The sequence below is a fragment of the Bacillus sp. SH5-2 genome, from assembly GCF_008368905.1.
In the GTDB taxonomy this organism is placed as follows: Bacteria; Bacillota; Bacilli; order Bacillales; family Bacillaceae_G; genus Bacillus_A; species Bacillus_A luti.
The window spans coordinates 1-52,573 of sequence record NZ_QOSD01000018.1 but is presented as its reverse complement, the minus strand read 5'-3'; the positions used below and the strand labels follow the sequence as shown (position 1 = coordinate 52,573).

Sequence of the window (52,573 nt, the reverse complement as noted above, 5' to 3'; positions counted from 1 at the left end):
TTATCTAGTTTTGAAGGAATGTATGTTTAAATTTCTTCTTGACATTTCCTTGGAAATGTTTATAATGATAAAAGTCTGGTAATGATGGCAGAGAGGTCACACCCGTTCCCATACCGAACACGGAAGTTAAGCTCTCTAGCGCCGATGGTAGTTGGGACCTTGTCCCTGTGAGAGTAGGACGTTGCCAGGCTAATATTATTCCGCAGTAGCTCAGTGGTAGAGCTATCGGCTGTTAACCGATCGGTCGTAGGTTCGAGTCCTACCTGCGGAGCCATTATGCTTCCATAGCTCAGCTGGTAGAGCACTTCCATGGTAAGGAAGAGGTCACCGGTTCAAGCCCGGTTGGAAGCTTGGGAATAGGTTTAAAACTTTTTTGGCCCGTTGGTCAAGTGGTTAAGACACCGCCCTTTCACGGCGGTAACACGGGTTCGAATCCCGTACGGGTCACCACTTTTGGAGGATTAGCTCAGCTGGGAGAGCACCTGCCTTACAAGCAGGGGGTCGGCGGTTCGATCCCGTCATCCTCCACCATATATATTTAAAATGTCGGAGGGGTAGCGAAGTGGCTAAACGCGGCGGACTGTAAATCCGCTCCTTCGGGTTCGGCAGTTCGAATCTGCCCCCCTCCACCATTTTCTTTAAAATAACCTGAGAGGGTTTATTTTTTTGAAAAGATAACCATACTAGTAAATATTAATGGGCTATAGCCAAGCGGTAAGGCAACGGACTTTGACTCCGTCATGCGCTGGTTCGAATCCAGCTAGCCCAGCCATTTACGAGCCATTAGCTCAGTTGGTAGAGCATCTGACTTTTAATCAGAGGGTCGAAGGTTCGAGTCCTTCATGGCTCACCATTTTCGCGGAAGTAGTTCAGTGGTTAGAATACAACCTTGATAAGCGTGAGGTCGATGGTTCGAGTCCAGTCTTCCGCTTACATACTAAGGGGCCTTAGCTCAGCTGGGAGAGCGCCTGCCTTGCACGCAGGAGGTCAGCGGTTCGATCCCGCTAGGCTCCACCAAAAAGCTATTTTAAATAGCAAATGGTATGTTTCTTTGAAAACTAAAAAGACAACCTTCATATTTGTCGTTTACAATGAAGAAAATGTAAAAATAAAGGATGGGGGATAATTGTGAAAGTTGTCATTGCATCTGATTCATATAAAGAAAGCTTAAAAGCTATTGAAGTATGTGAGGCCATTGAAAGAGGTTTTAGAGAAGTTTTTCCTAAAGCAGAGTATGTAAAAGTGCCAATTGGAGATGGAGGAGAAGGAACGGTTGATTCACTTGTGGATGCTACAGGGGGAAGAATTATATCACTTCATGTGACAGGACCGCTTAGAGAACGTGTACCAGCCTTTTACGGTATATCTAAGGATAACAAAACGGCATTTATTGAAATGGCAGCAGCATCAGGATTACAACACGTTCCGATTGAAAAGAGAAATCCACTTATTACAACGACAAAAGGTACAGGAGAACTTATATTACATGCGCTAGAACAAGGGGCTGAGCATATTATTTTAGGACTTGGAGGAAGTGCGACAAATGATGGTGGAGCAGGTATGTTGTCAGCTTTGGGAGTCAGGTTTATAAATGGAGAGGGGGAAGTTATAGAGCCATCTGGAGGAACATTACATTCAATTGCAACAATTGATTTTTCGCGAATAGATTCACGTCTAACACATATAAAGATAGAAGCAGCATGTGATGTAGACAATCCGTTAGTTGGAATAAGGGGAGCATCTTTCGTATTTGGGAGGCAAAAGGGTGCGGATTTAGATATGATGAAAGAGCTAGATGAGAATTTAAAGCATTATGCGAATATCCTTAAACAATACTTATCTTACGACGTATCTAAAATAGCTGGTGCAGGAGCTGCAGGAGGAATGGGAGCAGCTGTTATTGCAGTGTTAAAGGGAAACTTGCGGAGAGGAATTGAAATTGTATTAGATTATACAAACTTTGATAAGCATATAGAAGGTGCGGATTTAATTATAACTGGTGAAGGTAGAATAGATGAACAAACAGCATATGGAAAAGCCCCTGTAGGTGTTGCGGAGCGCGCGAAACATTTTCATATTCCTGTGATTGCTATTGGAGGATCTGTATCTCCGAATTATTCGGCGGTTTACGAAAAAGGAATCGATGCAGTATTTAGTATTACATCGAGTCCGATGACACTAGAAAAAGCATATAAAGTAGCAGAAGAGAATATCGAAATGACAGTGAAGAATATTGCAGCAGTGTGGAAAATAGCATCGAAAAAACACTTCTAAATGTAGAAGTGTTTTTTATTATTATTTAATAATAATGATGATATTTGTTTCACTAAGTTAAATTTATACATATAATAGTCTTAAAATTTGGATTTTTACTTCGGTATAAGTGAATAAAATGTATATCCATGCAGAAAAATGTCGAGTTGAGTCAGACTATATAAAAGATTTAAAATATTTAGTGAAGGCATAAAAGGGGGATACTATCTATGAAAAAAGAAATCTCGGTTATTGGAGTTCCAATGGATTTAGGACAGATGCGTCGCGGGGTTGATATGGGACCAAGCGCGATCCGTTATGCAGGGGTAATTGAAAGAATTAAAGGAATTGGATATGACGTTAAAGATATGGGAGATATATGTATAGAGAGAGAAAAAGAAATAGATGAAAATACAAAGTTAAGAAACCTTACACAAGTTGCAACCGTTTGTAATGAATTAGCAAGTAAGGTGGATCATATTATAGAAGAGGGTCGTTTTCCACTTGTATTAGGTGGTGACCATAGTATTGCTATTGGTACGCTAGCTGGCGTAGCGAAGCATTATAAAAATTTAGGAGTTATTTGGTATGATGCACACGGTGATTTAAATACTGAAGAAACTTCACCGTCTGGAAATATTCACGGTATGTCACTTGCAGCAAGTTTAGGTTACGGACATCCCACGCTTGTAGACTTATACGGAGCGTACCCAAAGGTGAAGAAAGAGAACGTTGTAATTATCGGTGCACGTGCATTAGATGAAGGAGAAAAAGACTTTATTCGCAATGAAGGCATTAAAGTATTCTCAATGCATGAAATCGATCGTATGGGTATGACAGCTGTTATGGAAGAAACAATTGCGTATTTATCTCATACGGATGGTGTTCATTTATCATTAGATTTAGATGGTCTTGATCCTCATGACGCACCAGGAGTTGGAACACCTGTAATTGGTGGTTTATCTTATCGTGAAAGTCACTTAGCGATGGAGATGTTAGCGGAAGCTGATATTGTTACATCTGCAGAGTTTGTTGAAGTAAATACAATTTTAGATGAGAGAAACAGAACAGCAACAACAGCAGTTGCTTTAATGGGTTCTTTATTCGGTGAAAAACTAAAATAAATGTAAGAAAAGCAACTGAGAAGTTGCTTTTTTTATTTGAAAATAGGCGTATAATAATGATTTATATTATACTGTACGATAAGATTGTTTGACATCTTACCAATTTAAAGTAAAGGGGGCTGTTTGTAATTGTTGTTTGTTTCATGTATGGTATAATTAACTAGTTGTTGGAAATACATACAGATAGAGCATAAAACAATATTTCAATATATGGATAGAATTGCTCGTAAGTAGGAGGAAGGGTTAGCATGCCTTTTGAAGATACGACCATTTTGAAATATCTTAGTACGGTATTAGATATTGCCGTTGTATGGTTTATTATATATAAGCTAATTCTTATAATCCGAGGGACGAAAGCTGTTCAACTTTTAAAGGGGATTACAGTTATTATTGTCGTTCGGATGATTAGTATTTTCCTTGGATTGCATACGCTTTACTGGTTAACTGAACAAGTATTAACGTGGGGATTTTTAGCCGTTATTATTATCTTTCAACCAGAATTGCGAAGGGCACTTGAGCAGCTAGGACGCGGGAGTTTATTTTCGCGTGTTGGGACTCATGAAGATGATGAACCTGAAATGGTTGCGACAGCGGTAGCAAAAGCGACGGAATATATGGGAAAACGTAGAATTGGTGCATTAATTACTTTGTCAAAAGAGACCGGTATGGGTGATTATGTAGAAACGGGTATTCCGCTAAATGCAAACGTATCATCGGAATTACTGATTAATATTTTCATTCCAAATACGCCTCTTCACGATGGAGCAGTAATTATGCAAGGAAGTACCATTAAAGCAGCAGCATGTTACCTTCCGTTATCGGAAAGTCCGTTTATTTCTAAGGATTTAGGAACTAGGCATCGTGCTGCAATGGGAGTTAGTGAAGTTACTGATAGTATTACAGTAGTTGTGTCGGAAGAAACCGGCCAAATTTCTTTAACGAAAAATGGTAAGTTGCATCGTGATTTGAAGACAGAACAGCTGAAGGATATGCTGTTAGCTGAATTTAGTACGAATGAAAAAACGACTTCTTCGTCTTTATGGAATTGGAGGAGAAAGCGTCATGGATAAGTTAATGGAGAATCATTGGTTTTTAAAAGGGATCTCATTACTATTGGCGTGTATGCTCTTTATGTCAGCGACTTTGACTGAAAAAAATACGACATCGGGTATATTACCTTTTGTAAATGAAGCGAAAGAAACATTAACTAATTATGCTATTAACCTTAAGTATGATGAAGAGAAATATATTGTCAGCGGTATCCCATCAGAGGGAGTCAAGGTGAAGTTAGAAGGTCCAAAAGCAGCGGTTGCTACAGCAAAAGCCAAAAACCAATTTGACATACCAGTTGATTTGAGAGATCGTCCAGAGGGAACTTATGAAGTTTCTTTAAAAGCAAATGGTCTTCCAGATGATGTGAAAGGAACAGTTCAACCATCAAAAATTAAGGTCACTCTTCATGAAAAAGCGAAAAAATATGTTCATGTAGATTTGAAATTATCAAATGAAGATCAAATGCCAGTAGGTGCTACCCTGGAAAAATCAAATATTAAGCCTGATACTGTTGAGGTAGTGGGAACGAAAGAAGAAATAGAAAGTATTTCATCTGCTAAGGCATATATCGATTTAAAAGGTGTTAATAAAACTGTTACAAAAACAGCCGAAGTTACATTGTACAATAAAGAAGGAAAACGTTTAAATGTAAAAACGAATCCATCTAAAATTAGTGTAACGTTGAATGTAGCGACGCAACCTACAGCAAATAATACTGAAAAAACTGTTCCTGTAACATATACGAAGAAGGGTAGTTTACCAGAAGGATTGGCCGTTACAAATATCAGTGTTGAGCCGAAGGAAGTAACGATAGCGGGTCCAAAAGATATTTTGGATAATATACAATCTATAGAGGGGGTCGAAGTAGATCTTAGTCAATTGACAGAGTCTACAACATTCGATACCTCTGTTTTATTGCCAAAGGGTGTAATTAGTGCAAAACCAAATCAAGTGAAGGTTTCCGTGGGAGTACAAAAAACGAAACAGACGAAAACCAGAACGATTGATGGTATCCCGATTCAAAAAAATGGAGTTTCTAAAGATGTTACTGCCCAGCTACTTTCGCCACAAGATGGAAAGATAAGCGTTGATATTTCAGGAGAAGCAAGTATAGTAGATAAAATAACAGCTGCTCAAATAACAGCGGTAATTAATTTACAAAATGTATCTCCAGGGACGAAAGATATTTCGATTCAAGTGAGCGGTCCTGGTAATATTTCAATAGAGCCAAAACAAAAAAGTGCTAAAGTCACAATTGTGAAGAAAGAAAATCCAGATAAAGAAGTACAGGGTAACGGTGAACAACCAAATTCAAATAATGAGCAAGATAACCAAACTGAAAAACCAAAAAATCCTGAACCTGAACCTGATCCCGAAAAGGAAAAGGAAAAAGATAAAGAAACTAGCCAAGAACCAACAGTAGATAATCAAAAAGAGCAAGAAAAAGGAGCGAATCATAATGGGTAAATATTTTGGTACAGATGGAGTACGCGGAGTTGCGAATCAGGAGTTAACACCTGAATTAGCGTTCAAAATTGGACGTTTTGGGGGATATGTATTAACAAAAGATACAGATCGTCCAAAAGTAATTATTGGTCGTGATACACGTGTATCTGGTCATATGCTAGAAGGAGCTTTAGTAGCCGGTCTATTATCTACTGGAGCAGAAGTAATGCGCCTTGGTGTTATTTCTACGCCAGGTGTTGCGTATTTAACAAAGGCGTTAGACGCACAAGCAGGTGTGATGATTTCTGCATCTCATAATCCGGTACAAGATAACGGAATTAAGTTCTTCGGTTCAGATGGTTTTAAATTAACAGATGAGCAAGAAGCAGAAATCGAAGCTTTATTAGACAAAGAAGTTGATGAATTGCCACGTCCAACAGGTACGAACCTTGGACAAGTGAGCGATTATTTTGAAGGTGGACAAAAGTATTTACAATACATTAAACAAACTGTAGAGGAAGATTTCTCTGGTTTACATATCGCTTTAGATTGTGCGCATGGTGCTACGTCTTCTTTAGCTCCGTACTTATTTGCTGATTTAGAAGCTGATATTTCAACAATGGGAACTTCACCAAACGGTATGAACATTAACGATGGAGTAGGTTCTACACATCCAGAGGTATTAGCTGAATTAGTAAAAGAAAAAGGTGCTGATATTGGTCTTGCTTTCGATGGTGATGGTGACCGTTTAATCGCTGTAGATGAAAAAGGAAACATCGTTGATGGCGATCAAATTATGTTTATTTGTGCAAAGTACATGAAAGAAACTGGTCAACTAAAGCACAATACAGTTGTTTCAACAGTTATGAGTAACTTAGGTTTCTACAAAGCACTTGAAGCTAACGGTATTACAAGTGATAAAACAGCAGTTGGTGACCGCTACGTAATGGAAGAGATGAAGCGTGGGGGATATAACCTGGGCGGAGAACAATCAGGTCACATTATCTTACTTGATTACATTACAACTGGTGATGGAATGTTAAGCGCACTTCAACTTGTAAATATCATGAAAATGACGAAAAAGCCATTATCTGAGCTTGCAGGTGAGATGACAAAATTCCCACAATTACTAGTAAATGTTCGTGTAACAGATAAAAAATTAGCATTAGAAAACGAAAAAATTAAAGAAATTATTCGTGTTGTAGAGGAAGAAATGAACGGTGATGGCCGTATTCTTGTTCGTCCATCTGGCACAGAACCACTTATTCGTGTAATGGCAGAAGCACCAACACAAGAGGTTTGTGATGCTTATGTACACCGTATTGTAGAAGTTGTGAAAGCTGAAGTTGGCGCTGAATAATTAGCTGAATTTGTTTTAAAAGGAGCACAAGAAGTGCTCCTTTTTCATATGTTTTATAGACGATGAAAAAAATTTCATTGACGGTTTATCCATGTTTGTTATAAGATGGTCTTGTTCTTTTTCTCAAAGTAAATATTGTAAATTATAAAAGCGCCAGAACTACAAGTAGTGTAGTTGACGAGGTGGGGTTTATCGAGATTTCGGCGGATGACTCCCGGTTGTTCATCACAACCGCAAGCTTTTACTTAAATCATTAAGGTGACTTAGTGGACAAAGGTGAAAGTGTGATGAGAGAAAAGGAACGGATGAAAACTAGCTGTATAAGTATATACGGACTTAAACCCCCAATCGAAAGGAAGGTGAAAGCCGTTACAAGCTTACAGGGCTAGCAATATGTAATCCGTTTTTTAGTATAAATAAAAATGGTATCGGACTATGTCGTTACATGTTCGCAGAGCAGTGTAAGCATTTGTAGCGGCGACTAAACATGTGTGGAATCGTAGGATTTATTGGAGAGCAAGATGCAAAGGAAATTTTATTAAAAGGCTTAGAAAAGCTAGAATATCGTGGATATGATTCAGCAGGTATTGCAGTACAGGCAGAGAACGGTGTTGTTGTATACAAAGAAAAAGGCCGTATTGCAAAACTTCGTGAAATCGTAGACGAGAATGTAGCAGCAAGCGTAGGAATCGGTCACACACGCTGGGCTACTCATGGTGTTCCAAGCAAAGTAAATGCGCATCCGCATCAAAGTACATCAAAGCGCTTTACACTAGTTCATAATGGTGTAATTGAAAACTATGAGTTAGTGAAAAAGGAATATTTACAAGATGTAACGTTCGTAAGTGAAACAGATACAGAGATTATCGTACAACTTATGGAACAACAAGTGAGCACAGGATTAAGTGTAGAAGAAGCGTTCCGTAATACGCTATCTCTTTTACATGGCTCTTATGCAATCGGACTACTTGATGCTGAAAATCCAAACATGATTTATGTTGCTAAAAACAAAAGCCCGCTATTAGTAGGTGTTGGTGACAACTTTAATGTTGTGGCGAGCGACGCTATGGCGATGTTACAAGTTACAGATCAATTTATTGAATTAATGGATAAAGAAATCGTAATTGTAACGAAAGAAAGTATTACAATTAAAAACTTACAAGGTGAAACGATTGAACGTGCACCGTTTACAGCGGAATTAGACGCAAGTGATATTGAAAAAGGAACATACCCTCATTTCATGCTTAAAGAAATCGATGAGCAACCACTTGTAATCCGTAATATAATTCAAAAGTATCAAGATGAAAATGGTGAGATTGAATTAGATCAAGACATCCGCAATGCGATTTTAGATAGTGATCGTATTTACATCATTGCATGTGGAACAAGTTATCATGCAGGTCTTGTTGGAAAACAATTTATCGAGAAGTTTGCAAAAATGCCAGTTGAAGTGCATGTAGCAAGCGAATTCTCTTACAACATGCCATTATTAACAGAAAGACCATTCTTCATTTACATTTCACAAAGTGGTGAAACAGCTGATAGCCGTGCAGTACTTGTACAAACAAATGAAATGGGTCATAAAGCATTAACAATTACAAACGTACCTGGTTCTACACTTTCTCGTGAAGCTGATTATACACTTCCGTTATACGCGGGACCAGAAATTGCAGTTGCATCAACGAAAGCTTACACAGCACAGCTTGCAGTACTTTCAATTTTAGCTGCGGATATTGCTAAAGCGAAAGGTGAAGTTCTTGATTTTGATTTAACACACGAATTAGGACTTGTAGCAAATGCAATGGTAGAGCTTTGTGATCAAAAAGAAGAAATGGACGCATTAGCAAAACAATTTTTAGCAACAACTCGTAACTGTTTCTTCATCGGACGTAGCGTAGACTTCTACGTAGGATTAGAAGGTGCGTTAAAGCTAAAAGAAATTTCTTACATCCAAGCAGAAGGATTTGCTGGAGGAGAATTAAAACACGGTACAATCGCTTTAATCGAAAACGGTACACCAGTTATCGCACTTGCTACACAAGAGCACGTAAACCTTGGAATTCGTGGTAACGTGAAAGAGGTAGTAGCACGCGGAGCTAACCCATGTATCATCTCAATGAAAGGCTTAGAAATGGAAGGTGACAGCTTCGTATTACCAGCTGTACACGAAGCACTAGCACCGCTAGTAGCAGTTATTCCATTCCAACTTATCTCATACTACGCAGCACTTCACCGCGAGTGTGACGTTGATAAGCCACGTAACTTAGCTAAGTCTGTTACGGTTGAGTAGGAGATTGGTAGATTTGAAATAAAGATGCGATGTTTTACCCCTTTAGATATAGCTATCTAAAGGGGTATTTTTGTGTTAAAAAGAACATCTAAAATCGATAGGAGACAGTCAGGATGCCCGTACTCCACTAAAGTATCACTTTTATTTATCTGAATTTTCCGTTATCATTTTAAGTATTCGTGAACAATTTCCTTTATTATGAAAAGAAGAGAGGATAGATTACTCGGCATTACAAGGGGGCTTATTAATGAAAGTGAAAGAAAAAACATATTTAAGTATAGAAGAGATTATTTCGTTACCAACCGTATTAAGTACAAATATAAGTGATGATGGCAAGAACGTAGCGTTTGTTAAGAAGACGACTAACTGGAAAGACAATACGTATAGAAACCATGTATGGGTATATGAAAAAGATAAGGGGCAGAGTTATCCATTAACAAACGAGGATATAGATAGTACATGCCCGTTATGGTCTCCAAATTCTAGGGATATTGCATACCTTAGCCCTGTTGGTAATGGGAAAAATCAAATCTTTATTAAGTCACTAGATGGTTATGGTGGGGGGCAAATTACTGATGAGGAAGAAGGGATCAGTACATTCAAATGGGAGCCTACTGGTAAAGGTTTTTATTATGTTGCACAATCAAAAAAATGTGAGGAGATAAAGAAACGTAAGGAGCTATATGAAGATTTTCAACATGTAGGTAAGGAACAGCAGAATAATTGTTTATATTACATTGAAATAGAAAAAGTGATACAAAATGATAAAGAGGAACAAGAGGTTAGCGGTGTTTATCAATTAACTGATGGTAAGGATTTTTATATCCATGGATTTGATATTTCAGATGATGGGAAAAAGGTTGTATTTATGGCTACACCAAGCCTAAACGATCATATGAATGGTGATCTATACATATTAGATGTTGAAGCTAGGGAACTACAACAGATGAATGTAGATAAGTTGTTGGGCGGGAGCGTTTGTTTTTCTCCAGAGGGCAGCAAAATCTGTTACTCAGCAAGCATAAGAGAGAAGGATTACTATAGAAACCATATACAAGAAAGTACATTAGAGATATATGATATGAATACTGGAGAGGTAATTCAGCCTCTAACAAATTTTGATAGTACGGTTATGCCATTACAGTGGACAGCTAAAGGCATTTTAATTAGATGGCAGGATAAAACGAATTATCGTATTGGATTACTAGCTGAAGATGGCACTGTGGAAGCATTAAGCGACAAAGTAGATGGCTTTATAATGGATGTCTCTATAACAAGAGATGGAAATCATATAACCTATAATAAGGCTATAACAAATGAAACCTTTGAAATTTATTTGGATGATAAAAAAATAACGGATGAGAATAGCTTTTTCGAAGGGAAGCTTAAAAGTAACAGGGAAATCATCTCATGGCAAAGTAGTGATGGTCTTGAAATAGAGGGTGTTTTATCAATTCCAGTAGAATTTGACGCAAATAAAAAATATCCTTTATTAGTAGTAATTCACGGCGGTCCGGCTTGGGCATCCTTTCCGATATTTTCAGACTGCTTCAATGAGAAATATCCGATTGAACAGTTTATCGAAAAAGGCTTTATCGTTTTAGAGCCAAACTACAGAGGAAGTTCTGGTTATGGTAATGAATTCTTAAAAGCAAACTATAGAAAACAGGGAATCGCTGACTACGATGATGTTATATCAGGGGTGGATAAACTAGTTGAACAAGGGATAGTAGATACAGATAGAGTAGGAGTTATGGGATGGAGCAACGGGGGATATATATCAGCTTTCTGTTCTACATTTAGTAATAGATTTAAAGCTATTTCAGTTGGGGGCGGAATTACGAACTGGAGTACTCATTATGTAAATACAGATATCCCTTATTTTATTAGAATGCATTTAGGAAATACTCCATGGAATGATCCGGAGATCTATACGAAGACATCACCAATGACGTATATTAAATCAGCCTGTACGCCTACCTTAATCCAACATGGCGAAAAGGATGCAAGAATTCCAATTACAAATGCATATGAGCTACATCAAGGTTTAAAGGATATGGAAGTTGATACAGAATTAATTATATTCAAAGGAATGGCATATAGTTCTGACCAACCAGGAGTTCATGTGGCTATTATGAAGCAGAACTTGATGTGGTTTTCACATTATATTCTTGGAGAAAGTATGGAGGATTTTAGTACTATATAATGGATATCCGCACAGGGATTATTCGTTGTGCAATCGGGCCAGATTGTTGTAAACTGCATTTAAACCATTATTGAGAAGATTTAAGTGGTTATAAGGAAGCGTAATTCGGAGGACTAATATGACAGAGAATAAAAATGTGCTACCAGTAGAACAGCGTGAAGAACTATTAAAAGTATTACAAGCTCGTTTTGAGAAAAACATGAACCGCCATGAAGATCTTGAATGGGCTAAAGTTGAGGTGAAGCTGAATGCTAACCCTGAAAAGTTATGGTCACTTAACGAAATGGAAGTGACTGGCGGTGAACCGGATATTGTTGGATATGACAAAGAGAAGGACGAGTATATTTTCTGCGATTGTTCAAAGGAGAGTCCTAAAGGTCGTAGAAGCCTTTGTTATGATCTTGAAGCGTTAGAAGCAAGAAAAAAGCATAAACCAGAAAATAATGCTATTGATGTGGCAGCCGCTATGGGTATTGAACTATTAACGGAAGAACAATATCGAGAGTTACAACAACTTGGAGATTTTGATATGAAATCATCGAGTTGGGTACAAACACCTTCAGATATTAGAGAGCTTGGTGGAGCTCTATTTTGCGATTATCGCTTCGGACATGTTTTCGTGTACCACAATGGAGCAGATTCCTATTATGCTGCCAGAGGTTTCCGTGGCTCGTTAAAAGTTTAAATTAGGATGAATAAGAAAAAGAGCCTATAATCAGGCTCTTTTTCTTATTTATATTTTAAGAGTAAACTGTTACTACGCAGTTTTACTTAATTTATATGTTCCGTGGTTGTTTTTACGGAAAAGTTTAGGGAAAACATAGCCATCTAGTCCAATACGTCCAGCGTTCTGCCCTGCAACTAAAATGAACATAGTCAAAATAAGCAGGTTTGGGTTTACACTAACAGTTCCGCTTAATAAAAATGAAAGATTCATTATGATTCCGAAAAATGCAGCTGTTTTTGTTAATCCGCCTAAAATTAAACCTAGACCCACTAAAATTTCTCCCCATTGAACTAAAAAGCTAAATAGGTCTGCGTTTGGAAGGACAAAATGTTGAAGAAAATCTGCCCACCAACTTTGTACTGCAGGATGGTCACCTGATGCTTGAGCAATAGCACCCTTTAGAAAACCACTTGCGTCAAAAGATTGTCCGAAGACTTTGCCTATCCCAGCAGCGAGCCATGTATATCCTATGTAAAGCCGTAAAAGTAGTAATATGAAAGTAGCACGTTTATCAGTTCTTAAAAAATTGATAACCATTGAAATCCCTCCAATATTGTATTTACAAGTTTATTATATATCCAATGTGAAAAGATTCACAATGGATATAATGTGAACAAATTTATGATTTTTTATTTGTAAAATTGTACATAAAGCATTTTGAAATTTATTTTTGGAAGGTGAAGAATAAATGTGGTATGGGAGCTATCTATTTTAGTAGAGAGCTCCCAGAGTAAACAGATTCATGTAGTTTCTTTAGCATATCTGGGCATTACGTATTATTTCTCTGGTTTTATATAAGGAACAACTTGCGCAGTCACCCCTACAGAAGCACCGCGAATAAAGTCTTGGTTTTCTAATGCCTTAAAGTTTTCGGTTTTTCCTGTTAGCATAACACCTAAAATTTTCACTTGATCGAATGGTTTGTTTTTGTTTGCTTTTAAAAACTTCTGGATATCTTCGTCATGTCCATCGTCATCGTATTGGTTAAGTGAATCAACAAACTCTTTGTACGCTTCTTCAGGAGATGTGTCTGGATTGAATCCGTAAACGGGCATACCGGCAGGTCCTTTACTTTCATCTCCAATGGGTGAGGTCATATATAGCCATACGATATTTAAGTTATCTGGTATTTTTGTTTGAACTTCTTTTAATGTATAGGGTTGATTGAAAGAGATGGCAACTTCGGCAACATAGTTGTTCATTTGTGAAACTTCACCTAATTCATTTTGGACACCATCATGATAATCTTTAATATTCGGGTTATAAAATGTCGCAAATTTATTTTTTGTTTGTTTATCGTACTCATAAAATTCTGCATTGGACCTGGACCAATAAAAACCAGGCGTTAATTCATTGGAATCGATATTGATACGGATCCAACCATAGGAGCTTGTTAATGTGTTCCACGGGACGATATAACCATTAATATTTTTGGAACGATTTGATATAATATTGCCGCCAAACATAGATGAATTACTCGTTACTTGAGAATCAATTTGTACATTTGGTTCTGCAATTGTATTATGTAAAAATAGTCGTTCGTGAAGCTTCGTAGAGCTTTTCGCTGCGAAGTAATTGCCCACTTTATAAATGATAGGGATAAGTATGATGACAACGATAATAGAAGTAATGATGATTTTAAGTAACTGTTTCCTTTTAGCTTTTTTTAACGCATTTTTTAAAGAAGTATCCATTAAGGTTTTCCCCCTACTGTAGAATGAATTGTTTTACGTGCGCGATGTAATTTTTGTTTGACGCTGTTAACTTGAATATCTAGTATTAGGGCGATTTCTTCATATGAAAAATCATAATAATATTTTAAAAAGAAGGCTTCTTTATATTCTGGTTTTATATCTTTTAATAAATAGAAAATCTCGTCTTTATTTAAAACAGCATCCAATTCTCGGTCTGTATATTGTAGTTTTGAATAAATCTCTTCAGTTAAATAGATGTTTTGTTGCTCTTTTTTTCTCTTCAAGTCAATGTATTCGTTTAATGCGACCCTAAAAAACCATGGCCGTATGTTACTCTCGGTTAGGTCATCTAGCAACGTATATACTTTATAGAAAGTATTTTGGATGATGTCTTCTGCATCTTCTTTTATAGCCCCTTTCGCTAATAATAGTTTGAACACTTCCTCTCCTAGATTGATAAGATAGGAGGTCAATATATTTTCTTTTCCCATCATTTTTCCTCCCTACACTTATACAACGAATAGGTAATAGTAAATGTATACACTTAAATGCAAATTAGTTATTAACTACGGTTTATAGTACATGATACTTCATGAATAGGAGTAATTATTTCGTTTTTTGAAATATTAAATCTTTAATGTTAAAATAAAATTTGGAGATATATGGAGAGGGGACAAGGACTCAATATGTGGATGAACTTGTAATGATTCGAAAGTAGATAGATGAATTTTTCTCTCATAAGTGAGGGTTTATTTAGCTATCTGTAAATCATGCAAGGACTGCATATTTGGCTTGTACATCCCTTTTGTAAGGATAGATGCCTATTGGGGGAAAGTTTATATCTCTTATATAAAATATGCGTCCTTTAAACTTGGAGGAGTATATGATGAACCAATTAAAAAATAAAGTAGCAGTTGTTACAGGTGTAAGTCGCCTAGACGGTATAGGAGCAGCGATTTGTAAAGAATTAGCTGAGTCTGGATACGATATCTTTTTTACGTATTGGACAGAGTATGATAAAGAGATGCCTTGGGGCGTTGAGCAAAGTGAACAAATACAATTAAAAGAAGAGTTACTAAAAAACGGTGTCAAAGTATCGAGCATGGAGTTAGATTTAACTCAGAATGATGCACCGAAAGAGCTTATAAATAAAGTTACTGAACAACTTGGATACCCTCATATATTAATTAATAATGCAGCGTATTCTACGAATAATGATTTCTCTAATTTGACTGCTGAAGAATTAGATAGGCATTATATGGTGAATATTCGTGCGACTACATTGCTCAGTAGTCAATTTGCCCGAGGATTTGATAAGAAATCTGGTGGTAGAATTGTGAATATGACTTCAGGGCAATTTCAAGGGCCTATGGTTGGAGAGCTGGCATATGCAACAACGAAGGGAGCTATTGATGCTCTTACTAGTTCGTTGTCAGCTGAGGTAGCGCATTTAGGAATAACAGTGAATGCAATTAATCCAGGTCCAACCGATACAGGCTGGATGACTGAAGAGATAAAACAAGGACTAAGACCGATGTTTCCTTTCGGCAGAATTGGTGAGCCAAAGGATGCAGCAAGGCTTATTAAGTTTTTAGTAAGCGAAGAAGCAGGGTGGATTACTGGACAAGTTATTCATTCAGAAGGTGGATTTAAAAGATAAAAAGAAGGTATCTCACCCTGGTGAGATACCTTCTTTTTTAATCTTTTTTCAGTCTTCGTGCAACACCATTCCCTAAAGACTGCAATCCTTGAACGAGGATAATTAGAATAAAGACGGTTGCATACATTACTTCAGGTTCATAGCGTAAATGTCCGAAGCGATATGCTAAGTCCCCTAGTCCGCCAGCACCTACAAGACCAGCCATTGCCGTTGCGCCGATTAAGCCAATCGTTGCAATTGTTAATCCGAGTACAAGAGAGGGACGAGCTTCTTTCACCATAACGTGCCAAATAATTTTTATAGTAGAAACACCCATCGCTTGGTAGGCTTCAATGACACCGCGATCTACTTCTAGTAAAGCTGTCTCCATTAAACGTGCGATATAAGGGGCTGTGAAGACGACAAGCGGTACGATAACACCTTGCACACCAATGGATGTTCCCATCAGAAACTTTGTGAAAGGTAAAATAAAGAATAATAGAATGATAAATGGAAGAGAGCGAATGACATTAATAACTGTATTAAGAATAGGATAGATGATTTTATTTTCATGCTGTCCACCAGGTCTCGTTAAAACAAGTGTGACACCAAGTGGCAGTGCAATAAGGATCGAGATAAGTAATGAAATAGATGTCATTTGAAATGTTTGGATTGTTGCTTCCCATATGACTTTACCCCATTCATCCAAAAAGGACTTGTTTCCCATAGTCTGTTCTACCTCCTTCTACGATGATTCCTTGCTCTTGTAAAAAGGATAAAGCACGGTTTACCTCGCTTTTTTCACCCTGCATATGAACGACAAGTTTCCCATATGCCTCATGTTTTAACTGTGTAATATTACCGGATAAAATATTCGGATATACTTGGAAACGTTTCGTAGCGACAGCTAATGCTGGCTCCCCTGAAGAATGTCCTATAAAAGAAAGTGTTACAATTTCACCAGTAGTTTGTAGTTCTTTTTGTACTTCTTCTGGAATTTTCGCTGCAAATGCGCTATTTACAAATTTCTTTGTTGTTACATGTTGTGGGTTTGTGAAAATATCTTTTATAGTCCCGCTTTCGACTACAGATCCATGTTCCATAACAGCAACGCGATCACATATACGCTGGATGACATTCATTTCATGTGTAATGAGTAAAATCGTAATTCCAATTTCTTCGTTAATCTTTAATAGCAAATCAAGGATAGAATCGGTTGTTTCTGGATCTAATGCACTCGTTGCTTCATCACTTAATAAAACTTCAGGTTCATGTGATAGTGCACGGGCAATTGCAACACGCTGTTTTTGACCACCAGAAAGTTCGCTTGGATACGCATCTTTTCGATTAAAAAGATCGACAATGCGTAAATACTTTTCTACTCTTTTTTCAATTTCCGCTTTTGGAATGCCAGCAAGGCGTAACGGTAGTGCGATATTTTCATAAACGGTAACAGTTTTGAGTAAATTGAATCCTTGAAAAATCATCCCGATTTTTTGTCTCGCTTTTGCTAGTTCTTTTGCCGATAAAGTAGTTAAGTCTTGATTGTTTACAATGATATTTCCTGTCGTTGGTTTTTCTAATAAATTTACACAGCGAATTAATGTACTTTTACCAGCGCCGCTATATCCGATGATTCCAAATACTTCGCCCTTTGCCACTTTAATAGAAGTTGATTTAAGAGCTTCGACATTCCCCTTTTTTGTTGAAAATACTTTGGAAATATTTTTTAATTCGATCATTATCGTCAGCTCCTACCAAGACGGTAAAACAGAACCATCAAATTTTTTCTCGATAAATTCTTTTACTTCTTTAGATTGATAAGCTTTCTTTAATTTATTTACAACAGCATCATCTTTATTTTCAGTACGAACAACGACCCAGTTCACATATGGTGAATCTTTTCCCTCGCGGAAAATAGAATCTTTCGCTGGACTTAACTTTGCACTTAATGCAAAGTTTGTATTGATTGCGGCTGCTTTCACTTCACTTAGTTGTGTTGGTAATTGGGATGCCTCTAATTCGACAATCTTTAATTTTTTTGGATTTTCAATTACATCTTTCGCAGTTGCCTTTTCTGTAGCCTTTGGATCAACCTTTAACACCCCTGCTTTTTCGAACAGTTTCAAAGCTCGGAGTTCATTCGTCGGATCGTTTGGTACAGCAATTGCATCGCCCTCTTTTAATTCTTTTATATCTTTTAAGCTTTTAGAATATACACCCATAGGGAATGTTACTGTTGAAAATACTTCAGTTAATTTCATATTGCGTTCGGCTTTAAATACATCCAAATAAGATTTCGTTTGATAGCTATTTACATCAAGGCTTTTTTCATCTAAAGATACGTTTGGTGCTACATAATCATTAAATACTTTTACATCAATTTCGAGACCATCTTTTGCTGCAACTTCTTTTACCTTTTCAAAAATTTGTTCGTGCGGTCCACCTGTTACACCGACAGTAATCTTTTTCTCATCTAATGCTTTGACTTCTTTATCTGAACCCCCGCTACAGGCACCTAATAGTAGTACAGCTCCACTTACAATGCTTAGTAATACTTTTTTCATCTATAATTCCCCCTTAATATACGCTCCAAAATAAAAAGCACCTCTCAAAATAAGAGAGGTGCCGAATAGACGAAATAGGTTCCTCTCTCATCTTCCAAAACGAAAATTCGTTTTGCAGGAATTAGCACCTTAGCTTATATGTTATAAGCTCGGTTGCCGGGCATCATCGGGCCAGTCCCTCCGCCACTCTTGATAAGAGTATGTGTATGTAGTTTTTTAATATGGTACTAATAGTAAATCTTACAAAAAGAATTGTCAATGTTATTTTCAGAAAATATTTTATTTTATGGTAATCGAAACATTCCCTTTTTTACGCCCTGTCTCTACGTACATATGGGCTTCTGAAATTTCTTCTAACGGGTAAGTTCTATCAATAACGGGCTTTAAATCTTCTGTTTCAGTTAGTCTTTTTAGTAGAAACATATCTTCTTTACTTACTTTTGCCATCATGCCATTAACAGATACATATATACCAGTAGGCGTTAATACCTTTTTTCCAAGGGATTTATTATGTTTTCCAACTGCATCAAATATAATATCATAGCATTCTCCCTGCTTAGTAAAATCTTCTTTCGTATAATCGATTACTTTATCCGCCCCTAAAGATTGCACTAGTTCAAAATTTAAATGACTACAAACAGCTGTAACGGTTGCACCGAAATATTTAGCAAGTTGTACAGCAGCTGTTCCTACTGATCCAGATGCGCCGTATATTAGCACTTGTTGCCCCTTTTTTATACGGGCCTTTCTTAAGAAGTGTAGTGCCGAAGTTCCGCCAAAGGGAATAACTGCTGCTTCCTCATACGTTACGTTATACGGCTTTAATGCTATTAATCCACTTTCATGTACACATGTATATTCTGCATAACCACCGACATTAAGCTCTGTTAATGCAAAAACGTGGTCTCCTTTTTTAAATAGAGTTACATCCGTTCCAATTTCTTCGATTTCTCCGGATAATTCTACGCCGAGTATAGGTTTTCTCGGTTTTTTTAAACCTAATATAATCCGCATAGGAATCCAAAATAAGGGTGGGCTATTAAAACCACGTATTCTACAATCTCCAGTCGTTACACTTGTTGCATGAATTTTAACTAATACTTCGTTTTTTTTAGGTGTAGGTTTTTCTACATTTTGGAGCTTTAGAACATTAGGTGGTCCATACTTTGTGCAAATAATCGCTTTCATAATGACCTCCTGAAATTAGTTGTTTTCTTTACATCATATTTGAAATTTTCCTCAAACATGTTGTTATATAGTGAATAAATTTAAGGAGAAATATTACGAATTATATGGATTTCGTAGGAAAAGGGATGATATGATTTTGGAAGGAGGGGACGTTATGAAGAAACTTATTTTAATTTCAAGCTTAGTACTTACAGTCGGTCTAGGAGTAGGGTGTAGTAATGAGAAAACGACAAAAACTGATGAACCGAAGAAAGAATCAGTTCAGAAAGAAAAGGAAGTAGCAGCAAAGGATGTTTTCAAGAAAGCGAATGACGCTTTTAAAAATGAAGAAAATGTAACGATGACATATGATGTGGGGATAAAAGCTGAAGGAACAGAGATGAATGTAATGAAGGCGAAAATGCAATTAGAGCCGAAGAAAAAGAATTCTCGTTCTGAAATGAATGTTTCTGGTACCGATATTGTAGTTTATACGGTAGATGGTAAAGTTGCCGGTCAGGTGAAAAATCCTAATACAGGAGAAGTTATATCTGTACCGGAGGAGCAATTAAATGCGGGCGGAATGAAAGCAACGCAAGATATTGTAGATAATTTAGAAGTGCCAGCAGTAGTTTTAGATAAAATGAAGATGGAGAAAAGCGGGGATAAATATAAACTGAAGTTCACATTAAAAGGGCAAGAAACAGAAAGTATGTTAACTAGCATGGATGAAACGCAGAAGAAAATGTTACAAGCACAAAATGCAAAGATAACAGAAGTGAATGCAGAATATATTATTACAAAAGATTTTAAATATGAATTAGCAAAGATAGATATGATTATGAGCGGTAATGGTACAGATAAAGCACATATTACGACTGATGCAAAATTTACATCGTACGAAAAGTTTGAACCGATACAGCTGCCAGCAGCAAAGTGATAGTCTTGATGAGAGAGGGACCTGAAACAAGTGGGCCCTCTCTTTTTTGTTAATATTTTCTTCTTAGAAAAATAGGTACAATATGAAGAGGAAGAACGTTAGAAGAGGAGAGTGCCATTTGAAAAAAAGAAAGATAGTAGTTGTCGTTTTAGCGTATACGGTGTTGTTAACAGCATCTATACATACATATAAAAAACAACTCGATCATCCTATTATGAGTGATGTAGGTAAATTGCTTCCGACAAAAATAAAACGTGTTGAAAGTGCTACAGAGGAGGAGTCGTTAATAAAATTAGTGCGAGATGCAAAAGTTTCAGGAGAGAAGATCTCTATTGCAGGTATGCAACATAGCCAAGGCGGACAGACGTATTATCCGAACGGTACGATGCTTGATATGAAAGGATATAGCGAAATATTAGAGTTTGATCCAGAGAAAAAGAGGATTAGGGTACAAAGCGGTGTTACATGGAATGATATTCAAAAGAAAATAAATCCATATGGTCTTGCGGTTCAGGTAATGCAGTCGCAAAATATTTTTACGGTTGGAGGTTCATTAAGTGTTAATGTACATGGTCGTGATATTCGTCATGAAGCATTGATTGATACAGTTGAATCATTTCGACTATTAATGGCAGATGGCACTGTACGTAATGTAAGTAGAGAAGAAAATGCAGATTTATTTCCTTATGTTATCGGCGGTTACGGGTTATTTGGTGTCATTTTAGATGTGACCTTAAAGTTAACAGATGATGAATTATATGAAATGCACACGAAAATGCTAGATTATAAAGAATACACGTCTTATTTCAAAGAGAAAGTGAAAAAAGATGAAAATGTTCGTATGCACTTAGCACGTATTTCTGTCGCTCCACATTCATTTTTAAAAGAAATGTATGTGACAGATTATGTATTGGCAGAAAGTCAACAGAAGCTGGAAGAGTACAGTGAGCTAAAAGAAGAAAATATTATAGCTGCACCGAAATTTTTGCTTGGATTATCACGTTATAGTGATTGGGGGAAGAATACATTTTGGGATATACAAAGAAGTTATTTTGAACGTACAGACGGACAGTTTGAGACACGAAATAATGTTATGAGGTCAGATAGTGCTTTTATGGAATATGAAAATCCGAACCGTACAGAAGTGTTACAAGAATACTTTGTTCCTATAGAGTCCTTCACGGAATATATAGATGATTTACGTACCATATTAAGTGAAGAAGAGCTGAATTTGCTCAATATTACGATTCGTTACGTGGAAAAGAATGAAAATGCAGTTTTATCCTATGCGAAAGATGATATGTTTGCGTTAGTTCTTTTAATTAATCAAGGGCGCTCTGAAAATGAGGTAAAGAAAACAGAAGATATCATTCGGAAGATGATCGATGTTACTTTAAAATATCACGGTAGTTACTATTTGCCGTATTATTCTTATCCAACGAAAGATCAGTTAAAGAAAGCATATCCTCGTATAGAAGAATTTATTCAGAAGAAAAAGGACATAGATCCAGAAGAGAGATTTGTGAATTTATTTTATAGGGAGTATACGAAATGACATATAGAAGATTTGTAGCCTCACAAAGCATGATTATGATGGCGGGAAGTATGGTATTTCCTTTTTACATTTTACTGCTTCGAAATGTTGGAAATAGCTTCTCGCAGTTTGGATGGGCTTATGGCTTATTTGCTTTAACTGCAGCACTTGTATATCCATTAGTTGGAAAGGTGTCGGATAGAGTAGGAGATAGAAAATTATTAATCATATACGCTTGGTCTATGGCAATAGTAATGCTTTGTTTTCCAATTGCGAGTGAAGTTTGGCATGTATATATTCTTCAAATTGTAATGGGGGTTTTAGGTGCTGTGCAGCGTAATACAGAAAAAACATCATTAGCACGAAAGGTTGCGCAGGAAAAGGCTGGTTATGAGATTGGAAAATATCATGTGTGGACATCGATTGGCGGGGCAGTAGCGATTATTGCAACTGGATATTTAGTAGATTTCTTTACAATTGGTACAATTTTTTACATTGCATCTATCTTATATGTAGTGAGCGGCGTTGTATTAAGTAGTAAAAAAGCATAATAATTCCCATTTTTACCTGATTAACCTTTATTTGTTATACTGAAAGGGAAAATAAAAGAAAAGGGGACATTGCCTTTGATGAAATTTTTAGTTTTAGCTATTCTCACTTTGTTTTTGATTCCATGGACACGAAGCGGTAGTAATAAACTTCGAGCGGTGGATAAGAAAGGGGATGAGAAGGTTGTAAAGGGTAAGAAATCATCCATTTTAGTTATCCCTATTTTATTTTGGATAGGTATAGCAATCTATGAATATCTTTGGTTAATTGATGATCGAGTAGATTCGATTCTTACTCATTATTCTGTTGCAGTAGCAATTTTAATTGGGCTTGTTTTATTTTCACAAGATAAGATAGGGAAATTAGAAGGTACGTTAAAGGGACTTCTAATGTTGATTTTACTAGCAAGTTACGGCTATTTTGGTTATTTGCATGATATAGTAATCACGCAAACGAAATATGATTCGGTTGTTAAGATAGAGAAAGAGATTTCGGAGCCATTTACTGAAAACGATCAGCCGTTTACAGTACCGCCAAAGACAGCGGAGAATAAGATGAAAAAAGTATTTGGGGATATTCCGAAAGTAGCTTATTTTGAGCTAGGAGAATTAACGCCACAAATGGTAAATGGTGAGGCTTTATATGTAGCGCCAATTGAAGTTTCAGGATTTTTTAAAGCACGTAAAGCTGAAACAATCCCAGGGTACGTAACGATGTCAGGTACGAATCCTGATGCCGAGGCGAAACTGCATCTCGGTTATAAAATGAAATACGTGCCAAGCATGTTCTTCGGTAATAATTTAGAGCGTGTTGTAAGGCAAGCGGAACCAAATTTAATCTTTAAAGGGAAACCTAAATTTGAAGTTGATGATAAAGGGAAACCATATTATACAATGACGTATGGTGAATTTATTTCAGGAAGATCTGGATTTGAGGTAGAGGGTGTTGTCGTAGTAGATGCACAAACAGGCGAAGTAAAAAGATACGATAAAGGAAAGGCACCTAAGTTTGTTGATGGCGTATTAAATCATGAGACTGCATCTACGTTAAATACGTACTTTGGTAAATATATTCACGGATTTTGGAATACGAAATTCTCGCAAACCGATATGAAGATTCCGACTGAGTGGGGGACAAAAGAAGGAGTCACACCGATCTTCGGTAAGGATGGAACTCTATATTACTTTACTGATTTCACCTCTCCGAAAGAAGGAGTAGATTCTGCGTTAGGTTACTCACTCATTGATGCGCGTACAGGTAAGTTGTATTATTATAACGGCAAAGAAGTAAAGGGAATTATGGATGGTTCAGCGGCTTCAGAAGTAGTGGATAATTCCTTTAAGAGAGAGAAATGGCACGGAACGATGCCAGTTATTTATAACGTGTACGGTAAACCTTCTTGGATTGTACCTGTTATTGATGACGGCGGATTAGTACGTGCTCATACTGTCATATATGCTTCTAATGCGAAAGTATTTGCAACTGGTTCGACGCAAAAAGAAGCGCTTGAGAATTATAAAAATGCGCTGAGTGGAAGTGGAGATTCATTTAGACCGACTTCAAGTGGAAAAGAAGCACAAAAAGAAGGCGTTGTACAACGTGTATATAAAGAAAAATCAGGTGAAAATACAATCGTGTACGTACTGTTAGAGAATGAACAAAAAGTATTTATGATACCTGTGAAGAAATTCCCATATGCTATGTTTACAGAAGTGGGAGATCCAATTCAAATCACATATTTAGATACAGGAGAGGCGATGTCTTCCGTATCTAAATTTACAAATAGTAATTTGAACAAGTAAAGCGATAGAGATTCTATCGCTTTTTTTACAGAATTAAACAGGGAAATGCGCTATACTTGACGTATGTTTATGTTGTAACTATAATTGTTACGATTTAGTATGTATAGGAAAGGGTGAACGGAAAAAGTGAATGGAGTTAATCAGGAAATATATAAGCCTGTAAAGACAAACAGGTTATGGATGATCCTTGTGTTAGGGACACTTACGGCGATTGGGCCATTATCTATCGATATGTATTTGCCTTCTTTACCGAAATTAACAGATGATTTACAAACGGGTGCATCCCTTGCGCAGCTTACATTGACAGCCTGTTTGCTTGGGCTTTCAGTAGGACAATTATTTGTCGGTTCGATTAGTGATATTTACGGAAGGCGCAAACCTCTTATTATTGCACTTATTATTTATGTAGCTTCTTCTTTACTTTGTGCTGTTGCACCATCTATTTGGAGTTTAGTTCTTTTACGTTTCTTACAAGGTGCTTCAGGGTCTGCTGGTATTGTTATATCACGTGCAATGGTACGTGATATGTACTCAGGTTCTGAAATGACGAAGTTTTTCTCGCTGCTCATGTTAGTAAATGGGGCAGCACCTATTTTGGCGCCGATTATTGGAGGACAGTTGTTACAGTTCACAACATGGCGCGGTGTCTTTATCGTTCTTGGAGCGATTAGTGTATTCATGTTAATATCAGCTATTTTCGTATTACGTGAAACATTACCTCCTGAAGAAAGAGAAACAGGTGGTTTGTCAGGGACATTGGCGACATATGGGAAACTTCTAAAAGATCGTTTGTTTATGGGATATGCATTGTCACAAGGATTAGTAACAGCGGCAATGTTTGCTTACATTTCGGGATCACCATTTGTATTGCAGAACATATACGGAGCATCACCACAGCAATTTAGTTTATTCTTTGCGATTAACGGTATCGGTATTATTATTGCTAGTCAGGTAACGGGTCGTTTAGCGGGGAAAGTGAATGAGAAGACATTATTTGTTGCTGGTATTATTATTGCAGCTGTTGGTGGCTTATCTTTACTACTGACAATCGTACTAGGAATAGGTTTAATTGGTGTTTTATGTTCATTATTCCTTGTTGTATCAAGTGTCGGGGTTGTATCAACAACTGGTTTCTCTTTAGCGATGAGAAATCAAAAACAAGCTGCAGGAACCGCATCTGCTTTATTAGGCTTATTACAGTTCATTTCAGGAGCACTTGTTGCACCGCTAGTAGGTATTGGTGGAAGTAACACCGCATTACCGATGGGTGTTGTGATAGCCCTTTGTGAAATCGGTGCGGTACTATGCTATTTATTTATGGCAAGAAGAAGTGAAAAGCAGTTTGAACTGCAACAAAAACAAAATGTAGAAGCTTAATAAAAAGGGCTGATTCAAAGGGAATATTTGAATCAGCCCTTTTTTTATTTTTTTGAAATAACTCCTATCTATTTGTAAGTTGATAGAGTAAAGTGATGCAAAAGTTATTCGCATAAAGTGACGATACTGTGACAAAAATGTTGGTATATATATTACGATATCGTCTTAAGTGTAAAAAGTAGGATGTTCTCGGTATAATAACAAGTGGAGATAAAAGAAACTATAATGAGTAATAGCTGTAGATAAAAGGAGAATTAGAGATGAAGAAGGTTTTGAGTATTGCTGTAATGGGAAGTATGATCCTTCTAGCAGGATGTAATGGAAATAAAGATACGAAAGAACCAAAAGAAAAGGTAGAGCAGTCCACTGAGCAAACAGAAGAGATGAAAGAATACCGTGCAGTACATGAAAAATATGATTTGAAAATGAATAAAGAAATTAATAAAGCGTTGCAGTTATTTGAAGTGGCAAAAGAAAAGGGTGGTAAGGAAATAACGAATGCTACATATAAAGAAGACGTGCAAAAGATAACAACGAGCATGTTAGAAGATATTGATCATATACGTAAAGAAATTCGTGTTCCAAAATCGAAAGAGGAAGAACATGAGTTATATGTTGGCTTCTTAAATGAATCGGAACAAGCGATGAAAAAATTACAGAAGTTAGCTAAAGATGAAGATTCATCATTGATTCGTGATATAGAAATTAACTTTGCAACAGCATCGACATACTATAAACGTTTTCAAACAGAAGCGAAAAAATAACCTTGCGTGTGCAAGGTTATTTTTTCTTCTTACCATCTCCGTCTTCATCTTCGCATACTAACACTCTCTGCTCTTCGTGAAATTCGGAAATAGTTTGTCCGGTAATATTATCAAAGGGTGTGTAAAAAGAGGTGATGCTTTTCTTTTTAATGAAAAGTTTATAAAATCCAATGAGAACAAGGATGACGATTGTTAACGGTAATCCTATAGTTGCCAGCAGTAAGGGATCCATCTTATAACTCCTTTAATATAATTTCTTTTTATTATAAGCGAAAAAATGCGATTTAGATAAATGGACCTATTAAAAACTGATTTTTCTAAATATATCCAATTTTATTGACTTTTCATTTTTTCAGAATTATAATTCGAAATATACAATTTGAACCAAATAATAATATAGCAATTTACTTATCCAGAGAGGTAGAGGGACTGGCCCTATGACACCTCAGCAGCGGGTTCTGTAACAGGAACACCGTGCTAATTCCAGCAAGCAAGTCTTGAAAGATAAGTGATGGGCCTTCGTTTATTAAGCCTTGATCTTATTTTTTAAGATCAAGGCTTTTTGTATTCTAAAAAGAGAAAAGGGAGTAATGGGAAAAGTACATGGATAAAACAAAGTAAATTTATGAGTTTAGGGGGTTATTGGAGTGTATGTTGTTAAAAAACTATCAGTTATGGTATTTACACTATGGATTATTACAACAGTAACATTTTTGATTATGCACATTATCCCAGGTGATCCATTTTCATCGGATGCAAAGATCTTTCCAGCAGAAGTTGTGCAGAATATGAGAGCAAAGTATCACCTTGATGAACCGTTATGGAATCAATATGTTGCATATTTAGATGGCGTAGTTCATTTTGATTTTGGTGAATCGGTTCAATCAACCGGACAAGGCGTATCAGAAATAATCACAACTGGCTTTGGTCCATCAGCAATTATTGGTCTACAAGCACTTGTTATTTCGTTGCTAGTCGGAATTGCTGCAGGTACATTTGCTGCTCTCTATCATGGGAGGGTAATTGATTATGGTGTGAGTTTACTTGCAATCCTTGGTATTTCTATTCCGAGTTTTATTTTAGCACCACTATTTATACAAGTATTCGCTATTCAATTTGAGCTCTTACCAGTAGCCTCTTGGGGAACATTCGAACATACGGTATTGCCATCCTTTGCATTAGCATTAGGGCCAATCGCGGTTATTACAAGGTTTGTGCGTTCTAATATGATTGAAGTATTGCAGAGCGATTATATTAAATTAGCAAGAGCGAAAGGTATACCAATTAAGAAGATTATTATAAGGCATGCCCTTCGAAATGCAATTGTTCCAGTACTAACGTTTGTTGGACCGTTAATGGCTGGACTTTTAACAGGTACTTTCATTATTGAAAAGATCTTTGCAATTCCTGGTCTTGGAAAATATTTTGTAGACAGTATTTTTAACAGGGATTATCCGGTGATTATGGGAACGACAATTTTCTATAGTGCATTATTAATTTCTTGTATTTTCATTACAGATATTATTCATCGTATTGTTGATCCGCGTATTCGTTCTATTACGTAAGGAGGGGGGCATATTTAAATGGGAGCTTATGAAATCAATAAACAGTTATTAACGAATGAAGAGAAAAAAGAATTAACGATAAATAAAGAGCAGCAAACGATTAGCCAGAAAAAAGAAGTGTTTCGTAAATTTGTATCAAATCCAATCGCGGTTCTAGGGACGGTGACATTATTACTTATTATTATTTTCTCCCTTATTGGTGAAAGTTTAACCCCTTTCACTGCAAGTGAACAAATAAAAGAGGCGACAAACTTACCACCTAGTAGTGAGCATTGGTTTGGAACAGATGATTTAGGTAGAGATATTTGGGCACGTACTTGGGCCGGTGGGAAAATCTCACTAGTAGTTGGATTAGTAGCAGCTGTTCTTGATATAGGACTGGGTGTACTGATCGGAGGATTTAGTGGATATGTGAGAGGGCGTAATCGCCTTGGTACGTTAATTGATGAGTGGATTATAAGAGGGATTGAAGTATTATACGGTATCCCATATTTATTAATTGTTATTTTACTATTAATCATTATGAAACCAGGACTTTTTACAATTATCATTGCCCTTGCATTAACAGGATGGATAGGTATGGCACGTCTTGTTAGGGCGCAAGTCTTATCTTTGAAGCAAAGAGAATTTGTTATTGCAGCGGAGCGATTAGGCACATCGCATATGAAAATTATATACGGACATATCATTCCGAACTTAACTGGCATTATTATCGTGAATTTATCATTTACAATTCCAGCAGCTATTTTCTCAGAATCATTTTTGAGCTTTATCGGACTGGGGGTACAATCACCAGCAGCAAGCTGGGGGACGATGACAAATGATGCGCTTGGGACATTATTGAGCGGGGAGTGGTGGCAACTATTTTTCCCATCGCTGATGATCGCGCTCATCATGTTCGCATTTAATGCAATTGGTGATGGTTTGCAAGATGCAATTGATCCAAAAATCGTAAAACGAAATCGAAAGGAGAAAAAACATGGGACAGCTCTTATCTTTAGAAAACGTAACGTTAGCCGTTGAAAAAGAGAATAGTAAGCAAGCAATTGTGAAGCATGTTTCCTTTTCTATTAGCGAAGGTGAAATAGTTGCACTTGTAGGAGAAAGTGGTTCAGGGAAAAGTGTTACAGCACAATCCATTATCGGTTTAAATCAAGAATCTATTCATATCGATGATGGAAGCATTCTTTTTCAATCTCAAGGATTAACGAATTTACAAGAATCAGAATGGAATCAAATTCGAGGGAAAGATATTTCATTCATCTTTCAAGACCCGTTGTCCTCTTTAAACCCGACGATGAAGGTAGGAAGACAAATTACAGAAGTAATTTTGCAACATGAGAAAAAATCGAAAAGAGAAGCAAAGAAAATAGCGATTAACTTGTTAACAGATTTAGGGATACATGAACCGGAGAAACGCTTTGAACAGTACCCACATCAATTAAGCGGAGGCATGAGGCAACGTATTTGTTTAGCAATTGCATTTGCTTGCCACCCAAAGCTCGTTATTGCGGATGAACCTACGACAGCATTAGACGTAACAATTCAAAAGCAAATTATGGAGTTATTAAAGGAAAGAAAGGAAAAGCAAAATACGAGTATTTTATTAATTACTCACGATTTGGCACTTGTACGTGAAGTAGCGGATCGAGTAGTTGTGATGTATGGGGGACGTGTTGTTGAAAAAGGAACGATAGAGGAAGTGATAGGTTCTCCTAAACATCCATACACGAAAAGCTTATTACAAGCAATTCCGAATATGGATGATTCCGAAAAAGTATTACGTGCAATCGAAGGAACGACACCTTCTATTGAAACATTAAATAGCTTTGGCTGCCCTTTTGTCAATCGTTGCCCAGTAGCGATAAAAGAATGTATTCATCGTTTCCCGGAGAGAACAACATATTCTAGGGAGCATAGCTCACATTGCTGGCAGCATGTTCTGGAGCATGATAAAGCGAGATCAAAAGAGGAGGTGAATGCTTTATGACGACAGATTTAATTACTGTAAAGCAAGTAACGAAAACATATGGAAGTAAAAATAAAGAAATCGCAGCGTTAAAAGATATATCACTTTCTATCTCGAAAGGAACAACGCTTGGCATTATTGGTGAAAGTGGTTCAGGAAAAACAACACTTGGAAAGCTCATAGCTGGGATTGAGAGTCCAACGTCTGGTGAAATTGATTATAACGGTCAAGTTGTTCACAAGTTGAAGGCAGCTCATAAGCGTGATTTCTTACAGAAAGTACAGTTTATTTTTCAAGATTCCACAGCAGCATTAAATCCGCGCTGGAAAGTACGCGATAGCGTAACTGAAGGTTATATTTCATTCGGACTCGGTGATAAAGGATTGAAAGATAAAGTAGCAGGCGATGCGCTAGAGCGTGTTGGATTAGATAGACGATATATTGATCGCTATCCACATGAATTTAGCGGGGGACAACGTCAACGTATTGCTATTGCAAGAGCGTTATTGTGTGAGCCAGAAGTATTGATCCTTGATGAACCAATTTCAGCATTAGATGTTTCATTGCAAATTCAAATTGTACATTTGCTGCAAAAAATTCAAAAGGAGCAAGGCTATACATATTTATTTATCGCACATGATTTACCGATGGTTCACTATTTATGTGAAAAAGTGGCTGTCCTATATAAAGGAGAACTTGTTGAATTTGGAAATACGGACGAAGTATTCCGTAATCCACAACATTCTTATACAAAAACATTATTAGCATCAACACCAAAAATTTCAGTTTAAAGGGGAATGTAGGATGAAGAAGTTTTTATTATTTGTCATTATGACCGTATTAGCAATTACTTCTGTCGCTTGCGGTAAGAAAGACACTTCAAAAGCAAGTGCTAGTAAAGGAGAGCGTTTCGTAACGAATCTTGGTAGTGATTCTTATACGCTAGATTCAGCAATTTCAACAGATAATAACTCTAATTATGTAATTGAGCACTTATTTGCAACTTTGTATAGACAGACAAGTGATGGGAAATTTGAAAAGGATTTAGTAGAGAAAGAGGAAGCTGGGGCAGATGGAAAAGAGTATACGTTCTATTTGAAAAAAGGATTAAAATGGTCTGATGGTTCCCCGTTAACAGCAAAAGATTTTGAATTTGCTTGGAAGAGAATATTAAATCCTAAAACGGGTTCTATGAATGCAACAGAACTATATTTCATTAAAGGTGGAGAAGCATTTAATACAGGGAAAGGTGAAGAAGATGCAGTAGGAATTCAAGCGGTAGATGATGTAACTCTAAAGTTACAATTTGAACATCCAGTGACGTCTATTAAACGAACATTATCCCAGTCGTTATATATTCCGCTTAATAAAAAATCTATTGATGAAAAAGGTAAATTAAAAGTAGATCCAAAAGAATTAATTACAAATGGTCCTTTCACATTGAAAGAATGGAAGCATAATCAAGCAATTATTCTAGAAAAAAACAAAGAGTTCCATGATAAAAAAGTAGCATCAAAAGAAATTGAATTCCGTATTATTCCAGAAGGTAAAACAGCGTATCAATTATACAAATCTGGAGAACTAGATTTATTATCTCACATACCAACGGATTTAGTTGAGAAAGAACAAAACAATAAAGAGTTTAAAAAAATGCAAGACTACTCAACTCATATTTACTCATTTAATTCAGAGAAACCACCATTTACAAATGCTAAAATTCGTAAAGCTTTTGCATTAGCTGTAGATCGTAAGTTTATCGTAGAGAAAATATTAAAGAATAATGCAAAAGAAGCATATGGCTTTGTTCCAGAAGGAGCAAAAACAGAAGGTGGCCGCGACTTCCGTAAAGAGAAAGGTGATTACTTTAAATATGATCCTGCAGTAGCTAAGAATCTATTAGAAGAAGGTATGAAGGAAGAAGGATGGACTACTCTTCCAGAAGTAACAGTAAAATATTCAGACAAGAAGAAAATAGCTGAAACACTTCAAGAAATGTTTAAGAAAAATCTTGGTGTAGATGTGAAAATAGAAGGTAAAGAGTGGAAAAGTTATATTGATATGTACAAACAAAGTGACTTCCAAATTGCATACATGGGATGGGGAGGATCTACATTAGATCCAGCTGCTCAATTAGAAATTTATGCAGGTGATGGACCAAATAACTATGCGAAATGGTTTAACAAAGACTTCGATAATTTAATTAATCAAGCAAAATTAGAACAAGATGAAAATAAACGTTTTGACTTATTACATCAAGCAGAAGATATTATGTTTACAGAATATCCTTTAATCCCACTTGTATTTCCAACAGACTCTTATTTACAAAAGTCATCTGTATCTGGATTAGAATACTACGTAGGATCTCAACCAAGCTTACGATATGCTACGAAGTAACATCAACCAAGCTTACGATATGCTAAAAAATAAAATAAAGAAGTAGGCAACCGCCTACTTCTTTATTTTATTTCTCTTTTGTATTCTTTTTTCGTTCCATCAGAGAAGACAACTTCTAAATCAAATTTTTGATAGTCTTTATCAAGTTTGAACACGTTCACTACTTGATCAATTACTTCTTGGTCAGCAGTATCTTTATCAAATTTTAATTCTTGTAGAAGTGGGCTTAATTTTGTGATAGCCTCGTCTCCTGTTAATTTTACATCTGCTTTATGATCTTCAATTTTTGCTTCCATTTTCTTATCAGCTGCTACATTTTTATAGTCTGCTTCGTAGTCTTTCTTTGTATCTTGGTAGTCTGCCTTTAAATCGAATTCATTGAAGTTTAGTTTTAAATCTGCAGGAGCCTCATTTTTTGCTTCTTCAGTCGTCTTTTTATTAGAAGTTGTATCTTCTTTTGCAGGAGCTTTACATCCTGTTAATGCAGGTACTAGCATAAGAGCTAATAAAATTGATAGTAGAGTTCTCATTATAAATTCCTCCTTATGTAACTTTGTTCTATACAAGTTTTTCCCAAAATCATGTAATTATGTATGTGTTGAAAATAAATTATTATTCTGTAGTCACAAGGGCTAATCCGCAATTTAAATCAAAAACAATTTGTATGTATATGGTAAATTGAAGTTGTGAGGAGGGACTAAAATGCATGAAGAATATAAAGAGATAATAAAAAAATCAATTGATTATATAGAGAATCACTTACATGAAGAGCTTACAACAGAAAGGGTGGCATCTCACAGTGCGGTGTCGATGTACCATTTTCATCGTATTTTTCAAAGGTATATTGGGATGAGTGTAACGGATTACATTCGAAAGAGAAGATTAACTCATGCTGCACAGGCTTTAGTATCGACTGAAAGAGCTGTTATTGATATTGCAGTGCAATATGGTTTTTCCTCACAAGAGGCATTTACTAGAGCTTTTAAAAGAATGTTTCAATTGCCACCAAAGAAATATCGAAAGTACTTCCAGTCATTTTATATAGAAAGGGAGGGTGTTTCAATGCAAAAAGGTATACCGAAAGGATGGATTTTAAGTGGAAGTCATCCTGCTGAATATGAGATGGGTTTAGATTATGAAGTTGCCCATCAAGGAAAAGTAGCTGCATACATAAAAGCAAAAGAGAATGTTACACACGGAGGATTTTCGACATTAATGCAAATGTTCCGAGCGGATAAATATGTAGGGAAGAGATTACGTTTTACAGCATTTGTTAAGAGTGAAAATGTAAGAGATTGGGCGGGATTGTGGATGCGAGTAGATGGAAAAGATACAGAACCGCTCGCTATGGATAATATGCAAAATCGCCCCATTAAAAATACGAATAACTGGCAATCGTACTCGGTTGTATTAGATATAAAAGAAGAAGCACTTGGTATTGCATTTGGTGTTTTATTATCAGGAGAAGGTTGTGTGTGGCTAGATAGTATTCGATTTGATGAAGTAGATGAAAAAATTCCTTCAACAGATTTGGCAGAGAACTTTTATGAAACACTTTTAGAAGAGCCGGTGAATCTGCAATTTGAAGAGATAGAAAAGTAAGGAGAAAAGATATGCTCAAATATGTAAAACTAATAAGTATTAGTTTAGTAATATCGTCTTGTATTATGGGAATTAACTATTTAATTAGCTATCTTTGGTCGGGGCATATACCTTCTTTGACGTGGAGAACATATTTGATGTTTATGATTACATTTATGATGAGTTTTAGTTCAATGCAAAAAGAGAGCTATGAAGAGAACTGATGATCGTTTTTTTATCTTTTTATCAGTGATACACAAATGTTGATAACTAGATTAGGGATTATTTCCCGTAACAAACGGTTATCATACAATAATATTTGGCGGAGTTAATTTAGAGAGAAATATTATTTCGTTATTACTTATTATACTAGTTACAGAATTAGTAATGGGAGTCACTGTAGTTAAAGAAGTATAAAGTAAAAAGGTATCCTTCGAGGGATACCTTTTTTACTAGCGTTTATTATTTTGCAACTTCTGTCCACTTGTAGTTAAACTCACCACCGAAGTCAGTTGTTACAAGTCCTTTAATGAAAGAGCGTTGTAAGTAAGAACGACCTTGTTGGTATAAAGGAGCGACAGCACCGTCTTGTAATAAGATTTTTTCAGCTTGCTTCATTGTCTCAAAGCGTGCTTTTTCATCGCCGGCTAAATCTGTTTTCACTTTATGAATTAGCTCGTCGTACTCTTTGTTGGAGTATTTATCGAAGTTATAAGCACTATCTGTTGTAAATAAATCTAAGAATGTAATTGGATCAGCGAAGTCAGGGCCCCAGCCATCAATACCGATTTCATAATCACCACTTAATAGTAGTTTCAACTGTTGTTTACGTGGTTGTGGTTTTAAATTCACTGTTAATCCGTCTAAGTTCTTTTCTAGTTCACCTTTTAAATATTCACCAGTCTTTTTAGCTAAAGCATTATCACTTGTTAATAGTTCGATTGTTACTTTGTCAGTACCAAGTTCTTGTTTCGCTTTTTTCCAGTTTTCTTTCGCTGCTTTCACATCATCTTTGACTAGGTTTCCGTTTTCTTTACGGAAGTCATTGCCTTCTGGACTTTTTGCGAATTTTGCAGGAACCATTCCTTCAGCTGGAACAGCACCGTTATTTAAAATTGTTTCTACGTACGCTTTTTTATTCATTGCACCGTTAATAGCAAGGCGTGCATGTTGATTTTTTAATGTTTCATTCTTTTGATTTAGTCGTAAAAATTGAATGCCAATTTCAGCGCGTTCTTTGAAGTTTGGATCGCCCTTATATTTATCAACAAACTCCGCAGTTAAAGCAACACGATCAATTTGTCCTGAATCATATAAGTTCACTTCTGTAGATTTATCTTTAACGACATTGAAGTTGATTTCTTCTAATTTTACCGTTTTAGCATCCCAATAGTTAGGGTTCTTCTTCAATTGGAAGCTTTGCTCGTGTTTCCAGTTATCTAATGTGAAAGCACCGTTGTAAATTAAATGATTTGTTTCCAAACCATACTTATTGCCTTGAGATTTTAAGTAATCTTCATTAATTGGTAAGAATGTTGAGAATGTCGTTAAGCTTAAGAAGTAGGGAACAGGACGGTCTAGTTGTACTTCTAAAGTTTTATCATCAACAGCTTTGACCCCTAGTTGATCAATTGGCAATTGTTTTTGGTTTATTTGTTTCGCATTCTGTATATCGAAGAATAAGAATACATATTCAGCTGCTGTATCAGGATTTACGGCACGTTGCCAAGCGAAGACAAAGTCTTTTGCTGTAACAGGAGTACCGTTTGACCATTTTGAATCACGTAGGTGGAATGTATATTTTGTTTTATCGGGACTAACGTCAACCGACTCGGCAACACCAGGAATCGGTGTATTATCTTCTCCCATTGCATATAACCCTTCAAAAACATTTCGCATTACGTTCATGGATTCCCCATCCGTTGCTTTTGCAACATCCATTGTTGGAATTTCTGAAGCGAATGATAAGTTAATTGCCTGTTTATCAGGTGCTTTATCATTTGCTTTCGCTCCGCTTGCATTATCTTTATTCCCACCGCAAGCAGTTAGTAGTAGACTTGCCCCTAAAACAGATGCAACAACAGGTACGACTTTTTTCTTCATTGTTCTTTCCTCCCTAAATGTGTTGTTCGTAACATCATAATGTCTATGTCTTGAAGTAGCTATAGAAGAAGATAAAACCTATTATGAATATTTGTTTATAGGTAATCAGGTGTTCTATATGTATATACATGTTGAACTATAATCTGTCGTTATATGTTTCAACATAGGAGACATTATATTTTGATGGTGAAATATTTCGTTTCTTTGATTATTTAGAATATTAACACTGGGAAGAACTATATGTCAATAATAAAAAGTGGAGCGTTATTTTTTAAAAATAATATATTAAAAAAGCGGATTTCCTCTTATTGAGAATCCGCTTTTAATACATTTTTCCAATAAAATAATTGCTGTAGATAGAAAAACTTCAATTCAGCTTGCCTTTTATTTTTCAATTTGCGCCCATTTGAAGTTTAATTGACCTGCAAAGTCTACTTGCACAATTCCTTTCACATAAGAACGTTCTAAATAAGATTCTCCTTTTTGATAAAGAGGAGCGATAACAGAGTCTTTAAATAGTATTTTTTCGGATGCTAGTAATGCTTCCCAGCGAGCTTTTTCATCACCAGCTAAAGTTGTTTTCACTTTTGCTATTGTTTCATCGAACTCCTTATTAGAGTAATGATCTAAGTTATAAGGGTTATTCGTTGTAAATAACTCAAGGAATGTAATTGGATCCGCGAAGTCAGGGCTCCAGCCATCAATACCGATTTCATAGTCACCTTTTAATAAAAGCGAAACTTGTTGCTTACGCGGTTGTGGTTTTATATTTACTGTTAAGCCATCTAAATTCTTTTCTAGTTGTCCTTTTAAGAATTCACCAGTTTTCTTCTCAAGGTCACCATCACTTGTTAATAATTCTAACGTTATTTTTTCAGATCCAAGTTCTTGTTTTGCCTTTTTCCATAATTCTTGTGCCGATTTTGTATCAACCTTTGTTAAATCGCCGTTTGCAACACGGAAGTCTGTTCCGTCAGGACCTTTTGCAAAGTTTTTTGGAACGAGACTAAAAGTTGGGGTAGAGCCATCATTTAATAACGTATTTACAAAGGATTTTCGATCGATCGTTTGATCAATTGCTTGGCGTGCAGAAACGTTTTGCAGTACTTTATTTTGTTGATTCATACGCAAAAATTGTACGCCTACGTTCGGACGTTCTTTGAAGTTACCATCCTTTTTATATTTATCAACGAAATCAGACGTTAATTTTACACGGTCTAATTGTTTAGATTCAAATAAATTTACTTCTGTTGATTTTTCTTTCACGACGTTAAAGTTGATTTCTTCTAGTTTGACATTATCTTTATCCCAATAGGTAGAGTTTTTCTTGAATTTAAAGCTTTGTTCGTGCTTCCAATCGCTTAGTGTAAAAGCTCCGTTGTACAAGATTGTATTATCTTCTAAAGCGTACTTATCACCTTGTGCTTTAAAGAATTCCTCATTAATTGGTAGAAATGTTGGGAACGCTGTTAAGCTAATAAAATACGGAACAGGACGCTCTAATTCTACCTCAAACGTATGGTCATCAATTGCTTTTACACCAAGTTGATCGGCTGGAAGCTCTTTGTTGTTAATTTTTGTTGCATTTTTAATATCAAAGAATAGAAATGCATATTCAGAGGCTGTTGCTGGATCGACAGCTCTTTGCCAAGCGAAGACAAAATCTTTCGCGGTAACAGGCGTACCGTTTGACCATTTTGAATCTCGTAAATGGAATGTGTATTTCGTTTTATCGCCATTTACTTCATGAGATTTTGCAACGCCAGGGACAGGTTTGTTACCTTCACCAAGATTATACAAACCTTCAAATACGTTTCTCATTACTTGACCAGAATCAGTATCTGTAGCTCGAGCTGTATCCATTGTTCGTATTTCAGTAGGTGAAGATAAGTTTAAAACCTGTTTACTAGGTGCCTCGTCTTTTGCATTTGCTCCGCTTGCTTCGTTTTTATAACTACCGCAACCAGTTAATAAAATACTTACTCCTACAACTGATGCAATACCGGGTACAAACTTCTTTTTCATTTGATTTTCCTCCTAAATAATTAAGTTTGGATGATGATGAGGGAAATGAAAAATAAAAAATCCCTCTTTTCATATTGAGAAAGAGGGATTTTTACGTACAAGTTATGCACCCGTATATAAACGAATTCCCTCATTCTATCTTTCAAGCCATAAAGCTTGCAGGAAGTGGCACAGTATTCAAAATGAACCTGTTGCCGAGGTTTCAAAGGGCCAGTCCCTCCACCTCTCTTGATACAATGAGTAAACGAATAAATTTTATTAATTTTTGTGTTTCTTTGATAATTCAAAATCTTACACCTTGAATAATGAAGTGTCAACCAAATGAAATATAGTTTAAATTTTCAGTTTTCTTTAACGGAAAAACCACTGCATATGGCAGTGGTTTTTCTACTAGAAGTTAAAGTTATCTGGATCTGGACCAACGCGACGATCTTCATTTAGTGCTTGAATTGCTTTCATGTCATCAGCACTTAATTCAAAATCGAATATATTTGCATTTTCAATAATGCGATGTTCTTTAATAGATTTAGGGATTGTTACAACTTCGTTTTGTAAATCCCAGCGTAAAATAATTTGCGCAGTTGATTTATTATATTTTGTCGCAATTTCTTGTAACGTTGCATTATCAAGTAATTGTCCTTGCATTAATGGTGACCAAGCTTCAAGTTGGATGTTATGTTCTTTACAGAAAGTGTGTAATTCTTCTTGAACTAAACGTGGATGGTATTCTACTTGGTTAACCATTGGTTTAATTTCAGCGATTTCAAATACATCTTGCAAATGGTGAATGTGGAAATTACTCACACCGATAGCGCGAACACGGCCATCTTTATAAAGCTTTTCTAACGCTTTCCATGATTCAGTATATTTCCCTTTTACAGGCCAATGTACTAAATATAAATCTAAATATTCTAGACCTAATTTTTCTAATGTAGTTTCAAATGCTTGAAGTGTTGTTTCATAGCCTTGATCGCTATTCCACACTTTTGATGTAATAAATAATTCTTCACGTGAAACATCTGATTCACGGATCGCTTGTCCAACGCCTTCTTCATTTTGATAGATTGCTGCAGTATCGATGCTACGGTAGCCGTTTTTAATTGCTGCTTTTACAGACTCAATTACTTCTGAACCATCTTCTACTTTAAAAACACCTAAACCGAACCAAGGCATTTTTACACCGTTATGTAATGTTGTATAGTCTTTTAGACTTGTTAAACTCATATTATTTCCCCCTAGCTTTTTTGTTTGTTGCTTCTACTGCTTTTTGAATTGCCCCTGAAAAATTATATTCATATAAAGTTTTGAGACCTTCAGCTGTGGAACCACCTGGTGTTGTTACTTGTTCGCGGAGGGTAGCTGGATCTTGCGTTTGCTCAAGCATAGAAGCAGAGCCAGAAATCATTTGAATGACAAGGTGTTTTGCAGTTGCTTCATCGACTCCATAACTTTTTGTTGCTTCAATTAAGCTTTCAGCAAAGTAATAAAGGAAGGCTGGTGCACTTCCAGTAACTGCAGTAAGTTGATGCACTTCTTCCTCAGTGCAAAGTTGCGAAGTACCAATTCCTCTTAAAAGCAGTTGCAGGGTTTCCTGATGCATCTCGGTTACTGATTGTCCCATTGTATATAAGGAGATAGACTTTCCAATTTCAGCAGCTGTATTTGGCATAATCCAAGCAACAGGTGTTCCCCCGGGAAGTCTTTCTTCTAAATAAGATGGGCCAATGCCAGCAGCTACCGTGACGACAAGTTGATTCGATAGTAACGGAGATAACTCTGCTAATAATGCTTCATGTGCAGAAGGCGGCATTGCTAAAACAATCGTATCAACAGATGTAACATGTTGCTTCCAATCCGTTGTAATAGACACATCATACCGCCCTTGTAATTGTTCTAGTTTTTCTACGTTGCTTCGGTTGGAAACGATAATTTCTTCGATGTATTCTTTACTTGTTTTAAGTAATCCGGAAAATATAGCTTCTGCCATACGACCGGCACCAATAAATAAAATTCGATGTTTAGTTAGCATATCCTTTATTCCTTTCTGATGAGAATATGTTATAAAAAACGATACCATTTTTAAGAGAATGTTGTAAAAAGAAAAGGCTTATCGCGAGAAGGATGAAAATAGAGGGAGGAGGGTTAATACAAATAAGGTTATAAAAATTATTATACTTAAAAAACAGTTGTAATAAAAAATCCCTGAAGCATAACTGCTTCAGAGATTAATAGTTTATAAGTTTATGCTTTTGTCATACCTAGTAATACAGCGCCGCCGATAATTAAAACACTACCTAGTGCAATAAAGATCAATTGACGTTTTGTTTTCTTTTCACCTAAGAAGACAATCGCACCGAATGTTGAGATAACGATTCCAGTTTGAGATAACGGGAAGCTTGTCGCAACTCCGACACGTGGTAAGGAAAGAAGTAAGAATAAGTTTCCTGTTCCCCATAGTAAACCAGATAAAGCATTACGGATTGCATATTTGTTAAATGGTTTATGTTTAGATGTCAGTACAACCGCACCAACAAACATACCAACTGCTTGTGGTAAAATAGCAGACCAACCATCGATATTATACCAACGAATAATAATTACATATACAAGATAGCCAAAAGTAGAAACAATTAAAGTAAGAAGTCCTTTTTTCAATTGTCCTGGTGGCTGAGCATTTTCTTTATCATCTAATGATGTGAATACAACACCAACTACAATTAATAGGATTGCAATCGTTCCCAGAATAATCGTTGTTGTAGTAGTCCACTCGCGGAAAGCGATAACCCCAAAGATAGAAGTTGCAACAAGTTGCATACCAGTAGAAATCGTTACAGTAGTTGAAACACCTAGTTTTTCAACTGTTTTTAATTGGTTTACTTGTCCTAAAGCCCAGAATAAACCTGAAATAAAACCAACAATCAAGACTGTCATTGTTAAAGCTGGTTGAGTAAATACATACATAATTGTTGCGAAGAATAGAGCACCGATTGTCATACCTACCGTTTGGCTATATGCACCACCGCCCATTTTTACGCTTACTAATAAGATGTTTCCCCATGCAATTGCAGGAAGAAGCGCTAATAAAATGTCCATTACAAGACTCCCTTCGGTTTGCTATACCAATATAATTACATATCGTTCTAACGATCGGTAATGCGCCACTGATAGAGTAGAAGATTACCGATCGCTAAAACAGGATGAAGAATTCACGATATAAATGCGTTTTCATTTCTTCATTTTTTCAAACACCTACATATAATAACAGGAAATTGCCTATTTTAGAAAGTAAATTCAAATAGAATGTATATTTGAATAAAAGGTAAAATTCAGTTATTTCCCGGTGGTATATTTTATTTCCTAAGAAATAAAAAAGCAGCTTCGAAAAAGCTGCTTTAAGATTTAGTAATTCTTTTATTAATAAGCTGAATACATAGCAAAAATAGGAGGGACATACTAATAGTGATAACTACAAGTGTCCAGGCGAGTTGCATATTACTTGCATCAATCGCCATATAAATTGCAGTTGGGATAGTCTGTGTTTTACCAGGAATATTTCCGGCAAACATGAGCGTGGCACCAAATTCCCCTAGTGCACGAACGAAGCTCAAAATCATTCCACTTAGTAAGGCAGGAAATGCAAGCGGAAGTGTGACGTGTAGAAAAACTTGATATTCACTTGCACCAAGATCGCGAGCGCTCTCTTCAATTTGTACATTCGCGATAGAAAATCCTGTTTTTGCTGATTGATACATAAGCGGAAATGCAACGACTGTAGAAGCGATGATAGCAGCAGTAGATGTGAACATAATAGACTGCTGAAATAATGTTTCAATCCACTTTCCAATTGGGCTGTTGTTTCCAAAAATAATAATGAGAAAAAAGCCGATTACAGTTGGTGGAAGTACCATTGGTAATAAGAAAATAGTTTCTAATATTACTTTATATCTCCATGAGGAGCGTGCTAACGCTCGTCCGATAATCGTTCCTAAAATTGTAACGATTATGGTGGCACATGCAGCTACTCTTAAAGAGAGAAAGATTGGTGACAAAATAGCATCAACGCTCATAGTAATTACGATAGGACTGTAAATCCATATTTCTTAAAGATAGATTGTGCATCTTTTGACTGCAAATACTCATAAAATGAAGTCGCCTCTTTCTTATGCTTGGATTCCTTTATAACACCTAAAGGATAGTGGATTGGTTCATGAGAAGTAGCTGCTGCTGTTTCACCAATCTTTACTTTGTCTGAAATGAGAGCATCTGTTTTGTATACGATACCCGCATCGACATTCCCTGTTTCTACATATGTTAACACTTGACGAACGTCTTTTGTAAATACGATTTTATTTTGAACATCATTCCAAAGGTTTGCATGTGTGAGAGAAGCCTTTGCGTATTTTCCCGCAGGTACAGATTCAGGTGTACCAAGTGCGATTTTCTTAATTTTTTCATCTTTTAAATCTTGAATTTTTGTAAGAGAACTATCTTTTGGGACGACTAGAACGAGCTCATTTCCAAGAAGATTTTTCCCTTCGTTTTCATTAATAAATCCTTTTTTAACAAGAGTTTGGAATTTATCTTCAGCTGCTGAGAAGAATAAATCAGCAGGTGCACCTTGTTCAATTTGTTGTTGAAGTGCACCAGAAGCGCCGAAGTTAAAAGAAAGTTTAATATTAGGTTCTTTTTCTTTATATTTTGTTTCAAGTTCCTTTAGCGCATCTTGTAAGCTTGCAGCTGCTGAAATAGTAAGTTCAACTGCTTTTCCTTCTTTAGCAGTTGATTTCTCTTTCTTATCTCTGCTTGTACATGCAACACTAAATATAAGAAGAAAAGAAAGTATAAGCGCCCCGATGGATCGTAATGTAAACTTATTCATAAAAAATCCCCTTTCGTTTTGATATAACTAATTATAACTAATTATAACTAATTATAATTGAATATAATTTGAACGATGTAGTTGTTTTTAAAATATAGGAGAAATATTCTTTTCTTTGTTACAATGAAGAAAGAAAGTGAGGAATCGTCTATGGATCATCATTCCTACACAACGGAAGAAGTAGCGAAGCGATTAAAAGTATCAAAATTAACTGTATACGATTTAATTAAAAAAGGAGAACTGCCTTCTTATAGAATTGGTAGACAGATGCGCATTGATGCAACGGATTTAGAACAATATATAAAGCAAATGAAAACAGGGAAAATACAAGGTACTCCTGTAAAGAGCGAAGATAGTAGAGGCTTGGGTACATGTATTATTAGCGGACAAGAACTAACGTTAGATATGTTGGCAAAACGTATAGAAAATCGCCTGCCAAGTTCAAATATATTACGGGCATATCAAGGTAGTTTAACGAGTCTAGTAAAAATGTATCAAGGTGAAGGAAGTATCGTTAGCTTGCATTTGTTTGATGGGGAAACGGGTGTATATAATGTTCCTTACGTAAAACGTATTTTAGTTGGACAACCATGTATTATGATTAATTTATTATCAAGGAACGTCGGGTTTTATGTGCAAAAGGGGAATCCTAAAAATATAAAAACATGGGATGATTTATCTCAATCATCTATACGATTTGTAAATCGAGAAAAAGGTTCTGGCATTAGGGTGTTAGTCGATGAGCAATTGCGCATTCAAAAGTTAAATAAAGAACGTATTAGTGGATATGAATGGGAAGAATCGAATCATCTTGGTGTTGCCACGCAAGTCGCGAATGGGAAAGTTGACGTGGGAGTAGGATCAGAAAAGTTTTCACAGATTGTAAATGTAGACTTTATTCCAATCATGAAAGAACAGTATGATTTAGTGATTTTGAAGAATAAAGAAAATGAAGAGCTGATCGAAGTTGTGAAAGCTATTCTGCAATCGGAAGAATTTCGTAATGAATTAAAGACGATTGGCGGATATGATATTACGAAAACAGGTCAGATTATATATGAAACAAACTAAAAAGCTGCTTGTCTATAAGACGAGCAGCTTTTTCTATATATAAAGGGGTTTGGGGAAACAAAGTGTTAAACAAGACCTTGGGCAAGTGTGTAAATGAAAGCTGTAAGAAGAGTTGCTCCACTTGCAAGTCCGATAAAGTCTGATTTGTTGAAAGTAGTGTTGTTCATTATAATCTCTCCTTATTTGTTTAATGTAGTTGCAACGGCTTTTGCATCGACAAGTGCGGATAGCACCATGCCCATTGTATTTAAAAATTTATTTGATTTCATTTTGTTCATCATGCGTATCCGCTCCTTTTCGAATTGTTGTTGCCCTGCTTTATGTCTTAATTATAGGAAATATGATCGCCTGCAACTATCGAATTAGATTACGGAAGAATTACACTTTTGTAAGAAAAAAAGACATTCGTGTAAGAATGTCTTTTAAAGCATATTGATATGATGATGCTCTTCAATTGTTTTTAAAAAGCTACGCATCGAATTCGTCATATAGCTATCTTTACGGCGTATGAAAACCGTTGAAATACTACCATATTTTTCAGGGATTGCATGGCAATGCACTTTGCCAGCCTTAGAAAGATGATGGACAGCAGACTGTGGTACGAGTGTAATTCCAAGGCCGAGTGCAACACTGTTTAATATTGTTTCTAATATATTAAACTCCATAATTCTTTTTGGTAGCAAACCTTCGTCTTTCAGCCATCGTTCTAGTTTGGAACGGTATCCACATCCTTGGTTAAAAACGAGTAGAGGCGTTGTTGTAAATTCTTCTATATGAAAAGCTTTATTTTGTGTTACAAGCATTAATTTTTCTGTACTAACATCGTATTGTTCAATAAGTGGATGTTTTATTGGTCCTGATATAAAAGCACCATCTAATTGATGATCGAGTACTTCTCTAATTAATTCTTCTGTTAGACCCGCTTGTAATGACAAATCGACGTTCGGATAGCTATTATAGTAAGAAGATAAAATGGTAGGCAATGTACTTACTGTTTCGACGGTACCGATTTTTAATATGCCTGAGGGTGTTTCACTATCTAAAAATACTTGTTTTAGCTCATCCACATCTTGCAAAATTTTATTAACATAAACGAGCATTTTTCTTCCTTCAGCTGTTAAAGTCATGCCTCGTTTATGACGATAAAAGAGCGGTGTTTTTAGCTCGTTTTCTAGTTGTTTAATACGTGCAGTTACATTTGATTGTACGTAATTTAATTCCTTTGCTGCGCTACTTACACTACCTTGCTCCGCAACGCTCTGGAAGATTTGTAAATCTCTTAATTCCATAATACGATCCTCCTTGATGTTAACTATCATTATAAATGATAGTTAACATCATTTTGAATCATTTTACGTGATATATTTTTTCTTTTACAATTCTCTTTGTGTAAATAGAAAGAAGTGGGGGATTGTGGTGAGAAAAGGTCAAATGATAATAGGGGCTTTCGCATGTTTAATTGCAAGTATGTCATGGGGAGCAATGTTTCCAGTTGCTGATCATGTGTTAGAATACATAGATCCGTTTTATTTTTCGCTTATTCGCTATGGAGCGGTGGCGATCATACTGATTGTATTGTTGTTAATGAAAGAAGGGAAACAGGCATTTCGTTTAGAGGGAAGAGGAAAGTTACTCGTCTTTTTCGGAACGATGGCGTTTACTGTATATAATGTACTTATATTTTTAGGTCAAATGTTAATGGGAAAATCAGGCGTGATGGTAGCTTCCATTATGGAAGCACTTATGCCGATGATTTCTATTTGTATTCTATGGGGATATAAGCATGTAAAACCGAAAAAGTATATGATAACGAGCATGATTATCGCTTTTGTAGGAGCTATATTTGTTATTACAAAAGGTGATATGAGTTTCTTTTTAACGTTGAAAGATAACATGTTTTCACTAGCATGTATATTTGTTGGAGTTGTAGGTTGGGTTATTTATACGATGGGTGGTCAAACGTGTAGCGACTGGTCAACATTACGTTATTCTACGTTGACGTGTGTATTCGGTACGACTGTCACAGGGATTATAACTGTAATTATTACATCGCTTGGATATGTATCGCTCCCGAACATGGGAACGATTTCTATCGTGAAATATGATTTATTGTTTATGATGACATTACCGGGAATCGTAGCATTACTCGCTTGGAATTACGGTGTGAAGATTTTATCATCTATTAATGGGATTTTATTTATTAACTTTGTGCCTATTACGACTTTAATGATTATGATGATGCAAGGATACAAAATAACGATGTTTGATATTGTAGGAACTTTACTTGTTATTGCAGCACTTATTCGCAATAACGTTTGTCAGAGAAAAGAAGAAAATATAAATAAGAAGGTTTTACAAGAAGAGCAATTACGCCAAGCTGTTTAATAGGCAATTGGAGGATTTTATATGTTAGAAAGTTTATTGTTTTTCTTTGCTGTCGGAGTTGCTTGTGAGCTTGCAGCAATTAACCGAAATGGTCGTAAGAAGATAAAACAACAAGCTGAAATGATAAAGCTTTTAAAAGAGTTAAAAGAAAGAAACATTTAAAAAGACGACCGGGCATAGACGGTCGTCTTTTTCTATATAAAGGGGAAAGGGGACACTAAGTTATACAAGCGTAGCAGCGTAAATAAAAGCAGTAAGAAGAAGAGAGCCGCTAGCTAATCCTAAAAAATCTAATTTATTAAAAGTGATGTTATTCATAGTGTATTCTCCTTACTTGTTTCTTTCTGACCTAATTGTATGAAATATCGCAAGAAGTAACTATCGAATTAGCTTACAAGAAAATTACACTTTTGTAAGAATTGAAATGTAACAATTAATACTCAATTTTATTACCAACTCCTAAAACTTAGTGTTATAATCATTGTAAGAGAATGATTATAATTCGGATGTTCAGAAAGGAACGAAACAAATGTATAAACCAATTACATTTTTGTTAAAATATATATTTAAAACAGCTGGGAAAGTAGAAGTGCAAGGAAGAGAAAAGTTACCAGAAGGTGGCCCATATGTTGTTGCGTGTACGCATACAAGCTTTATGGATGTATTAATGTTAGCTACAGGGATGTATCCGACCCAAATTCATTACATGGCTAAAAAAGAATTATTTGAAGGGGAATTCAAAAACTGGTTCTTTAAAAATGTGAACGCATTCCCTGTAGATCGTGCGAATCCAGGACCGAGTACACTCAAAATTCCGTCACGCCTATTAAAAGAAGGAAAAGTGGTAGGAATTTTTCCAAGTGGAACGAGATCGACAGAAGATGTTTCGTTAAAAGCTGGTGCTGTGACAATTGCGCTACGTTCTAATGTCCCGTTAGTACCGGCAGCTTATGTTGGTCCATCAAGTGTAAAAGAATTAATAAAAGGGAAAAAGGCACAATTGATTTTTGGAGACCCAATTCAAATTGATGCTGAAGAACAAATAGATCGAAAAACAGCTATGAAAATGATGACAGATCAATTAAATGAGAAGTTTGAGGAGCTAAAGGAAACTTTGCAATCAAATCAAAAATAAGAAAAGACGACCGGGCATAGACGGTCGTCTTTTCTATTACTATTTATAATAAAGGGGAAAGGGGACACGAAATTTATACAAGCGTAGCGGCGTAAATAAAAGCAGTAAGAAGAACTGATCCGCTAGCTAGTCCTAAAAAATCTAATTTGTTAAAAGTGATATTGTTCATAATGAATTCTCCCTACTTGTTTAATGTAGAAGCAACAGTTTTAGTGTCGATTAGAGCAGAAAATACCATGCCCATTGTATTTAAAAAATTGTTTGATTCCACTTTGTTCATCATATGAATCCGCTCCTTTTCGAATAGTTGTTGCCCTGTTTCTGACTTAATTGTATGAAATATTGCGGGGAGTCACTATCGAATTAGCTTACAGGAAAATTACACTTTTGTAAGAAAAACGAATGAAGGTGTAATGATAAGAAGATTTGACATATGTTCATGGGATTCATTAAGTTAAAAGTAGAGGTGAGTGTATGGCTAATATTAAAGATATTGCAAAGATGGCGGGAGTTTCAGTTACGACTGTTTCGAGAGTATTGAATGATCATCCGTATGTCAGTGAAGAAAAAAGGAAAGCGGTTATAGAGATAGTTGAGAAGTTGAATTACTCACAAAACGCAAATGCTGTTCATTTATCAAAAGGAAAAACGAATATTGTTGGTGTGATTTTACCGTATATTAATCATCCATGTTTTGATGCGATGGTGGGCGGAATGATGGAGGTTGCGTTAGCTCATAATTACAGAGTGCTACTTTGCCAAACGAATTATAATAAAAAAGAAGAAATGAAAAGTTTACATATGTTAAAAACAAAACAATTGGATGGTCTTATTATTTGTTCTCGTGCAAATGATTGGGAAACGATAGAGCCGTATGCTTCCTATGGGGCAATTGTTGCTTGTGAAGATAATGATATTTCAAATATCTCAAGTGTATATACGAACCATTCAGCGGCCTTTCAATTAGGAATGGATTATTTGATTGAGAAAGGTTATAAAAAAATTGGTTATTGTACGGGAAGGAAATTAGGACCGAGTAGTCAAAAGCGTTTTGATGTTTATAAACATCAATTGCAATCTATAGATGAAGAAGTTAATGAAGAATGGATTTTTACAGAATGTTTTACGTTAGAAGATGGTGTGAGAGCTGCTCATAAGTTAAAGGGGATGCAGAATCTTCCTGAAGCGTTAATAGTAGCGGGAGATGAAGTTGCGATTGGGGTTATGACAGAAGCTGAAAAATTAGGTATTCAAGTTCCTGAGGATTTAGCGATTATTGGCTTTGATAATCAACCTATCTCGCAAGTGTTACAACTTACAACCATTGATCAAAATTTAAAGGAGATAGGTAAAAAGGCTTTTGAAATGTTTTATAGGCAAATAAGTGATGAAAGTTCTAAACAAGAAAAGGTGGAAGTTCCATATGAACTTGTGGAACGCTCTACCGTTTAGATTTAATCCGTTATGTGTATAATCGCATAACGGATTATTTTTTTGAAATATCTTTGACAGGAAACGCGTTTCATACTTTATAAAGGAATTAAACCGGTCTGTAATAATCCATGGATTCTTTTCAAGTGTTAAGCGAGGAATAGTATTTGGAGGGATATGCATGAATGAACTTTTATTGAGTATGAAAAAGTATGTAGAGGACGATGAGAAGGTTTTGGCTTTTGTAGTAGGGATGTTTGAGAAGGATAATTTTACGTTATCGTATCAATATGGGATTTTTGTTGCCACTACTAGACGTCTCCTGTTTTACGGGAAATTACCGTACTATCCTTCAACATTTAAAGAGTACTCATATTTGCATATAGATAGCATAGGTTTTCGTCCGCATTTCGAATTTATTTGTAATCATGAAACCATTCGAGCTAAGTATATTCAGAAGGGGAATGTGGAGCGATTTGTCCGTATAGTTAGAGCGAATGTGAATAATTAATCACCCCCCTGTTTAAACATAATATCTTGGTCTTTATGAGGAAAAATGCGGAATAAAAACAACTTCTAAACCTCTAGGAGATAGTGATACAATGTCAAATGGGGGGAGGGTATGAACTATGGTTAATCAACGTATAAAGGAAATAACACTAATTACAATTGGTTCATTATTATTCGCAATTGGTATTAATTATTTTGCAATTCCAAACCGTTTATCAGAGGGTGGCATTATTGGTGTAACGGTTGTTACGTATTATTTATTTGGTTGGTCGCCGGGGGTTGTGAATTTTGCTATAAATGCAATCTTACTGGCTATTGGCTATAAATTTTTTGATAAGAAAACGATGGTTTATACAATTTTAGGGATTGTAGAAACATCTTTGTTTTTATATGTTACGGAACATATTGAGTATCATGTAAATAGTGATACATTATTAGCGGCACTATTTGCTGGTGTATTCGTCGGTGTTGGATTAGGCTGTATGTTCAAAGCTGGAGGTACATCAGGAGGATCGGCAATTTTAGCACAGTTAGCAAATCAATATTTAGGATGGAGCGTCGGAAAAGGTGTACTAATTATTGATATCGTTGTAATTGCTGGTTCTGTATTTATAATAGGACAAGAAAAGGCAATGTATACGCTTGTAGCTGTATTCATCGGAGCGAAAGTGATTGATTTCATCGTAGAAGGGATGGATACAAAAACGGCTGTTACGATTATTTCGAATCAACCAGACTTGATTCGCGAGGCTATTACAAAAAGCATGACACGCGGCGTCACTGTATTGGAAGGGCGTGGCGGATATACGGGTAGAAATAAAGAAGTGTTATATGTTGTTATAAATAAACAAGAACTTGTTAGGTTAAAACAAGTTATTAGTCGAGTAGATGAAGATGCTTTCGTTGTTATCCACGACGTACGTGATGTACTTGGCGGTGGCTTTAAAGCAAGCTAAGAGATGAACGAATAAATTCGTTCATCTTTTTTTATTACAAAAATGTAAGGGTAGTGTAATGGGATTCAATGGTAGATTGTATTCCTTCTTTTTAAAATAGATGTATAGATATCCTGCAGAGGAGGAAGGTTTATTATGAAGAAAAAAATGATCACTACTGTAGTAGCGATAGTAGTAATAGTAGTAATGTTACTGCCTACGAAACTTGGGCCAGTTATCGATAAATATAATCCACTTTATAAGACGAAAGAATATTATACGGTTGTGAATACAATTGGTCAGCATATCGGTGATGAGTGGTATGAATATGAATTTATTGCATTTGACGAACGTGGAAGAGAGCAAAAAATAAAGAAGACTGTTAAGCATATGTTAAAGAGAGATGAAGCATTAAAGGTGTACGCAAAAGGACGCTATGGCGAGGCGATTGAAGAAATTGAATCTGCAAATATTCCTATTAATGCGAAGAGTAAACTTTTAGCGATGAGATAGCGAATTATACCCCCGCCTATTTTTTGTCGAAAATAAAAATACTAGGTAGGGGTATTTTAGGGTGTGTAAAAAAGCCTTAGTCCATATGGACTAAGGCTTTTTTTATTATATAAAGGGGAAGGGGGTACATTGTAGTAGCATGAGTGAAAGGTATAAGAAGAGTAGCTACTAGCAATGTAATTTGGTTATGTGAGTGTTCTTCTTATTTGGCTTACTTTCTAAACTTATTGTACGAAATATAGGTAAGGAGAACTATCGAATTACATTACATATAGCTTACAAACATGTAAGACTTCTGTAATGTAATTCGATAGTTAAAAGATAGTGAATTTAATATAGTGTAAGTAGAAAGTCTTAATATATTACTTTCTGTTTGTAATGTAATGAAGAGTGAAAAACCAACTAATTTGTAATAGACCCCATCTTTATTTAGATGGGGCCATTTTTTAAACCTTACAATATTGTAAGGTTTACGTAAGTTAATTCGATAGTAAATTTGTCATATTTTTTGCATAATAGATACAAATAGATAAAAAATAATTAGGGATTTAGTAAGAAGGGAGAAAAATGGGATGTTTAAAGAAGAAGTAGTGAAGTTTCCAATTAAAGATTTCTGTAGCTACTTTACTGTTGCCGTAGTGTGTATTGGATTATTTGATATCATAACAAATTTAATTGTTAAATAATATAGATGATAAAACAAGAAGGGGAGTTCCTTTCTTGTTTTTTTATGGGGGCATAAATATGAAATGGATTGATAGCCATATACATGTTGATCAATATGAGGATGAAGAGAAACGTAGATTACTTATAGATGTGGAAAACGGCAAAGAGATACAAGGGCTTATTGCAGTATCTATGAATTATCAATCATGTCTAGAAACTTTATCTTTAGCAAAGCGATATCCTTTTGTACATCCAGCAATAGGTTTTCATCCGGAGCAACCGATTCATAAAGAAGAATGTGAGAAAATTTATAAACTAATTGAAGATCATGTAGAGGACATAGTTGCGATTGGCGAAGTAGGCCTACCGTATTATTTAAGAAATGAAGATGAGCACGTTGCTATCAATTCGTATATATCAGTGTTACAACAGTTTGTTGAACTAGCTAGTAAATATGATTTACCAATTATATTGCATGCAGTGTATGAAGATGCTGATATTGTATGTGATTTACTGGAGAAATATAAAGTTTCGCGTGCACACTTTCATTGGTTTAAAGGAAGTGAAACAACAATGAAACGGATGATGAGGAACGGTTATTATATCTCTATCACACCGGATATTTTATATAAGGAGAAAATTAAAAAAGTTGTTTCATATTATCCGCTTGAATATATGATGGTAGAAACGGATGGACCGTGGAAATTTCAAGAGAATGTTATGACGCACCCAAGAATGATCCGAGAGGTACTTAAAGAAATCAGTGTTATAAAAAACATATCTGTTGATAAGGTTGCAGAAACAATATATGAAAATACAATTCAGTTTTATCCCGCATTAACGGGCAGTAAGACCCCCACTGATTAAAGTTTCACTTTATTTGAAAGGATAGAAGTGTTATAAAATGTACCCTATAGAA

The 52,573-nt window shown here is 35.9% G+C and carries 51 protein-coding genes, 8 tRNA genes, 1 rRNA gene, 1 pseudogene and 3 riboswitches; of the genes and pseudogenes, 41 read left to right on the top strand and 20 right to left on the bottom strand.

Going from position 1 to position 52,573, the window contains the following annotated elements:
• Positions 1-74: 74 nt before the first annotated feature.
• From rrf to DN410_RS14050, 18 genes and pseudogenes are all read left to right on the top strand, one after another.
• A 5S ribosomal RNA gene (gene rrf / locus DN410_RS14135) occupies positions 75-190 on the top strand.
• A 9-nt stretch (positions 191-199) separates the two neighbouring features.
• Positions 200-274 (top strand) — tRNA-Asn (locus DN410_RS14130).
• Between the two features lie 4 nt (positions 275-278).
• Positions 279-351, top strand: a tRNA-Thr gene (locus DN410_RS14125).
• Between the two features lie 24 nt (positions 352-375).
• Positions 376-450: transfer RNA gene (locus DN410_RS14120), tRNA-Glu, on the top strand.
• 5 nt (positions 451-455) lie between these two features.
• Positions 456-531, top strand: a tRNA-Val gene (locus DN410_RS14115).
• Between the two features lie 17 nt (positions 532-548).
• Positions 549-632, top strand: a tRNA-Tyr gene (locus DN410_RS14110).
• Between the two features lie 65 nt (positions 633-697).
• Positions 698-772, top strand: a tRNA-Gln gene (locus DN410_RS14105).
• 5 nt (positions 773-777) lie between these two features.
• Positions 778-853: transfer RNA gene (locus DN410_RS14100), tRNA-Lys, on the top strand.
• 88 nt (positions 854-941) lie between these two features.
• Positions 942-1,017: transfer RNA gene (locus DN410_RS14095), tRNA-Ala, on the top strand.
• Positions 1,018-1,128: 111 nt separating this feature from the next.
• A complete protein-coding gene (locus DN410_RS14090) occupies positions 1,129-2,274 on the top strand; it encodes a glycerate kinase (protein WP_149176968.1) in 1,146 nt (381 codons plus the stop codon).
• Positions 2,275-2,483: 209 nt separating this feature from the next.
• Entirely contained in the window at positions 2,484-3,377 is an 894-nt protein-coding gene (gene rocF / locus DN410_RS14085; RefSeq protein WP_149176967.1) for an arginase, read from the top strand.
• 248 nt (positions 3,378-3,625) lie between these two features.
• Positions 3,626-4,447 carry a diadenylate cyclase CdaA gene (cdaA, locus tag DN410_RS14080; RefSeq protein ID WP_149176966.1) on the top strand — a complete coding sequence of 274 codons (822 nt, stop codon included), beginning with the start codon at positions 3,626-3,628 and terminating at the stop codon, positions 4,445-4,447.
• Positions 4,440-5,897: a CdaR family protein gene (locus DN410_RS14075; protein ID WP_149176965.1), complete on the top strand. Its 1,458-nt coding sequence runs from the start codon at positions 4,440-4,442 to the stop codon at positions 5,895-5,897. Before cdaA ends, DN410_RS14075 begins: the two co-directional genes overlap by 8 nt.
• Complete coding sequence (gene glmM / locus DN410_RS14070) at positions 5,890-7,236, top strand: phosphoglucosamine mutase (RefSeq protein ID WP_149176964.1); 1,347 nt, start codon at positions 5,890-5,892, stop codon at positions 7,234-7,236. The genes DN410_RS14075 and glmM overlap by 8 nt, the downstream gene beginning before the upstream one ends.
• A gap of 287 nt (positions 7,237-7,523) precedes the next feature.
• A pseudogene (locus DN410_RS14065) lies at positions 7,524-7,711 on the top strand (hypothetical protein).
• Positions 7,712-7,723: 12 nt separating this feature from the next.
• Complete coding sequence (glmS, locus tag DN410_RS14060) at positions 7,724-9,526, top strand: glutamine--fructose-6-phosphate transaminase (isomerizing) (RefSeq protein ID WP_149176963.1); 1,803 nt, start codon at positions 7,724-7,726, stop codon at positions 9,524-9,526.
• Between the two features lie 247 nt (positions 9,527-9,773).
• Complete coding sequence (locus DN410_RS14055; protein ID WP_149176962.1) at positions 9,774-11,732, top strand: S9 family peptidase; 1,959 nt, start codon at positions 9,774-9,776, stop codon at positions 11,730-11,732.
• 118 nt (positions 11,733-11,850) lie between these two features.
• Entirely contained in the window at positions 11,851-12,417 is a 567-nt protein-coding gene (locus tag DN410_RS14050) for a DUF4256 domain-containing protein (protein ID WP_149176961.1), read from the top strand.
• Between the two features lie 72 nt (positions 12,418-12,489).
• Here DN410_RS14050 and DN410_RS14045 read toward each other — a convergent pair whose 3' ends face one another.
• The 3 genes from DN410_RS14045 to DN410_RS14035 form a co-directional block, all read right to left on the bottom strand.
• Complete coding sequence (locus DN410_RS14045) at positions 12,490-12,996, bottom strand: DoxX family membrane protein (protein ID WP_000236367.1); 507 nt, start codon at positions 12,994-12,996, stop codon at positions 12,490-12,492.
• A 239-nt stretch (positions 12,997-13,235) separates the two neighbouring features.
• Positions 13,236-14,153 (bottom strand): sigma factor regulator N-terminal domain-containing protein, encoded by a 918-nt coding sequence (locus DN410_RS14040; RefSeq protein WP_149176960.1) that lies wholly within the window; start codon positions 14,151-14,153, stop codon positions 13,236-13,238.
• Positions 14,153-14,644, bottom strand: coding sequence for an RNA polymerase sigma factor (locus DN410_RS14035; protein WP_149176959.1), 492 nt, complete (start codon positions 14,642-14,644; stop codon positions 14,153-14,155). Before DN410_RS14035 ends, DN410_RS14040 begins: the two co-directional genes overlap by 1 nt.
• A 392-nt stretch (positions 14,645-15,036) precedes the next feature.
• On the opposite strand from DN410_RS14035, the gene DN410_RS14030 reads away from it, so the two are divergent.
• A complete protein-coding gene (locus DN410_RS14030) occupies positions 15,037-15,813 on the top strand; it encodes an SDR family oxidoreductase (protein ID WP_149176958.1) in 777 nt (258 codons plus the stop codon).
• Positions 15,814-15,850: 37 nt separating this feature from the next.
• Here DN410_RS14030 and DN410_RS14025 read toward each other — a convergent pair whose 3' ends face one another.
• From DN410_RS14025 to DN410_RS14010, 4 genes are all read right to left on the bottom strand, one after another.
• Entirely contained in the window at positions 15,851-16,519 is a 669-nt protein-coding gene (locus DN410_RS14025; protein WP_048534860.1) for a methionine ABC transporter permease, read from the bottom strand.
• Positions 16,494-17,534, bottom strand: a complete 1,041-nt coding sequence (locus DN410_RS14020; protein WP_149176957.1) for a methionine ABC transporter ATP-binding protein — start codon at positions 17,532-17,534, stop codon at positions 16,494-16,496. The genes DN410_RS14025 and DN410_RS14020 overlap by 26 nt, the downstream gene beginning before the upstream one ends.
• A 12-nt stretch (positions 17,535-17,546) precedes the next feature.
• Positions 17,547-18,359: a MetQ/NlpA family ABC transporter substrate-binding protein gene (locus DN410_RS14015; protein WP_149176956.1), complete on the bottom strand. Its 813-nt coding sequence runs from the start codon at positions 18,357-18,359 to the stop codon at positions 17,547-17,549.
• 84 nt (positions 18,360-18,443) lie between these two features.
• A riboswitch (SAM riboswitch) is annotated at positions 18,444-18,558 on the bottom strand.
• An 80-nt stretch (positions 18,559-18,638) separates the two neighbouring features.
• Positions 18,639-19,547 (bottom strand): NAD(P)-dependent alcohol dehydrogenase, encoded by a 909-nt coding sequence (locus DN410_RS14010; RefSeq protein WP_149176955.1) that lies wholly within the window; start codon positions 19,545-19,547, stop codon positions 18,639-18,641.
• Between the two features lie 154 nt (positions 19,548-19,701).
• Here DN410_RS14010 and DN410_RS14005 point away from each other — a divergent pair, with 154 nt between their 5' ends.
• From DN410_RS14005 to DN410_RS13980, 6 genes are all read left to right on the top strand, one after another.
• Positions 19,702-20,466: a DUF6612 family protein gene (locus tag DN410_RS14005; RefSeq protein WP_149176954.1), complete on the top strand. Its 765-nt coding sequence runs from the start codon at positions 19,702-19,704 to the stop codon at positions 20,464-20,466.
• A gap of 118 nt (positions 20,467-20,584) precedes the next feature.
• Positions 20,585-22,021, top strand: a complete 1,437-nt coding sequence (locus DN410_RS14000; protein WP_149176953.1) for an FAD-binding oxidoreductase — start codon at positions 20,585-20,587, stop codon at positions 22,019-22,021.
• Positions 22,018-22,551, top strand: coding sequence for an MFS transporter (locus tag DN410_RS13995; RefSeq protein ID WP_149176952.1), 534 nt, complete (start codon positions 22,018-22,020; stop codon positions 22,549-22,551). The genes DN410_RS14000 and DN410_RS13995 overlap by 4 nt, the downstream gene beginning before the upstream one ends.
• Positions 22,552-22,629: 78 nt before the next feature.
• Positions 22,630-24,351, top strand: coding sequence for a DUF3981 domain-containing protein (locus tag DN410_RS13990; protein ID WP_149176969.1), 1,722 nt, complete (start codon positions 22,630-22,632; stop codon positions 24,349-24,351).
• Between the two features lie 126 nt (positions 24,352-24,477).
• Positions 24,478-25,728 carry a multidrug effflux MFS transporter gene (locus DN410_RS13985; RefSeq protein ID WP_149176951.1) on the top strand — a complete coding sequence of 417 codons (1,251 nt, stop codon included), beginning with the start codon at positions 24,478-24,480 and terminating at the stop codon, positions 25,726-25,728.
• 260 nt (positions 25,729-25,988) lie between these two features.
• Positions 25,989-26,492, top strand: coding sequence for a hypothetical protein (locus DN410_RS13980; RefSeq protein WP_149176950.1), 504 nt, complete (start codon positions 25,989-25,991; stop codon positions 26,490-26,492).
• 16 nt (positions 26,493-26,508) lie between these two features.
• Here the strand turns inward: DN410_RS13980 and DN410_RS13975 are convergent, their stop codons facing one another.
• Positions 26,509-26,724: a DUF3951 domain-containing protein gene (locus DN410_RS13975; RefSeq protein WP_149176949.1), complete on the bottom strand. Its 216-nt coding sequence runs from the start codon at positions 26,722-26,724 to the stop codon at positions 26,509-26,511.
• A 173-nt stretch (positions 26,725-26,897) separates the two neighbouring features.
• Positions 26,898-27,003, top strand: a riboswitch (SAM riboswitch).
• Between the two features lie 136 nt (positions 27,004-27,139).
• Here DN410_RS13975 and DN410_RS13970 point away from each other — a divergent pair.
• Genes DN410_RS13970 through DN410_RS13950 form a run of 5 tightly spaced genes read left to right on the top strand, consistent with a single transcriptional unit; the run spans position 27,140 to position 32,420 of the window.
• Positions 27,140-28,057, top strand: a complete 918-nt coding sequence (locus tag DN410_RS13970) for an ABC transporter permease (protein ID WP_149176948.1) — start codon at positions 27,140-27,142, stop codon at positions 28,055-28,057.
• Positions 28,058-28,075: 18 nt separating this feature from the next.
• Complete coding sequence (locus DN410_RS13965) at positions 28,076-29,080, top strand: ABC transporter permease (RefSeq protein ID WP_149176947.1); 1,005 nt, start codon at positions 28,076-28,078, stop codon at positions 29,078-29,080.
• The gene (locus tag DN410_RS13960; RefSeq protein WP_149176946.1) at positions 29,037-30,047 is read left to right on the top strand and encodes an ABC transporter ATP-binding protein; all 1,011 of its coding nucleotides are present in this window, start codon (positions 29,037-29,039) and stop codon (positions 30,045-30,047) included. The genes DN410_RS13965 and DN410_RS13960 overlap by 44 nt, the downstream gene beginning before the upstream one ends.
• A complete protein-coding gene (locus DN410_RS13955; protein WP_149176945.1) occupies positions 30,044-30,817 on the top strand; it encodes an ABC transporter ATP-binding protein in 774 nt (257 codons plus the stop codon). Before DN410_RS13960 ends, DN410_RS13955 begins: the two co-directional genes overlap by 4 nt.
• A 13-nt stretch (positions 30,818-30,830) precedes the next feature.
• On the top strand, positions 30,831-32,420 hold the full coding sequence (locus DN410_RS13950; RefSeq protein ID WP_149176944.1) for a peptide ABC transporter substrate-binding protein: 1,590 nt from the start codon (positions 30,831-30,833) through the stop codon (positions 32,418-32,420).
• Between the two features lie 62 nt (positions 32,421-32,482).
• On the opposite strand, the gene DN410_RS13945 is transcribed toward DN410_RS13950, so the two are convergent.
• Entirely contained in the window at positions 32,483-32,950 is a 468-nt protein-coding gene (locus tag DN410_RS13945; protein ID WP_001259640.1) for a YusW family protein, read from the bottom strand.
• A 172-nt stretch (positions 32,951-33,122) separates the two neighbouring features.
• Here DN410_RS13945 and DN410_RS13940 point away from each other — a divergent pair, with 172 nt between their 5' ends.
• Positions 33,123-34,022, top strand: a complete 900-nt coding sequence (locus DN410_RS13940; RefSeq protein WP_149176943.1) for a helix-turn-helix transcriptional regulator — start codon at positions 33,123-33,125, stop codon at positions 34,020-34,022.
• Positions 34,023-34,033: 11 nt separating this feature from the next.
• Positions 34,034-34,225 carry a hypothetical protein gene (locus DN410_RS13935; protein ID WP_149176942.1) on the top strand — a complete coding sequence of 64 codons (192 nt, stop codon included), beginning with the start codon at positions 34,034-34,036 and terminating at the stop codon, positions 34,223-34,225.
• Between the two features lie 238 nt (positions 34,226-34,463).
• On the opposite strand, the gene DN410_RS13925 is transcribed toward DN410_RS13935, so the two are convergent.
• The 7 genes from DN410_RS13925 to modA form a co-directional block, all read right to left on the bottom strand.
• A complete protein-coding gene (locus tag DN410_RS13925) occupies positions 34,464-36,104 on the bottom strand; it encodes a peptide ABC transporter substrate-binding protein (protein WP_149176941.1) in 1,641 nt (546 codons plus the stop codon).
• Between the two features lie 384 nt (positions 36,105-36,488).
• Positions 36,489-38,129: a peptide ABC transporter substrate-binding protein gene (locus DN410_RS13920; protein ID WP_149176940.1), complete on the bottom strand. Its 1,641-nt coding sequence runs from the start codon at positions 38,127-38,129 to the stop codon at positions 36,489-36,491.
• Between the two features lie 132 nt (positions 38,130-38,261).
• Positions 38,262-38,367, bottom strand: a riboswitch (SAM riboswitch).
• Between the two features lie 152 nt (positions 38,368-38,519).
• The gene (locus tag DN410_RS13915; RefSeq protein ID WP_149176939.1) at positions 38,520-39,353 is read right to left on the bottom strand and encodes an aldo/keto reductase; all 834 of its coding nucleotides are present in this window, start codon (positions 39,351-39,353) and stop codon (positions 38,520-38,522) included.
• A gap of 1 nt (position 39,354) precedes the next feature.
• On the bottom strand, positions 39,355-40,158 hold the full coding sequence (gene proC / locus DN410_RS13910; protein WP_149176938.1) for a pyrroline-5-carboxylate reductase: 804 nt from the start codon (positions 40,156-40,158) through the stop codon (positions 39,355-39,357).
• 212 nt (positions 40,159-40,370) lie between these two features.
• Positions 40,371-41,222 carry a GRP family sugar transporter gene (locus tag DN410_RS13905; RefSeq protein WP_000353546.1) on the bottom strand — a complete coding sequence of 284 codons (852 nt, stop codon included), beginning with the start codon at positions 41,220-41,222 and terminating at the stop codon, positions 40,371-40,373.
• Positions 41,223-41,521: 299 nt separating this feature from the next.
• Entirely contained in the window at positions 41,522-42,196 is a 675-nt protein-coding gene (gene modB / locus DN410_RS13900; RefSeq protein ID WP_149176937.1) for a molybdate ABC transporter permease subunit, read from the bottom strand.
• A gap of 5 nt (positions 42,197-42,201) precedes the next feature.
• Positions 42,202-43,008: a molybdate ABC transporter substrate-binding protein gene (gene modA, locus DN410_RS13895; RefSeq protein ID WP_149176936.1), complete on the bottom strand. Its 807-nt coding sequence runs from the start codon at positions 43,006-43,008 to the stop codon at positions 42,202-42,204.
• A gap of 123 nt (positions 43,009-43,131) precedes the next feature.
• On the opposite strand from modA, the gene DN410_RS13890 reads away from it, so the two are divergent.
• Positions 43,132-44,079, top strand: coding sequence for a helix-turn-helix transcriptional regulator (locus DN410_RS13890; RefSeq protein ID WP_179958615.1), 948 nt, complete (start codon positions 43,132-43,134; stop codon positions 44,077-44,079).
• 65 nt (positions 44,080-44,144) lie between these two features.
• Here DN410_RS13890 and DN410_RS13885 read toward each other — a convergent pair whose 3' ends face one another.
• Together DN410_RS13885 and DN410_RS13880 are read right to left on the bottom strand one after the other, a co-directional pair.
• On the bottom strand, positions 44,145-44,246 hold the full coding sequence (locus DN410_RS13885) for a DUF3948 family protein (RefSeq protein WP_149176934.1): 102 nt from the start codon (positions 44,244-44,246) through the stop codon (positions 44,145-44,147).
• A 255-nt stretch (positions 44,247-44,501) separates the two neighbouring features.
• Positions 44,502-45,368 (bottom strand): LysR family transcriptional regulator, encoded by an 867-nt coding sequence (locus DN410_RS13880; RefSeq protein WP_149176933.1) that lies wholly within the window; start codon positions 45,366-45,368, stop codon positions 44,502-44,504.
• Between the two features lie 127 nt (positions 45,369-45,495).
• On the opposite strand from DN410_RS13880, the gene DN410_RS13875 reads away from it, so the two are divergent.
• Positions 45,496-46,464 (top strand): DMT family transporter, encoded by a 969-nt coding sequence (locus tag DN410_RS13875; protein WP_149176932.1) that lies wholly within the window; start codon positions 45,496-45,498, stop codon positions 46,462-46,464.
• A 21-nt stretch (positions 46,465-46,485) separates the two neighbouring features.
• Positions 46,486-46,626 carry a YrzO family protein gene (locus DN410_RS13870; protein ID WP_149176931.1) on the top strand — a complete coding sequence of 47 codons (141 nt, stop codon included), beginning with the start codon at positions 46,486-46,488 and terminating at the stop codon, positions 46,624-46,626.
• A gap of 60 nt (positions 46,627-46,686) precedes the next feature.
• Here DN410_RS13870 and DN410_RS13865 read toward each other — a convergent pair whose 3' ends face one another.
• Positions 46,687-46,782, bottom strand: a complete 96-nt coding sequence (locus tag DN410_RS13865; protein WP_001060007.1) for a DUF3948 family protein — start codon at positions 46,780-46,782, stop codon at positions 46,687-46,689.
• 211 nt (positions 46,783-46,993) lie between these two features.
• On the opposite strand from DN410_RS13865, the gene DN410_RS13860 reads away from it, so the two are divergent.
• On the top strand, positions 46,994-47,599 hold the full coding sequence (locus DN410_RS13860) for a lysophospholipid acyltransferase family protein (RefSeq protein ID WP_149176930.1): 606 nt from the start codon (positions 46,994-46,996) through the stop codon (positions 47,597-47,599).
• 73 nt (positions 47,600-47,672) lie between these two features.
• Here the strand turns inward: DN410_RS13860 and DN410_RS13855 are convergent, their stop codons facing one another.
• Positions 47,673-47,768: a DUF3948 family protein gene (locus tag DN410_RS13855; protein WP_001060010.1), complete on the bottom strand. Its 96-nt coding sequence runs from the start codon at positions 47,766-47,768 to the stop codon at positions 47,673-47,675.
• Between the two features lie 305 nt (positions 47,769-48,073).
• Here DN410_RS13855 and DN410_RS13850 point away from each other — a divergent pair, with 305 nt between their 5' ends.
• The 5 genes from DN410_RS13850 to DN410_RS13830 all read left to right on the top strand — a co-directional run bounded on the left by DN410_RS13850 (position 48,074) and on the right by DN410_RS13830 (position 52,521).
• Positions 48,074-49,051: a LacI family DNA-binding transcriptional regulator gene (locus DN410_RS13850; protein WP_149176929.1), complete on the top strand. Its 978-nt coding sequence runs from the start codon at positions 48,074-48,076 to the stop codon at positions 49,049-49,051.
• Positions 49,052-49,211: 160 nt separating this feature from the next.
• On the top strand, positions 49,212-49,541 hold the full coding sequence (locus tag DN410_RS13845) for a PH domain-containing protein (protein WP_149176928.1): 330 nt from the start codon (positions 49,212-49,214) through the stop codon (positions 49,539-49,541).
• Positions 49,542-49,659: 118 nt separating this feature from the next.
• Positions 49,660-50,496, top strand: coding sequence for a YitT family protein (locus DN410_RS13840; RefSeq protein WP_000248058.1), 837 nt, complete (start codon positions 49,660-49,662; stop codon positions 50,494-50,496).
• A gap of 135 nt (positions 50,497-50,631) precedes the next feature.
• Entirely contained in the window at positions 50,632-50,988 is a 357-nt protein-coding gene (locus DN410_RS13835; protein ID WP_149176927.1) for a YxeA family protein, read from the top strand.
• A 744-nt stretch (positions 50,989-51,732) separates the two neighbouring features.
• Positions 51,733-52,521 (top strand): TatD family hydrolase, encoded by a 789-nt coding sequence (locus tag DN410_RS13830; RefSeq protein WP_149176926.1) that lies wholly within the window; start codon positions 51,733-51,735, stop codon positions 52,519-52,521.
• Positions 52,522-52,573: the final 52 nt, after the last annotated feature.

What these genes read in the sequence shown, in the direction of transcription:
- DN410_RS14040 (WP_149176960.1), bottom strand. Translation starts at nt 14,153, where the DNA reads ATGGATACTTCTTTAAAAAATGCGTTAAAAAAAGCTAAAAGGAAACAG.
- DN410_RS13880 (WP_149176933.1), bottom strand. Translation starts at nt 45,368, where the DNA reads ATGGAATTAAGAGATTTACAAATCTTCCAGAGCGTTGCGGAGCAAGGT.
- DN410_RS13845 (WP_149176928.1), top strand. Translation starts at nt 49,212, where the DNA reads ATGAATGAACTTTTATTGAGTATGAAAAAGTATGTAGAGGACGATGAG.
- DN410_RS13835 (WP_149176927.1), top strand. Translation starts at nt 50,632, where the DNA reads ATGAAGAAAAAAATGATCACTACTGTAGTAGCGATAGTAGTAATAGTA.
- modA (WP_149176936.1), bottom strand. Translation starts at nt 43,008, where the DNA reads ATGAATAAGTTTACATTACGATCCATCGGGGCGCTTATACTTTCTTTT.
- DN410_RS13830 (WP_149176926.1), top strand. Translation starts at nt 51,733, where the DNA reads ATGAAATGGATTGATAGCCATATACATGTTGATCAATATGAGGATGAA.
- DN410_RS13890 (WP_179958615.1), top strand. Translation starts at nt 43,132, where the DNA reads ATGAAGAAAGAAAGTGAGGAATCGTCTATGGATCATCATTCCTACACA.
- cdaA (WP_149176966.1), top strand. Translation starts at nt 3,626, where the DNA reads ATGCCTTTTGAAGATACGACCATTTTGAAATATCTTAGTACGGTATTA.
- DN410_RS14010 (WP_149176955.1), bottom strand. Translation starts at nt 19,547, where the DNA reads ATGAAAGCGATTATTTGCACAAAGTATGGACCACCTAATGTTCTAAAG.
- DN410_RS13850 (WP_149176929.1), top strand. Translation starts at nt 48,074, where the DNA reads ATGGCTAATATTAAAGATATTGCAAAGATGGCGGGAGTTTCAGTTACG.
- DN410_RS14025 (WP_048534860.1), bottom strand. Translation starts at nt 16,519, where the DNA reads ATGGGAAACAAGTCCTTTTTGGATGAATGGGGTAAAGTCATATGGGAA.
- DN410_RS13995 (WP_149176952.1), top strand. Translation starts at nt 22,018, where the DNA reads ATGACATATAGAAGATTTGTAGCCTCACAAAGCATGATTATGATGGCG.
- DN410_RS13950 (WP_149176944.1), top strand. Translation starts at nt 30,831, where the DNA reads ATGAAGAAGTTTTTATTATTTGTCATTATGACCGTATTAGCAATTACT.
- proC (WP_149176938.1), bottom strand. Translation starts at nt 40,158, where the DNA reads ATGCTAACTAAACATCGAATTTTATTTATTGGTGCCGGTCGTATGGCA.
- DN410_RS13980 (WP_149176950.1), top strand. Translation starts at nt 25,989, where the DNA reads ATGAAGAAGGTTTTGAGTATTGCTGTAATGGGAAGTATGATCCTTCTA.
- DN410_RS14055 (WP_149176962.1), top strand. Translation starts at nt 9,774, where the DNA reads ATGAAAGTGAAAGAAAAAACATATTTAAGTATAGAAGAGATTATTTCG.
- DN410_RS13860 (WP_149176930.1), top strand. Translation starts at nt 46,994, where the DNA reads ATGTATAAACCAATTACATTTTTGTTAAAATATATATTTAAAACAGCT.
- DN410_RS13975 (WP_149176949.1), bottom strand. Translation starts at nt 26,724, where the DNA reads ATGGATCCCTTACTGCTGGCAACTATAGGATTACCGTTAACAATCGTC.
- DN410_RS13925 (WP_149176941.1), bottom strand. Translation starts at nt 36,104, where the DNA reads ATGAAGAAAAAAGTCGTACCTGTTGTTGCATCTGTTTTAGGGGCAAGT.
- DN410_RS14015 (WP_149176956.1), bottom strand. Translation starts at nt 18,359, where the DNA reads ATGAAAAAAGTATTACTAAGCATTGTAAGTGGAGCTGTACTACTATTA.
- modB (WP_149176937.1), bottom strand. Translation starts at nt 42,196, where the DNA reads ATGAGCGTTGATGCTATTTTGTCACCAATCTTTCTCTCTTTAAGAGTA.
- DN410_RS13865 (WP_001060007.1), bottom strand. Translation starts at nt 46,782, where the DNA reads ATGAATAACATCACTTTTAATAAATTAGATTTTTTAGGATTAGCTAGC.
- DN410_RS14030 (WP_149176958.1), top strand. Translation starts at nt 15,037, where the DNA reads ATGATGAACCAATTAAAAAATAAAGTAGCAGTTGTTACAGGTGTAAGT.
- DN410_RS13915 (WP_149176939.1), bottom strand. Translation starts at nt 39,353, where the DNA reads ATGAGTTTAACAAGTCTAAAAGACTATACAACATTACATAACGGTGTA.
- DN410_RS13965 (WP_149176947.1), top strand. Translation starts at nt 28,076, where the DNA reads ATGGGAGCTTATGAAATCAATAAACAGTTATTAACGAATGAAGAGAAA.
- DN410_RS13870 (WP_149176931.1), top strand. Translation starts at nt 46,486, where the DNA reads ATGTTAGAAAGTTTATTGTTTTTCTTTGCTGTCGGAGTTGCTTGTGAG.
- DN410_RS14005 (WP_149176954.1), top strand. Translation starts at nt 19,702, where the DNA reads ATGAAGAAACTTATTTTAATTTCAAGCTTAGTACTTACAGTCGGTCTA.
- DN410_RS13905 (WP_000353546.1), bottom strand. Translation starts at nt 41,222, where the DNA reads ATGGACATTTTATTAGCGCTTCTTCCTGCAATTGCATGGGGAAACATC.
- DN410_RS13940 (WP_149176943.1), top strand. Translation starts at nt 33,123, where the DNA reads ATGCATGAAGAATATAAAGAGATAATAAAAAAATCAATTGATTATATA.
- DN410_RS13855 (WP_001060010.1), bottom strand. Translation starts at nt 47,768, where the DNA reads ATGAACAATATCACTTTTAACAAATTAGATTTTTTAGGACTAGCTAGC.
- DN410_RS13920 (WP_149176940.1), bottom strand. Translation starts at nt 38,129, where the DNA reads ATGAAAAAGAAGTTTGTACCCGGTATTGCATCAGTTGTAGGAGTAAGT.
- DN410_RS13990 (WP_149176969.1), top strand. Translation starts at nt 22,630, where the DNA reads ATGAAATTTTTAGTTTTAGCTATTCTCACTTTGTTTTTGATTCCATGG.
- DN410_RS14075 (WP_149176965.1), top strand. Translation starts at nt 4,440, where the DNA reads ATGGATAAGTTAATGGAGAATCATTGGTTTTTAAAAGGGATCTCATTA.
- DN410_RS13885 (WP_149176934.1), bottom strand. Translation starts at nt 44,246, where the DNA reads ATGAACAACACTACTTTCAACAAATCAGACTTTATCGGACTTGCAAGT.
- DN410_RS13955 (WP_149176945.1), top strand. Translation starts at nt 30,044, where the DNA reads ATGACGACAGATTTAATTACTGTAAAGCAAGTAACGAAAACATATGGA.
- glmS (WP_149176963.1), top strand. Translation starts at nt 7,724, where the DNA reads ATGTGTGGAATCGTAGGATTTATTGGAGAGCAAGATGCAAAGGAAATT.
- DN410_RS14035 (WP_149176959.1), bottom strand. Translation starts at nt 14,644, where the DNA reads ATGGGAAAAGAAAATATATTGACCTCCTATCTTATCAATCTAGGAGAG.
- DN410_RS14045 (WP_000236367.1), bottom strand. Translation starts at nt 12,996, where the DNA reads ATGGTTATCAATTTTTTAAGAACTGATAAACGTGCTACTTTCATATTA.
- DN410_RS13935 (WP_149176942.1), top strand. Translation starts at nt 34,034, where the DNA reads ATGCTCAAATATGTAAAACTAATAAGTATTAGTTTAGTAATATCGTCT.
- rocF (WP_149176967.1), top strand. Translation starts at nt 2,484, where the DNA reads ATGAAAAAAGAAATCTCGGTTATTGGAGTTCCAATGGATTTAGGACAG.
- glmM (WP_149176964.1), top strand. Translation starts at nt 5,890, where the DNA reads ATGGGTAAATATTTTGGTACAGATGGAGTACGCGGAGTTGCGAATCAG.
- DN410_RS13960 (WP_149176946.1), top strand. Translation starts at nt 29,037, where the DNA reads ATGGGACAGCTCTTATCTTTAGAAAACGTAACGTTAGCCGTTGAAAAA.
- DN410_RS14020 (WP_149176957.1), bottom strand. Translation starts at nt 17,534, where the DNA reads ATGATCGAATTAAAAAATATTTCCAAAGTATTTTCAACAAAAAAGGGG.
- DN410_RS13945 (WP_001259640.1), bottom strand. Translation starts at nt 32,950, where the DNA reads ATGAGAACTCTACTATCAATTTTATTAGCTCTTATGCTAGTACCTGCA.
- DN410_RS13840 (WP_000248058.1), top strand. Translation starts at nt 49,660, where the DNA reads ATGGTTAATCAACGTATAAAGGAAATAACACTAATTACAATTGGTTCA.
- DN410_RS14050 (WP_149176961.1), top strand. Translation starts at nt 11,851, where the DNA reads ATGACAGAGAATAAAAATGTGCTACCAGTAGAACAGCGTGAAGAACTA.